58 protein-coding genes (1 of these 58 cut by a window edge) are annotated in these 56602 nt (G+C 43.9%); 32 read left to right on the forward strand and 26 right to left on the reverse strand.

Annotated elements, in window-relative coordinates:
• From ACFGVS_RS28820 to ACFGVS_RS28840, 5 genes are all read left to right on the forward strand, one after another.
• A protein-coding gene (locus tag ACFGVS_RS28820; protein ID WP_439696586.1) for a DUF2683 family protein crosses the window boundary here: on the forward strand, positions 1-73 show its 3' portion. The gene continues 122 nt to the left of window position 1, outside the view; only the last 73 of its 195 coding nucleotides appear in the window; its start codon lies beyond the left edge, outside the window; the stop codon is at positions 71-73.
• Between the two features lie 132 nt (positions 74-205).
• Complete coding sequence (locus ACFGVS_RS28825) at positions 206-511, forward strand: DUF3784 domain-containing protein (RefSeq protein ID WP_439696587.1); 306 nt, start codon at positions 206-208, stop codon at positions 509-511.
• 370 nt (positions 512-881) lie between these two features.
• The gene (locus tag ACFGVS_RS28830) at positions 882-1820 is read left to right on the forward strand and encodes a dihydrodipicolinate synthase family protein (RefSeq protein WP_439696588.1); all 939 of its coding nucleotides are present in this window, start codon (positions 882-884) and stop codon (positions 1818-1820) included.
• 74 nt (positions 1821-1894) lie between these two features.
• On the forward strand, positions 1895-2896 hold the full coding sequence (locus tag ACFGVS_RS28835) for a 4-hydroxyproline epimerase (RefSeq protein ID WP_439696589.1): 1002 nt from the start codon (positions 1895-1897) through the stop codon (positions 2894-2896).
• Between the two features lie 334 nt (positions 2897-3230).
• Positions 3231-4475 carry an NAD(P)/FAD-dependent oxidoreductase gene (locus ACFGVS_RS28840; protein WP_439696590.1) on the forward strand — a complete coding sequence of 415 codons (1245 nt, stop codon included), beginning with the start codon at positions 3231-3233 and terminating at the stop codon, positions 4473-4475.
• A gap of 98 nt (positions 4476-4573) precedes the next feature.
• Here ACFGVS_RS28840 and ACFGVS_RS28845 read toward each other — a convergent pair whose 3' ends face one another.
• From ACFGVS_RS28845 to ACFGVS_RS28870, 6 genes are all read right to left on the reverse strand, one after another.
• Positions 4574-5656: a serine hydrolase domain-containing protein gene (locus tag ACFGVS_RS28845; protein ID WP_439696591.1), complete on the reverse strand. Its 1083-nt coding sequence runs from the start codon at positions 5654-5656 to the stop codon at positions 4574-4576.
• Between the two features lie 62 nt (positions 5657-5718).
• Positions 5719-6129: a hypothetical protein gene (locus ACFGVS_RS28850; protein ID WP_439696592.1), complete on the reverse strand. Its 411-nt coding sequence runs from the start codon at positions 6127-6129 to the stop codon at positions 5719-5721.
• Between the two features lie 27 nt (positions 6130-6156).
• Positions 6157-6879 (reverse strand): hypothetical protein, encoded by a 723-nt coding sequence (locus ACFGVS_RS28855; RefSeq protein WP_439696593.1) that lies wholly within the window; start codon positions 6877-6879, stop codon positions 6157-6159.
• 52 nt (positions 6880-6931) lie between these two features.
• Positions 6932-7777: a sterol desaturase family protein gene (locus ACFGVS_RS28860; protein ID WP_439696594.1), complete on the reverse strand. Its 846-nt coding sequence runs from the start codon at positions 7775-7777 to the stop codon at positions 6932-6934.
• Between the two features lie 174 nt (positions 7778-7951).
• Positions 7952-8731 (reverse strand): LytR/AlgR family response regulator transcription factor, encoded by a 780-nt coding sequence (locus ACFGVS_RS28865; RefSeq protein WP_439696595.1) that lies wholly within the window; start codon positions 8729-8731, stop codon positions 7952-7954.
• Positions 8724-9746 (reverse strand): sensor histidine kinase, encoded by a 1023-nt coding sequence (locus ACFGVS_RS28870; protein WP_439696596.1) that lies wholly within the window; start codon positions 9744-9746, stop codon positions 8724-8726. The genes ACFGVS_RS28865 and ACFGVS_RS28870 overlap by 8 nt, the downstream gene beginning before the upstream one ends.
• 267 nt (positions 9747-10013) lie before the next feature.
• Between ACFGVS_RS28870 and ACFGVS_RS28875 the strand changes: the two genes are divergently transcribed.
• The 4 genes from ACFGVS_RS28875 (at position 10014) to ACFGVS_RS28890 (ending at position 13707) form a co-directional block, all read left to right on the forward strand.
• Entirely contained in the window at positions 10014-10418 is a 405-nt protein-coding gene (locus ACFGVS_RS28875) for an EVE domain-containing protein (protein WP_090644444.1), read from the forward strand.
• Positions 10418-11551, forward strand: a complete 1134-nt coding sequence (locus tag ACFGVS_RS28880; RefSeq protein WP_439696597.1) for a carbohydrate-binding family 9-like protein — start codon at positions 10418-10420, stop codon at positions 11549-11551. The genes ACFGVS_RS28875 and ACFGVS_RS28880 overlap by 1 nt, the downstream gene beginning before the upstream one ends.
• A complete protein-coding gene (locus ACFGVS_RS28885) occupies positions 11544-12620 on the forward strand; it encodes a family 10 glycosylhydrolase (RefSeq protein ID WP_439696598.1) in 1077 nt (358 codons plus the stop codon). Before ACFGVS_RS28880 ends, ACFGVS_RS28885 begins: the two co-directional genes overlap by 8 nt.
• Before the next feature lie 103 nt (positions 12621-12723).
• Entirely contained in the window at positions 12724-13707 is a 984-nt protein-coding gene (locus ACFGVS_RS28890; RefSeq protein WP_439696599.1) for an aldo/keto reductase, read from the forward strand.
• Between the two features lie 95 nt (positions 13708-13802).
• On the opposite strand, the gene ACFGVS_RS28895 is transcribed toward ACFGVS_RS28890, so the two are convergent.
• The 9 genes from ACFGVS_RS28895 to ACFGVS_RS28935 form a co-directional block, all read right to left on the reverse strand.
• Positions 13803-14252: a MarR family winged helix-turn-helix transcriptional regulator gene (locus ACFGVS_RS28895; RefSeq protein WP_090644459.1), complete on the reverse strand. Its 450-nt coding sequence runs from the start codon at positions 14250-14252 to the stop codon at positions 13803-13805.
• Positions 14253-14321: 69 nt separating this feature from the next.
• Complete coding sequence (locus ACFGVS_RS28900) at positions 14322-14504, reverse strand: DUF5522 domain-containing protein (RefSeq protein WP_090646140.1); 183 nt, start codon at positions 14502-14504, stop codon at positions 14322-14324.
• Between the two features lie 96 nt (positions 14505-14600).
• The gene (locus tag ACFGVS_RS28905) at positions 14601-15539 is read right to left on the reverse strand and encodes an MBL fold metallo-hydrolase (protein WP_439696600.1); all 939 of its coding nucleotides are present in this window, start codon (positions 15537-15539) and stop codon (positions 14601-14603) included.
• Positions 15540-15591: 52 nt separating this feature from the next.
• Entirely contained in the window at positions 15592-16191 is a 600-nt protein-coding gene (coaE, locus tag ACFGVS_RS28910) for a dephospho-CoA kinase (protein WP_439696601.1), read from the reverse strand.
• Position 16192: 1 nt separating this feature from the next.
• Positions 16193-17140, reverse strand: coding sequence for a CdaR family protein (locus ACFGVS_RS28915; RefSeq protein ID WP_090644470.1), 948 nt, complete (start codon positions 17138-17140; stop codon positions 16193-16195).
• 171 nt (positions 17141-17311) lie between these two features.
• Entirely contained in the window at positions 17312-17638 is a 327-nt protein-coding gene (yajC, locus tag ACFGVS_RS28920; protein WP_439696602.1) for a preprotein translocase subunit YajC, read from the reverse strand.
• 18 nt (positions 17639-17656) lie between these two features.
• Positions 17657-18097, reverse strand: a complete 441-nt coding sequence (locus tag ACFGVS_RS28925) for a DUF1573 domain-containing protein (RefSeq protein ID WP_439696603.1) — start codon at positions 18095-18097, stop codon at positions 17657-17659.
• A gap of 85 nt (positions 18098-18182) precedes the next feature.
• Positions 18183-19130, reverse strand: a complete 948-nt coding sequence (locus ACFGVS_RS28930) for a transcription antitermination protein NusB (protein ID WP_439696604.1) — start codon at positions 19128-19130, stop codon at positions 18183-18185.
• A 48-nt stretch (positions 19131-19178) separates the two neighbouring features.
• Positions 19179-20264, reverse strand: a complete 1086-nt coding sequence (locus ACFGVS_RS28935) for a Glu/Leu/Phe/Val family dehydrogenase (RefSeq protein WP_090644484.1) — start codon at positions 20262-20264, stop codon at positions 19179-19181.
• 371 nt (positions 20265-20635) lie between these two features.
• Here ACFGVS_RS28935 and ACFGVS_RS28940 point away from each other — a divergent pair, with 371 nt between their 5' ends.
• The gene (locus ACFGVS_RS28940) at positions 20636-21469 is read left to right on the forward strand and encodes an SDR family NAD(P)-dependent oxidoreductase (RefSeq protein ID WP_439696605.1); all 834 of its coding nucleotides are present in this window, start codon (positions 20636-20638) and stop codon (positions 21467-21469) included.
• A 46-nt stretch (positions 21470-21515) separates the two neighbouring features.
• Positions 21516-21827 (forward strand): hypothetical protein, encoded by a 312-nt coding sequence (locus tag ACFGVS_RS28945; protein WP_439696606.1) that lies wholly within the window; start codon positions 21516-21518, stop codon positions 21825-21827.
• 42 nt (positions 21828-21869) lie between these two features.
• On the opposite strand, the gene ACFGVS_RS28950 is transcribed toward ACFGVS_RS28945, so the two are convergent.
• Positions 21870-22355, reverse strand: coding sequence for a CAP domain-containing protein (locus tag ACFGVS_RS28950; RefSeq protein ID WP_143065399.1), 486 nt, complete (start codon positions 22353-22355; stop codon positions 21870-21872).
• 176 nt (positions 22356-22531) lie between these two features.
• Here ACFGVS_RS28950 and ACFGVS_RS28955 point away from each other — a divergent pair, with 176 nt between their 5' ends.
• The 3 genes from ACFGVS_RS28955 (at position 22532) to ACFGVS_RS28965 (ending at position 24066) form a co-directional block, all read left to right on the forward strand.
• The gene (locus ACFGVS_RS28955) at positions 22532-22897 is read left to right on the forward strand and encodes a response regulator (protein WP_274209116.1); all 366 of its coding nucleotides are present in this window, start codon (positions 22532-22534) and stop codon (positions 22895-22897) included.
• A gap of 65 nt (positions 22898-22962) precedes the next feature.
• Positions 22963-23466 (forward strand): peptide-methionine (S)-S-oxide reductase, encoded by a 504-nt coding sequence (locus tag ACFGVS_RS28960; protein WP_439696607.1) that lies wholly within the window; start codon positions 22963-22965, stop codon positions 23464-23466.
• Positions 23467-23562: 96 nt separating this feature from the next.
• Complete coding sequence (locus ACFGVS_RS28965) at positions 23563-24066, forward strand: GNAT family N-acetyltransferase (RefSeq protein ID WP_439696608.1); 504 nt, start codon at positions 23563-23565, stop codon at positions 24064-24066.
• Positions 24067-24143: 77 nt separating this feature from the next.
• On the opposite strand, the gene ACFGVS_RS28970 is transcribed toward ACFGVS_RS28965, so the two are convergent.
• Positions 24144-24935, reverse strand: coding sequence for a CHAD domain-containing protein (locus ACFGVS_RS28970; RefSeq protein WP_439696609.1), 792 nt, complete (start codon positions 24933-24935; stop codon positions 24144-24146).
• A 153-nt stretch (positions 24936-25088) separates the two neighbouring features.
• On the opposite strand from ACFGVS_RS28970, the gene ACFGVS_RS28975 reads away from it, so the two are divergent.
• From ACFGVS_RS28975 to ACFGVS_RS29020, 10 genes are all read left to right on the forward strand, one after another.
• Positions 25089-25373 (forward strand): hypothetical protein, encoded by a 285-nt coding sequence (locus ACFGVS_RS28975; protein WP_274209112.1) that lies wholly within the window; start codon positions 25089-25091, stop codon positions 25371-25373.
• 43 nt (positions 25374-25416) lie between these two features.
• Positions 25417-25608, forward strand: coding sequence for a hypothetical protein (locus tag ACFGVS_RS28980; RefSeq protein WP_143065400.1), 192 nt, complete (start codon positions 25417-25419; stop codon positions 25606-25608).
• A 97-nt stretch (positions 25609-25705) separates the two neighbouring features.
• Positions 25706-26122: a hypothetical protein gene (locus ACFGVS_RS28985; protein ID WP_439696610.1), complete on the forward strand. Its 417-nt coding sequence runs from the start codon at positions 25706-25708 to the stop codon at positions 26120-26122.
• Positions 26123-26424: 302 nt separating this feature from the next.
• A complete protein-coding gene (locus tag ACFGVS_RS28990) occupies positions 26425-26934 on the forward strand; it encodes a DUF3347 domain-containing protein (RefSeq protein WP_439696611.1) in 510 nt (169 codons plus the stop codon).
• 43 nt (positions 26935-26977) lie between these two features.
• A complete protein-coding gene (locus ACFGVS_RS28995) occupies positions 26978-29239 on the forward strand; it encodes a multicopper oxidase domain-containing protein (protein WP_439696612.1) in 2262 nt (753 codons plus the stop codon).
• A 103-nt stretch (positions 29240-29342) separates the two neighbouring features.
• On the forward strand, positions 29343-29801 hold the full coding sequence (locus ACFGVS_RS29000) for a 5-fold beta-flower protein (protein ID WP_274209108.1): 459 nt from the start codon (positions 29343-29345) through the stop codon (positions 29799-29801).
• A gap of 115 nt (positions 29802-29916) precedes the next feature.
• The gene (locus ACFGVS_RS29005; protein ID WP_439696613.1) at positions 29917-30138 is read left to right on the forward strand and encodes an SHOCT domain-containing protein; all 222 of its coding nucleotides are present in this window, start codon (positions 29917-29919) and stop codon (positions 30136-30138) included.
• Position 30139: 1 nt separating this feature from the next.
• Positions 30140-32164 carry a copper-translocating P-type ATPase gene (locus ACFGVS_RS29010; protein ID WP_439696614.1) on the forward strand — a complete coding sequence of 675 codons (2025 nt, stop codon included), beginning with the start codon at positions 30140-30142 and terminating at the stop codon, positions 32162-32164.
• Between the two features lie 61 nt (positions 32165-32225).
• The gene (locus ACFGVS_RS29015; protein ID WP_439696615.1) at positions 32226-32621 is read left to right on the forward strand and encodes a DUF6799 domain-containing protein; all 396 of its coding nucleotides are present in this window, start codon (positions 32226-32228) and stop codon (positions 32619-32621) included.
• Positions 32622-33079: 458 nt separating this feature from the next.
• Positions 33080-34495 (forward strand): polysaccharide lyase 6 family protein, encoded by a 1416-nt coding sequence (locus tag ACFGVS_RS29020; protein ID WP_439696616.1) that lies wholly within the window; start codon positions 33080-33082, stop codon positions 34493-34495.
• A gap of 15 nt (positions 34496-34510) precedes the next feature.
• Here ACFGVS_RS29020 and ACFGVS_RS29025 read toward each other — a convergent pair whose 3' ends face one another.
• From ACFGVS_RS29025 to ACFGVS_RS29035, 3 genes are all read right to left on the reverse strand, one after another.
• Positions 34511-34993: a hypothetical protein gene (locus ACFGVS_RS29025; protein ID WP_439696617.1), complete on the reverse strand. Its 483-nt coding sequence runs from the start codon at positions 34991-34993 to the stop codon at positions 34511-34513.
• Positions 34994-35115: 122 nt separating this feature from the next.
• Entirely contained in the window at positions 35116-35454 is a 339-nt protein-coding gene (locus tag ACFGVS_RS29030) for a hypothetical protein (protein ID WP_439696618.1), read from the reverse strand.
• Positions 35455-35603: 149 nt separating this feature from the next.
• Positions 35604-36023, reverse strand: coding sequence for a hypothetical protein (locus tag ACFGVS_RS29035; protein WP_143065403.1), 420 nt, complete (start codon positions 36021-36023; stop codon positions 35604-35606).
• A gap of 507 nt (positions 36024-36530) precedes the next feature.
• Between ACFGVS_RS29035 and ACFGVS_RS29040 the strand changes: the two genes are divergently transcribed.
• The 7 genes from ACFGVS_RS29040 (at position 36531) to ACFGVS_RS29070 (ending at position 44189) form a co-directional block, all read left to right on the forward strand.
• Complete coding sequence (locus ACFGVS_RS29040) at positions 36531-36911, forward strand: HYC_CC_PP family protein (protein WP_439696619.1); 381 nt, start codon at positions 36531-36533, stop codon at positions 36909-36911.
• 134 nt (positions 36912-37045) lie between these two features.
• The gene (locus tag ACFGVS_RS29045; RefSeq protein WP_439696620.1) at positions 37046-37291 is read left to right on the forward strand and encodes a heavy metal-binding domain-containing protein; all 246 of its coding nucleotides are present in this window, start codon (positions 37046-37048) and stop codon (positions 37289-37291) included.
• A 51-nt stretch (positions 37292-37342) separates the two neighbouring features.
• Positions 37343-38617 carry an efflux RND transporter permease subunit gene (locus ACFGVS_RS29050; RefSeq protein ID WP_439696621.1) on the forward strand — a complete coding sequence of 425 codons (1275 nt, stop codon included), beginning with the start codon at positions 37343-37345 and terminating at the stop codon, positions 38615-38617.
• On the forward strand, positions 38614-40506 hold the full coding sequence (locus ACFGVS_RS29055) for an efflux RND transporter permease subunit (RefSeq protein ID WP_439696622.1): 1893 nt from the start codon (positions 38614-38616) through the stop codon (positions 40504-40506). Before ACFGVS_RS29050 ends, ACFGVS_RS29055 begins: the two co-directional genes overlap by 4 nt.
• Before the next feature lie 3 nt (positions 40507-40509).
• A complete protein-coding gene (locus tag ACFGVS_RS29060) occupies positions 40510-41745 on the forward strand; it encodes a TolC family protein (protein WP_439696623.1) in 1236 nt (411 codons plus the stop codon).
• Entirely contained in the window at positions 41729-42994 is a 1266-nt protein-coding gene (locus ACFGVS_RS29065) for an HlyD family efflux transporter periplasmic adaptor subunit (RefSeq protein WP_439696624.1), read from the forward strand. The genes ACFGVS_RS29060 and ACFGVS_RS29065 overlap by 17 nt, the downstream gene beginning before the upstream one ends.
• Entirely contained in the window at positions 42984-44189 is a 1206-nt protein-coding gene (locus tag ACFGVS_RS29070; protein WP_439696625.1) for an efflux RND transporter periplasmic adaptor subunit, read from the forward strand. The genes ACFGVS_RS29065 and ACFGVS_RS29070 overlap by 11 nt, the downstream gene beginning before the upstream one ends.
• Positions 44190-44373: 184 nt before the next feature.
• Here the strand turns inward: ACFGVS_RS29070 and ACFGVS_RS29075 are convergent, their stop codons facing one another.
• Genes ACFGVS_RS29075 through ACFGVS_RS29095 form a run of 5 tightly spaced genes read right to left on the reverse strand, consistent with a single transcriptional unit; the run spans position 44374 to position 54953 of the window.
• Positions 44374-44961, reverse strand: a complete 588-nt coding sequence (locus ACFGVS_RS29075; protein ID WP_439696626.1) for a hypothetical protein — start codon at positions 44959-44961, stop codon at positions 44374-44376.
• Positions 44933-48475: a DUF6443 domain-containing protein gene (locus ACFGVS_RS29080; protein WP_439696627.1), complete on the reverse strand. Its 3543-nt coding sequence runs from the start codon at positions 48473-48475 to the stop codon at positions 44933-44935. Before ACFGVS_RS29080 ends, ACFGVS_RS29075 begins: the two co-directional genes overlap by 29 nt.
• Before the next feature lie 27 nt (positions 48476-48502).
• Positions 48503-52348 (reverse strand): hypothetical protein, encoded by a 3846-nt coding sequence (locus tag ACFGVS_RS29085; RefSeq protein WP_439696628.1) that lies wholly within the window; start codon positions 52346-52348, stop codon positions 48503-48505.
• 52 nt (positions 52349-52400) lie between these two features.
• The gene (locus ACFGVS_RS29090) at positions 52401-53819 is read right to left on the reverse strand and encodes a hypothetical protein (RefSeq protein ID WP_439696629.1); all 1419 of its coding nucleotides are present in this window, start codon (positions 53817-53819) and stop codon (positions 52401-52403) included.
• A gap of 24 nt (positions 53820-53843) precedes the next feature.
• Positions 53844-54953, reverse strand: coding sequence for a hypothetical protein (locus ACFGVS_RS29095; protein WP_439696630.1), 1110 nt, complete (start codon positions 54951-54953; stop codon positions 53844-53846).
• 776 nt (positions 54954-55729) lie between these two features.
• Here ACFGVS_RS29095 and ACFGVS_RS29100 point away from each other — a divergent pair.
• The gene (locus ACFGVS_RS29100; RefSeq protein ID WP_439696631.1) at positions 55730-56224 is read left to right on the forward strand and encodes a nuclear transport factor 2 family protein; all 495 of its coding nucleotides are present in this window, start codon (positions 55730-55732) and stop codon (positions 56222-56224) included.
• A 113-nt stretch (positions 56225-56337) separates the two neighbouring features.
• Here the strand turns inward: ACFGVS_RS29100 and ACFGVS_RS29105 are convergent, their stop codons facing one another.
• Positions 56338-56562: a DUF6965 family protein gene (locus ACFGVS_RS29105; protein ID WP_274209090.1), complete on the reverse strand. Its 225-nt coding sequence runs from the start codon at positions 56560-56562 to the stop codon at positions 56338-56340.
• Positions 56563-56602: the final 40 nt, after the last annotated feature.

Genomic DNA, 56602 nt, shown 5'->3' on the forward strand with positions numbered 1-56602 from the left:
ATCTTTGAAACAAGCCAAAGAAGGGAAGTTAACGCCCTACACCGGAGTAAGAGACATGCTTGGCCTTTCATGAGCCTTAAAATTTATTATACCCAATCAGCTAAAGAAACGCTGTTGGTATTATACACATCTATTCAAAGTAATAATCCTTTTGTTTTTTGGGATACCCGACAAGAGCCATTCTTTACCTATTTACCCGAATAATATGCTTAACCTCTTTGTTTTTGGCACAATATCGCTGGCCATGTTTATCCTGGGCTATCAAATAAAATATAAAAAGAAAGCCAGCCTTATATCCGGGTTTGATGAAAACCTGGTGAGCGATGTTAACGGACTATGTAACTGGGTAGGCAACCTGATGCTTATCAATGCCGCCATAGCCCTGCTCACCGGTATCGGCATGACTTACCTGCCCGCCCAAATGAACCTTGCCTTAATATTTTTTGTGGGCGGCATCCTGGCAACTTCTGTTTTTGCCATTGCAGGCAAGCGCAGGTTCAGGCGGCTGTAATTATAATATAATACTAGCGCCCTGGGTTAACCTCTCTTGTGCAGGCCTTGGCCACATTAGCCAATACCCAACACTATCACTATTGCTCAAATCGTTTAACAACATTCCTGCCCGTTAGCAAAGCATATTACCGCTCCGACAGGCGAGGGCGGACAAAAAACGCTTGCTTCCAATTTATCGCTTACCATATTGTTAAAATATTATCCTTAAATTAGAGCTTACCTTCAACCATATCTTAACCCAAAATGGTAGTTAATCCATCTTTTTTTAACAAAAACAGAGGAATGAGGCTAAAATCCGGCTAATGATTGCTAAATTGTTAGTTCAATAATTTAGTAATCCACCGTACTTTTGATAAAAATAAGAAACAATGATAACTTTTGACTGGAAAGGCGTATTCCCTGCGGTAACCACCAAGTTCACCGATAACGACGAATTAGATTTTGATGCTTTTGATGTAAACCTTGCCGCACAGCTTGAAGCTGGTGTTGACGGGTTTATTTTAGGCGGTTCATTAGGCGAAGCCAGCGTGCTTACCGATGATGAAAAGTTTGCGTTATTAAAGCATACCATTGATTATGTTGATGGCAAAGTACCTGTAATACTAAATATTGCCGAGCAAACTACTAAAGCGGCCGTAGCCTGTGCTAAAAGAGCTTTTGATACCGGTGCCGATGGTTTAATGCTATTGCCGCCAATGCGCTATAACAGCGAAGAACGCGAAACTTTGGCTTACATAGGAGCAGTTGCCGAAAGTACCGAACTGCCCATCATGATATACAACAACCCGGTTGATTATAAAATTGAAGTTACACTGGATATGTTTGAAAAACTATCGGTTTATGAAAACATACAGGCGGTAAAAGAATCAACCCGTAATGTATCAAACGTTACCAAAATGTTTAATCGTTTTGGCAACCGCTACGCTATATTTACCGGTGTTGATCCGTTAGCTATGGAAAGCCTTGTAATGGGTGCCGACGGTTGGGTTGCAGGTTTGGTTGATGCTTTCCCTAAAGAAACTGTAGCTATTTACCGTTTGGTAAAAGCCGGCAGAATTGCAGAAGCCTTAACCATTTACCGTTGGTTTTTGCCTGTATTGGAATTGGATATTCATCCAAAACTGGTTCAGTACATTAAATTGGCTGAGGTTGCTACAGGTATTGGTACCGAAAATGTACGTGCCCCACGTTTACCGTTAATTGGCGAAGAACGTACCAAAGTATTAAAGATCATCAATGATGCTTTAGCTGTTCGCCCGGAGCTACCTGTTGGCAGTTGGGGTAAACTAACCGAAGTTGAAGCTTAATAATCATTTAGTAAAACTATAAACAAAGCTTAAGGCCGGCTTTATGCTTTCGGCCTTAAGCTTTATGCTTTCAAATGAGTAGTAAAACATTTTTTTGTATAGATGCGCACACCTGTGGTAACCCCGTGAGGGTAGTGGTGGGTGGCGGCCCAACGCTTAAAGGCGATAACATGAGCCAAAAGCGCCAGCACTTTTTAAAAGAGTACGACTGGATTCGCACCGGGCTGATGTTTGAACCAAGAGGGCACGATATGATGTCGGGAAGTATCTTGTTTCCGCCTCATGATCCTGATAATGATGTGGCCGTTTTGTTTATTGAAACAAGCGGCTGCCTGCCTATGTGTGGGCATGGTACCATTGGTACCATAACCATTGCTATTGAAGAAGGTCTGATTGAGCCCAAAATTCCTGGTATAGTACGTATGGAAGCGCCGGCCGGCCTGGTTTTGATAGAGTATAAGCAGGAAGGAAAAAAAGTTACTTCGGTTAAGCTCAGAAACGTGGCAGCCTATCTTGCTGCCACCAACCTGGAGGTGGAGTGCCCGGATCTGGGTATGCTAACCATCGATGTCTCTTACGGGGGTAATTACTATGCCATTGTTGATCCGCAGCCAAATTTTGCCGGGCTTGAAAATTATACCGCCGGGCAGCTAATAGCCTGGAGTCAGGTATTACGCAAGCGCATTAACGAAAAATATAAATTTGTTCACCCGCAAGATCCTACTATAAATACGTGTACCCATATCCTTTGGGCAGGTGCAACATTAGATAGCACTTCTACCGCCCGTAACGCTGTATTTTATGGCGATAAGGCTATCGATAGGTCGCCTTGTGGCACAGGTACATCGGCACGTATGGCACAGTGGTATGCAAAAGGCAAGCTGAAAGTTGGCGAGCCTTTTATCCATGAAAGCATCATTGGCAGTAAATTCATAGGCAAGGTAGAAGAGGTGGTGAAGATAGGCGAACTGGATGCCATTATTCCGAGTGTTGAAGGCTGGGCAAAAGTTTACGGTTACAACACCATCAAAATAGATGATGATGACCCGTATGCACATGGTTTCCAGGTGATATAATAAAATATAAAAAGACTGTCATCCTGAGGTACGAAGGATCTATTCGTGAACTTTTCTATCGGTTGTGCACAGCTGATTGATCCTTCGTGCCTCAGGATGACAGGGAAATAGGATATGTCATTTTGAACGAACAAAAGGGAGTTGAGCGTGACGCGCGGAGAAACTATCTCTCGAACGTAGCGTAAAATCTTATGCGACTTGCATCCGAACTTATCGCTCATATAAGATTTCTCACTCGTACCTCGTTTCGAAATGACATGTGTTTTTAGTAATTCAAAGTACAAAAACTCAAGCTTTCGGCTTTGCGCCTTTAGCTTTAAGCTCCGATAACAAAATGTCAAAAGTACTCATCATAGGTGGTGGAATTGTAGGTTTAAGTTCTGCATATTATTTACAAAAGGCCGGGCACGAGGTTACCGTGCTGGATAAAGGCGACCTGACTGATAGCTGTTCGTTTGGTAACGCGGGTATGATAGTACCCAGTCACTTTATTCCGTTGGCAACTCCGGGTATGGTTTCGCAGGGCATTAAATGGATGTTTAACAGCAAGAGCCCGTTTTATGTAAAGCCATCGTTTAACCCGCAACTTATCTCCTGGGGATTAAAATTTCTTCAAAAAGCAAATGCAGGGCACGTAGAGCGGTCTGCAACCCCTTTAACTGAACTTTCTTTACTGAGCAAAAAGCTTTATGAAGACCTGAGTAAAGAGCCTGGCTTCGTTTTCGACCTGGTTGAAAAAGGCATCCTGATGTTTTACAAAACCGAAAAGGCCGGCGAAGAGGAAGCCCACCTGGCCGAAAAAGGCCGTGAACTGGGATTGGACATGGCAGTGCTTAGCCCTGCCGATTGTGTTAAGCTACAGCCCAACCTGGAGCTTGATGTATTAGGGGCGGTGCATTACCGTTGCGACGCACACCTATCGCCAAATAAGCTGATGGCGGCGCTGGTAAAATACCTTAAGAACGCGGGGGTAAATCTTATTACGAATAAAGAGGTTACTAAAATAGAAACTGTTGCAGGTAAAGTAACCAGGGTTTTATCGCATAATGAAGAATTTACAGCCGATGAATATATTGTTGCTGGTGGCTCCTGGTCGCCGGCGATAGGTAAATTGTTGGGTGTTAAAATATTACTAATGCCGGGTAAAGGCTATTCTTTTAATGTGAAGGAACAAGTTCCATCCATGCAGATTCCGGCATTGCTGGCAGAAGCACGCGTGGCAATTACCCCGATGAATGGCGGCCTGCGCTACGGCGGTACCATGGAGCTGGATAAAATTAACAGCCGCATCAACATGAACCGGGTAAAAGGTATTGTTGAGTCGGTACCTAAGTATTTTCCCGGCCTGAAACCTGCTGTACCTTTCGAAAAAGATATCTGGTTTGGTTTCCGGCCGTCATCTGCTGATGGCTTGCCCTATATCGGCAGGAGCAACAAATTCGGCAACCTTGTAATAGCAACCGGGCATGGCATGATGGGCCTTAGTTTAGGAGCCGCTACAGGGTTATTAGTACAGGAGGTAATTTCGGGTACAAAAACCAGTATTGATATTGAGGCTTTTGCACCGCATAGAAGTTAGCAAAAAGTATAACTGTCGCGACGTTTTAACTCCTAAAAAAAACAGACTTACGAAGTTTTTAAAACTTTGTAAGTCTTTCATCGCTGATTCATTAATCCTTACAACGCCTCGTCCACCAAATGTTTTAATTCGTAATACCTTTCGTGCCTCCCATCGTTTTTAATGTAAAAACACATCATAAAAGCCGCATAATGCTTATCGTTATTTACCCAGGGGAAACTGCCAAATAATCCCGGACTACTTACCGCTGGCGTTGGGTTTTGCGGGCCGGATGCTTTCAATACCCACTCGCCGAAACCATAACCGGCATTGCCGGCTTCGTCGGGGGCATAGGCTATTTTTACGTCTTTGGTTATCCGGTCAATCTGCATTTCATTAACACTTTTTTCGGTTAAAACGCGTTTGCCGTTAATGGTGCCTTTGTTTAATATCATCACCAAAAAGTTAAGGTAATCATTAGGGGTGCTCCAGGCGCCGCCGGCGGGGAAGGCTACGAGGCCTTTACCAAAATCGGTATTGACCATGCCACAGGGGCCGGCAATGCGCTCGGCAAAAAGGGTTTCAAAACTTTTACCGCTAATTTTCTCTATAACGGCTGCTGCCATTTGCAACCCTACATTGCTATACCTGAACAATGAACCGGGCTTGCCTTCAATGGGCATATCGGCAATATCCTGGATGGATTGATCCATACTGTGAATGTCTTTCATATCCTGCAACGCTTCTTTTATAGGCGGCGCCTGGATGCCGGTAAGGTGCGACAGGCATTGGCTTATGGTAATGGCACCCTTGCCGCTTTTGGAGATCACGGGCAGATATTTACCCACAGTATCGGTCAGTTTTAGTTTGCCCTCGTCAACAAAAGTCATCACCAAAGCTGCGCTAAACCATTTGCTGCAGCTGGCTACCGGGATTTTGGTAGTTGTGGTAAAAGCATCAAGGTTAGGTGTTTTGCCCATTTTACGGGCAATCATTTTTGTCGCAAACCTTTGCTTCATGGTCATTTCATCCTTGCTGCCGGTGTAAATGATTTTGCCATCTTTATAAACCATAAGCACCGTACGGCCACCCATTTTTTCGGTATTATCGGCAAGCCATTGGTCAACCTTTTCAAAATGATGCTGGGCTTTTGCTGTAGCTATAGCACAAAACAAAAGGAGCACAGTTATTAACTTTTTCATAATCTCGACATAAATGTAAAAGGCACTGTAACCCAGGGAGGCTGTACAGTGCCTTAAAAAAGCTATTGTTTTTCTTTAATCTTTTCCATTAGTTTCGCTTTCATCTCCTCCTCAAAGTCCTTGTATTGTTTAAACTGTGCCGGGGTGAATACGCCTTTTAACTCCTGGTCTTTTGCTTCCTGCAAATTCCTGGCTTGTTTCATTTTACTAAAGCGGCCATCGTCGCTTTTTATAATGGTCTGCATTTTACGGGCGTAAGTTAAATTAATAGCCTGCACCTTGCTCTCCTGTGCAGCGTCCAATTTTAGTTTGCTCTTCATCATTTCCGTCTGAAACTGGGCCCGTTGCTCGGGAGTAGAGTTTTTAAAATCGGGCATGCCGGTTTGGGCAATTGCCGGTTTGATCATCAATATTGTAACAGTTATCACAGCGGCTATTAGCCAAAGTGCTTTTATAATTCCTTGTTTTTTCATTAGTCGTAATTTGGTTAAAAATACATTTTACCATTGAATAGCATAACTGGCGCCGCTATTTAAAAGTAGGGTAGCCTTATTGTCGCCAAGAAACGTGATGGTACCTGCAAAACTGAAAGATTTACCAGACGACGACGAGCCTGTAAGCTTAACCGCGGCGCTGCCCGATACTATTTTTAAAGTAGTTTTATCAACCAGTATGTTTGACGATGTAATGCTTAAATTGCTTGTGAAGGTGTATTTACGGGCAATTTTTGAGGTTTCGGTGCCGGTATGGGTAAAAGTGGTGCTTAAGGAATAAGTTGATGCAGATGGCTGCAAATTAGTGAGTACAAAGCCGCCTGTGCTACTGCCGTTTGACGACATGCGCGTGCCATCAAAAGTGTGCGAACCGGTAAAATTAAAGGTAAGCTGGCTGGGCACAATACCGGCGCAGGTGAGCATATAATTCCAGCTGAGATTGTAGCTGTATGACGGTGTTGCACCAGCCGCGCTTGTTTTGGTTAAGGTTGAGTCCTTTTTAACGCCGCAACTTAGTACAACCGTTTTATAGATAGTTACGGAGCTGTTTACCTGTAAGGCAAACCCGCCAGTTGTTGGCGTTACAGCATCGGTAGTAAGTTCTGCCGCGTCGGCTTCGGTAACAGTCACGTCGGTGGCTGCAACGCCATCTTTTTTACAGGAGTTTAAACCTAAACCAAGGCTTGATGCCATCAGCAATATCACCATTGTTGTTTTTACGTTTTTCATGATATTAAATTTTAATGTTGTGTATATATTATTCAGTTTGATTTTTGTACGATTAGGGTATTACCTGCTGATAGCTTTGCTTGGCTAACACCGGCTTTTTGAGGGTGATTGTACCTGGGGAGCTCTTCATTTCAGAAAGCTTTTTATTTTTAAACAGATCTATAAACCCGCGGGCAACCAAAACAAATGGATTGTTGCTCACAAAACCGGTGGTTAGGCCATAGTTTACCTTTTCGGTTTCTGGCTGATAAGTGCCAAATAATTTATCCCAGATGATGAACACTCCTCCAAAGTTTTTATCAATATAAATTGGATTGCTGCCATGATGCACCCGGTGCGATGATGGTGTATCCATTACATGTTCTACCACGCCCAATTTGCCAACAACTTCGGTGTGTAAAAAGAATTGATAAGCCAGGTTAAGTACATACGATATCACAATAAAGTCTGTTGGCATACCGAGTAATGCTGCCGGAATAAAAAACAGCGGACTAACAATTGCCGAAAACCAATTAAGCCTGTAAGCTGCCGTAAGATTCATGTGCATAGCCGAGTGATGGATAAGATGGAAAGCCCAGAGCGGTTTCCAATGGTGCGAGATGCGGTGAAACCAGTAGTAGATAAAATCGGCGGTAAAAAAAGTGAGCAGGAAAACCCAGCCATTGCTGGGTAATGTGAAGGGCGCCAATTTGGCAAAAAAGCCAAGTATGGCTAACTGGTAGCCGGCGAAAAGGTATTTGGAGAACTGGAAGCCAACAAAAACAAACAGGTTTGAAAACGTTTCTTTAACGTCGTAAACGTTTTTATCTTTCTTCCAGTTCCAGATAATTTCGGCCGTTACAAGTAGTGCCAGGAATAATAATATGTATATGCGGTATGGGCCAATTTGATGTTTCATTTTCTTAATCGTTTGAATTATTTTGTCGTTTTTTGATTGACAATATAAAGTTGACCAGAAAATGCGGCTTAAGTTTGATGAAACCCGGCGAAGCTGAAAAACCGGGGGCCGAAGTGACTGTACTCGTTATTTCCGTTTGATAAATCCGAAATCGAACATCCTAAATCAAAAATATCAGCTATCTACCCATTTTTTAAACTCCGGCACCCTTGCTTTGCTGATGAGGATTTTCTCCGGTGGTTCGGGTTTCATTTTCAGCGACAGGCGCCCGTTAAAATAAAAGTCAACTTCGGTTAGCGCCTTGCGGTTGATGATGAACTGCCGGTTGGCACGAAAAAACATATCGGGCTCCAACTGTTGCTCCAGTTGCTCCATTGTAAATTCGATGTTGTATTGTTGGCCGTCTGTGGTTTGGGCGTATACTATTTCATGCGCGGTATAAAACCAGGAAATTTTAGCGGTTTCAACCGGGATCAGCTTATTCCGGAAATGAACCAGGAATGATTTTTTATGCGGTCTTGCCAATATTTTTACCTGTTGCAGCAGTTGTTCAAAGGGCTGGTTTGCCTCGCTTTTGGGCCCTTGCACTACCAGGCGTTTAAACTTACTTAACGATAGCTCAATTTCGGCCTCATCAAAAGGTTTAAGAATATAATCAATGCCATTATTTTTAAAAGCCTGTATGGCATAATCGTTATAAGCCGTCACAAATATTACCGGTTTCAGGATCTCGGCTTGCTTAAAAATATCAAAGGATACCCCATCAGCAAGGCGGATATCCATAAATACAAGGTCGTAGCTATCGGGATTGGCATTAAACCATTCCACCGCGTCTTTTACATCGGGTAGGGATGCCGTAATAATTATATTGTCATCAAGGTTTTGCAACACATGTGCCAGGTTACGGGCAGTAACAGGTTCGTCTTCAACTATAACAACACGTAGTTTATTCATGTTTCAAAGGGAGCTTAACTGTAAAATGGCTGGTAGTTTGTTCAATGTCTATTTCCCGTTGCATCAATATTTTGTAGCGCTGGTTAAGGTTAGACAGGCCCGTGCTGGTGCCATCTGCATCTACCGGGTTAAGGTTGTTACTTACAGATAATTCGTCGCCGCACATTTTAATGGTTACCTGCAATGGCGTTTTTAAGGTAGCGGCGTTGTGCTTAGCCGCATTCTCCAACAAAGGCTGTAACGATAAATGTGGCAGTTTGTATTGCAGGAAGGTATCGCCCACGTCAATTGTTAACTCAAAAGCGTTTTCAAACCGCATTTTTAACAACTGCGCAAATGATTCCACCATGGTTAATTCCTCCTTTATAGTAACCAGATTGCTGACAGGCTTAATTAATGTATATCTGAAAACCGACGACAGGTGTTTGATATATTGCTGTGCCAAGGCCGGGTTTTCGCGCACCACGCCCGATAAACTGCTCAGCGAGTTAAATAAAAAGTGTGGGTTAAGCTGCTCTTTTAATAATTCCAGTTCGGCTGTGGTATAGGCATTTTTAAGTTGCTCGTTTTCAATGGCCTGTTGCTTGTTTTGGCGCAGCAGCAGCACTATTTTTATAATAATACCTATTAGTACAGTTGCTAAAGCGTACCGGGTTGCATATCCCAGCCAAAAAGCGCCCCTTATTTGGTTGGGGTTAAAGCTAAATACCCGTTTTTGCACGCCGCCTATCAGCACCATACCAACAAATGCAATTAAAAAATTGAGCGACAGATAGCGCAGGTATCTGTTATTGTCGCGATACCTTGCCAACCGGCCGCGGCCCAAATTGAGCGAGAATAAGAAGTAGCAGAAACCAAGCTGCGCCAATAATTGGTAGGCAAATTCCGCAGCGTTAAATCGCCAGTAATGGGCCACAATGCCATTTTCGCGCAGGGCGAGCAACCTCCCGCTATTAAGCATTACGGCTATCAGCAGCGAACAGTAAAACCATAACTGTTTCCCGGTTTTTTCCATCAGGTAAATCTAATTAAAGAAAGCTACAGGCAACAGAAAATTTGGGTGAAGCTGAAAATTTGAGGGGCGAAGCCCTACCTAAACAGGCGCGCCTAAATCCTCTCCAAAGGAGAGGACTTTAAAGCAGCAAGTTTACAGAAACCATGCAAATCAAAAACCCTTCCGTTTGGAGGGGGCAGAGTGAGTCTTTTCTTATCTTTTTACAAAAGTCCACTTAACTTATCGCAGCTTTTTAACATCTTTACGGTACACATATTTTAAGTACAAATGCAGCATTGGTTAGTAAAATCGGAACCCGTAAAATATAGCTGGGAAAAATTTAATAAAGATGGCCGTACCTTTTGGGATGGCGTACGCAACTACCAGGCACGCAATAATTTAAGATTGATGCAGGAGGGCGACCTGGTGTTGTTTTACCACAGTAATGATGGCAAGGAAGTAGTGGGTATAGCCAAAGTAGTTAAAGAAGCCTACCAGGACCCCACAACCGAAGACCCAAACTGGGTGGTGGTTGATCTTTCGCCTGTAGAAACATTGAAGAAGCCGGTAACATTAGAGACAATAAAAGCCGATGAACAACTGAAGGATGTTGGACTGGTAAGGCAAGGCCGGCTTTCGGTAATGGCATTAAAACGCGAGGAGTTTGACCGTATTTTAGAACTGGGCAGTTAATGGCCACCCCATTTGCAATCGGTCGCTGTATACAAACGGTGTTTCTTACAGCGGTGTTATTTTCTCCAAAAACAACTATGGCGCAATCGCCATTTGTCGGGTTAGAGAATTTGTTTGCGACACCCGAAAATTATGTAGTAAGGCATATTGCAAACGCCCCGGTAATTGATGGGGATATTAATGATGCCGTTTGGCAGCAAGCTAAATGGACAAACGATTTTGTGGATATTGAAGGCGACCTGAAACCCAGGCCGCCTTACAAAACCAAAGTAAAAATGCTTTGGGATAACGGCTATTTATACATAGCCGCCCATATGGAAGAACCACAGGTATGGGCTACTTTAAAAAATCACGATGATATTGTATACCACGATAATGATTTTGAATTGTTTATCGACCCATCCACAACAACCCATTCCTATTACGAAATTGAAGTAAACGCGCTGAACACCATTTTCGACTTGTTTTTAAATAAGCCATATCGCAATAGGGGAGGCGGTTTGATAGGCTGGGATGCTAACGGCCTGCGTTCGGCAATTAAGGTGCAGGGCACGCTCAACAATGCTTCGGACACAGATGCCGGCTGGACTGTAGAAATGGCTATCCCTTTTAGTGCCATTACCATGGGATTTAAATCGCAGGTTCCTGAAAATGGCACCATTTACCGTATAAATTTTTCCCGGGTGGAATATGATACCAAAATTGTAGAAGGGCGGAATGTAAAACTGAAGGATTCTGCCGGGCGCGATCTCCCGGAACATAACTGGTCTTGGTCGCCGCAGGGCGAGATTGCCATGCACAGTCCCGAACATTGGGGGTATCTTTTGTTCAGCACACATGAGGCCGATGATGTAGCATTTACTATGCCCTATGCCGAGGAACAAAAGAAATATCTTTGGCTGGTTTACTATCGTGAAAAACAATGGTTCAGGCAACATCATGAATATACTTCGTCGCTTGGTAAATTGGGTATCCACGGTAAGTATGATATTGCCGGTATCAGCAATAAATTAAAGCTGCAAAGCACCCAAAACCAGTTTGAGGCTTTTATTACCGACGCAAATACAAATACCACCTATACCATAAACCACGAAGGTTTTATAGAGCAATTAAACCCGATACACCATGAATAAGCGCGAATTTTTAAAAGCCGGTTTATTGGCCGGTGTTGCTGCCCAGTTGCCATTGCTAAGCAATGCTGGCCCGGTAAATACCGCGGCCATGAAAAAAAATAAAAAGAAAAACTGGATATGGATAAATCCTAACCTGAAGGATACTGATGAGGATTTAAAAACTAATTATACAGGTTATAAAGCTAAAGGTATAACAGGTATATTTTTTGAAAACGACAGCGAGCGGCATTTTCGCGCTGCCAAAGCTGCCGGAATTGAGGCCCACCGCTGGATATGGACTTTTAATCGTGCCGAACTTTTAACCGAGCATCCGGAATGGTACAGCAAAAGCCGCAACGGCGATTCATGCGCCGATAAACCACCATACGTAACTTATTACCGCTGGCTTTGCCCATCGCGCCCCGAAGTACAGGATTACCTGACTACTACCGTTGATAAGATACTGGCTTTAGATTATGTAGACGGTATTCACCTGGATTATGTGCGTTATTGCGATGTTGTACTGCCGGTAAACCTTTGGGACCATTACAAAATTGAACAAACCAAAGAATTGCCCGAATATGACTTTTGCTATTGCGAAGTTTGTCAGGCCAGGTTTAAAGAACAATACGGCCAGGATGTAAAAGCAATACAATACCCCGATGCAAGTCTTTCGTGGCGGTTATTCAGGTATGGTAATATTATCAGGGTGGTCAACAAAATTTCGGAGGTGGCTAAGCAGCATAAAAAAGCGATAACCGCAGCTGTGTTCCCAACGCCCGAGGTTGCGCGCCGCAACGTTAGGCAGGACTGGACAAATTTTCACCTGGATGGCGTTTGCCCCATGATTTATCATGGCTTTTATAAAGAGGGGGTAAGCTGGATAGGTGACGCCGTGGCCGAAGGCGTACACTTTTTGGAGGGAAAATTTCCACTGTATGCAGGTCTGTATATATCGGACTTTAAAAATGACGACGAAGTGCGCGCCGGGATACAATATGCATTAAAGAATGGTGCTGCCGGGATTTCGTTTTTTGGTAAGGTGACGCCAACTATATTGGATATTTTGCACGAGGAAACGGGTAAGTAGATGTGCAGATTATAGATTTCAGATGGGCAGATTGGTCTTTAGAAACTTACGAAGTTTCTAAAACTTCGTAAGTTTGGCCTCCACTATAATTGGTGATTACGATATGAACTACAGAAATTTCAAAAACACACCTATAGCCGAAGTTGGCCTGGGCACATGGCAACTGGGCAGTGCAGATTGGGGTAATGTAAATGACGAGGATGCTTTTGCTATACTAAAGGCATATACCGATGCAGGAGGCAATTTTATCGATACCGCCGATGTTTATGGCATGGGTGTAAGTGAATCCGTTATTGGCAGGTTTTTAAAAACAACAGATAAGGAAGTATTTGTTGCTACCAAACTGGGTCGCCGCGGTGATTCCCCGAATGGCTGGCCGCAAAACTTTACTTACGATATAATGAAGCGGAATGTGGAAGACTCGCTGAAGCATTTGGATGTGCCACAACTATTTTTAGAGCAATTGCATTGTATCCCTACAGGCGAAATGAAATCGGGTAAAGTATTTGATCATTTACGTGCCCTGCAGCAGCAAGGCCTCATTAAACACTTTGGCGCCAGTGTAGAAACATCCGAGGAAGCGCTTATATGCCTGGAGCAGGAAGGCCTGGCATCGTTACAGATTATTTTTAACCTGTTCAGGCAACACGTGGCCGACGAGGTTTTTGCCAAAGCAAAGGAAAATGACGTTGCCATTATTGTAAGGGTTCCCTTAGCCAGTGGCTTATTATCTGGTAAATTTAACGGGCAAACCCAATTTGCCGCAAATGACCACCGTAATTATAACGCAAACGGCGAGGCCTTTAATACCGGCGAAACATTTTCGGGCATCGAGTTTAACGAAGGCCTGAAGCTATCTCAACAAATAAAACAAATATTACCCGACGGGAGTATGCCGCAATTGGCTATCCGCTGGATATTGGATCATCCGGAAGTTACCACTGTTATTCCCGGAGCATCAAAAGTATCGCAGGTTGATAGTAACGTGGGGGCATGTGCTTTGGAGCCGCTGCCTGCCCATATTCATCAGCAACTAAGGAGCTTGTACGATGCGGAAATTATTGGAAAGATAAGAGGACATTATTAAGCCCTCTTTTAAAAGCCCCCTCTAAATCTCTCCCGGAAGGGGAGACTTTAAATCTTCTAAAGCCCTCCCTTCCGGGGAGGGTTTGGGTGGGGCTGCTACCCCCTCAATTTATCCAGCAAATCGCTTAACTGAGCAGCTTCATCAGCGGTGAGGTTATTTTCAAGAACTTTACGGGTTTTAAATTCTTCGTCCATTTTGGCAAGGGTTTCCAGGCCAAGGTCGCTTATGCGGATATCAACAGCCCGGCGGTCTTTATTATTGGTACAGCGCGAAACCAGTTCTTTTTGGATCAAGCGGTCAACAATGCGGCTGGCGTCAGACATTTTATCAACCATCCTTTCTTTCAATAAATTAATCGTAGCTGGTTTGGGGTACTGCCCCCTTAGTATCCTCAGGATATTAAACTGCTGCTGGGTTAGATTGTACTTATCAAAATGGCAACGAAAAGCATTGTTTAACCACCCTGAAGTATAGGCAATATTGATAACTACTTTATGGTAATTATCCTCAAATTTGTTGCTTTGTATTTCGTCGTCTATCCGCATAATAGTTTATAATGACTAAAGTACAAATATGTTTATTTATTTTTAAAATTGAGGTACCCTAATCAGCTATTAGCTTTGCTGAAGCTTGTCCTCCGGGTCAATTTTGCTGCTATTTGTTTGGGGTTTGCCATAGTCCCAGGGGCAATGCAGGCATTTGTTTTTACAGCAATAGCCGCGCGTTAAATGATAGTGCTTTGTAAAAACAAAATTGCCATCTTCATTAATATAATAATCAATGCCCTCTTTCAGCATCAGTTTGAATTTAAATATGCGAAATTTAGATGTGCAGAATTCAGGTGCGTATGATTCCAACATTTGCACATTTGAAATCTGCATATCTGCACATCATCAATTGAGTATTTTTACAAATATCTCATCTTTAAAATGATTCTTCAAATGCCGGCCATCACCATGCAGGGTCCATACCTGTTTGGGCTGGGTACGGGTTATGGTTTCCAGGATATCATTCCAGTCTACATGGTCGGATATAAAAAGCGTATCCTGGCTGTTTACCTGCAGGTTTTTCCAACCCGATGCAAATAATCGCTTTACACCCGTGGCCCTGATATAGCTATCAAAAGTAAATGGGGGCACTATATAAACAAACTCATCCTGCACCTTCATTAGCTTACGGCCATAAACCTGGTATTTGCCGGGGCGGTAGCCCATGTTTTCGTAAATGGCGTTAATAGGCATAATTTTATGATGCACCAGGATTTTTTTCCGGGGAGCGTGCTCGGTTATCAGGTTAATAAGCCGCTGGCTTTTGCCCAGCCCATAAGCGCCCAGCAAAATATTGATCTTGATATCGTTGATTTTTTTAATTTCCTCAACCGGATCGGGATGTATAACGGCCGGGTCGGCAAAGGTGCTCTCTGTTATCAGTACATCAGTTTTTACCCACTCTATAGGTTCGCAGGTGGCATCGGGTTGTAGTTTGTAGTCGCCTGTGTATAGGTAACGCGTACCCTCGTACTCCATAAGTATTTGTGCCGAACCAAGCATGTGACCGGCAGGTATAAAAGTAATTTTTACCTTGCCTATTGTAAAAGGCTGGTTAAAGGGTACAATATGGAAAACTTTTGCGGCAGTGCGTTCATACCTTAGCTGCATTATAGTTGCCGTGGCGCGGGTGCAATAAACATCGATATTGCCGCTGATGGCATGATCGGCGTGGGCATGCGTAACAACTGCATTTTTAGCGGGCAGTTTAGGGTCGAGGTAAAAATCGCCATACTTGCAGTAAAGGCCTTTATCATCTATAAGTACAAAATCGTCGAGTATCATTTTCAAGAGCTAAAAGCTTAAGGCGTACAGCTAAAAGCTAATGTTTAATTCGTTATAAGTTATTGGCAAGGGCTAAATGTTTTTGGTGCAGGGCAATTACCTGCGGAATTACCAGCTGGCTATCGTCATTTATGATCACGTCATCGGCCAGTTTTTTCTTTTCGTCTTCTGGCATCTGGCGGCCTTCGCGCTTTTTAACTTCATCAAGGCTAATGCCATCGCGTTGTACAACGCGGGCTATGCGTTTATCCAGCGGAGCGGTTACAATGATAGAGCGATCGCAGGTTTTGTATGAACCGCTTTCGAATAGTATAGCCGCCTCGCGAATGATATAGGGGGCATCTTTTGCTTTTGCCTCAAGGGCGTCAAAAGCCCTGAAAACGGCCGGGTGTACCAATGCGTTAAGCTTCTCCAACTCTGCCGGGTTATTAAAAACAATGGCCGCGATATGTTTGCGGTTTAATGAACCATCAGCAAAATAAGATTCAGCACCAAAGGTTTGCTTTATGGCATCAATCAGTATAGCATCTGTAACCATAACCTTTTTTGCTTCGTCATCGGCGTAAAAAACCGGTACACCCAATAGCTCAAATACCTTTGCTACAGTGGTTTTTCCGCTGCCTATGTTGCCTGTTAAACCTATTTTAAGCATCTCATTTTTTGATGATAAAATCAATATTAGCCGGGCTTACCCTTACTATTTTACAAAAAGGAGGGAAGCGTGTCAGTTGTACCGGTAGGGTTGAATAACCATGATCGCGCCAAAGATCAAGGTCGGCGGTAGCCTCAAAAAGGTCGTCACTCATATCCTTGTAGCGGTTTAACGATGTGGTAAATGTTACTTTTACTTTTTGAGGAAACACCTTAACGTTGTCGTAATTGTGGTTGTTGATGAGTTTAACCGGGATATCCAAAGTTTTCTCGGTAAACTCGTCCACCGGGACAATCACCTGTACATTTTTGGGGTATATGGTTAAATTGCCTTCGCTTACAGGCTGTAAATTAATTCGAGTGATGATGGTTTCATTTACATCGGCGGCTTTTATAGAATCAGTTTTCCATTCGCCTATTTTTTGCAGCCTATCGGCAGGGCCGCTTATGGTCACATAGGCAGGTTTAATAGATACGTTGCCCGATATGGCAAACTGTTTTTGATATTCAATACCTAACAAAGCCCTTACAGGTACTTTTTTGGTAAGCCGGTTGGTAAAATCAAAATACAGTGTGTCGGGGTCGATAGCTGTAATTTGTTGGTTAGCGTCCCGCTTTGAATTGATAACCTTTAGCTGAGAACTAAGCACAACATAGTTGCGGGTGTCCAGCGGTGCCAAATCAACAATAATGGGTTTGTTTTCGGGCTTCAATTTCGAAAACAGCATTTGCCAGCCCGTACCCTGTATGGTAGCTTTCACACTATCGGCCTGTAATGGGTGGAAAGCACGTTTTTGCGGCGAGTTTTTGTAAACAAGGGCTTCATTAACCGCAAAAGGCAACGGGCTCGATAGCGTTGTAAAAATCCAGGCAACAATGGCAAGCCCAAGGCAGGTAAAAAATACTGATAGCCGCCGCCGTTCTGTTGTGGATAGTTTTACTATTGCCATGTTGTTGAGGTTGTTATTGAGGTTAAAGGGTAAAGGCGAAAGGTTAAAGGTAAATGTTCACAGGTTGAACTGCTAACTACCAATCGCCTTTCGCCTTATTATTTAGATTAAGGATAAGACACCTTTATCCTTTTAGCTTTTACCTTTCGCCTTTAACGTTTATCCTTTCACCTACTTAACTACAGCCGGTGTATTCAATGCTTTTGATGCATCTAATGATATTGCCGATTTATCGAAACGGATTTTTCCGTTTTCAACTTCAACTAAAAAAGTACTATCATTAAGGTCGATGATGCGGCCATGTATGCCTGCTGTGGTTACCACTTTGTCGCCTTTTTTAAGTTCATCTACGTATTTTTTTTGGTCTTTTTGTTTCTTAACCTGTGGGCGTATCATGAAAAAATAAAACACTACGATAATTAATACCATAGGTATTAACGTACCGTAGCTACCAAAAGCACCGCCTGCAGCGGCCTGTAAAAAAATTGTTGCTATCATTGTTTAAATTAATTGAAATTATTTGGTTAAAACCTCGCCAATAAGGTGTACCATAGTTTGGGCCGGTACAGTATTGGCAGTAACCGTAATTTGTTTATCCTGCAAGCCGGTTTTGCCTGCACTATTAAAAGTAACCTTTATAATGCCGCTTTCGCCTGGTTTAACAGGAGCTTTAGGCCACTCCGGAATGGTACAGCCGCAGGTAGCATGCGCCTCGCTGATGATGAGGGGTGATTTGCCTGTATTGGTGAATTTAAAATCGTAGTTAACCTTATCGCCGGTTTTTATCTTGCCAAAATCATGGCTTTCTTTTTCAAACTTCATTACCGGCGCGTTAGCCGCGTTGGCTGTAGTTGTGGCTGTGCTATCGGTTGTAGCCGCAGTACTGCCGGTTTTTGATTGGTTACAGGCCGATAATAGTAAACCTGCTGCTACTAAGCTTAAAAACAGTTTCTTCATTTTATATAGTCGGTTTTTATTTTAAATCTGTTAAAAATCGGGTGTTAAATTTTGCCACTTAAAACCCAATACTTATAACTCAAAACTATTCAATCAATCCTCTGCCAATTTTTTTAATCTTGTTTTCGGCCTTAAGGTCTATCAAAATCTTGTCTAAGATACCGTTTATAAATGAATTACTCTTAGGTGTGCTAAACTCCTTTGAAATTTCAAGGTACTCGTTAATAGTAACTTTTACCGGGATCGAGGTAAAGTTCACAAACTCGGTAATGGCCATTTTCATCAGCAGGGTATCCATCATCGCAATACGGTCTGGTTCCCAATTGGTTGTTTTGGCGGCTATCAATTCCTGGTAAGGTTTATCAAAACGGATGCTTTTTGCAAAAAGGTCAACTACAAATTCGCGGTCTTCGGTCCAGTTACCGGTAATTTCGGCAAGGTGGTTTTGTTTAAAATCTTCGCTGCTAAAGTTTTTAAATGTTTTGGCAATCAAAGCTTGCAAAACATCTCTGTCTACCGGCCAAAAAATGAATTTATCCTCAAAAACCTGCTCGGCCAATGATGATTTTAAAATCACTTTTTTGAAAATAAATTTAATGATGTCTTTATCCGTTTGGATGGTGTCGTCGGTTTTGGCCAGGTATTCTGCATACTCGGGCGATTTTTTAAGGGTGGTGAACAGAGTTTTAGCCAGTTCGGGTTCAAAACCCCAGTCAACCTTGTATTTTTTTGAGGCGATAAGATAATCCCGGTTATCATTCAGGGAGAGGATAAACCTGTTGCTGACAATTTTAGTATTGGCATTCAGGTCTTCGGCGGTGGGTAAATGTTTGTTGGCGCGCTCCTCTTTATCATTTGCGGCATAATTAGCCACCTCTGAAATGAGCGATAACATCCAGATATACATTTCAAAAACTTCATCTATGCTTCCCAGCATGTTTTTTTCATACTGTTTAATGTCGGTGGTTTCCGATTGGTGGAACGCGTATAATGCCTGTAGTACTTTTACCCGTAGGTGCCTTCTGTTTAACATGTGTAAGAACGATTTGGCCGGCCAGATGGCCAGCGGTTTAAACTATAATTAATATGACGATTTTACTTTTTTAATATCCGTAATTCTTTTTTCTGCTATTTTATTTGCTGCTACGATAGTTGAAATGTTTTCGAGTTTCGAAAGCTTTAAAATATTGCGCGTTACCTCGTAAATATTCTCGGTAAGCTGCATGGTACGTTTTTTACTGAAACCCATTAACTCCGAATAGCAATTAATAATGCCGCCGGCATTAATAACGTAGTCGGGCGCAAATAGTATATTTTTATTCAACAACATTTCACCATGAACCGATTCATCCAGTAACTGGTTATTGGCCGATCCGGCTATGATGCTACATTTTAACTTATTGATGGTTTGGGTATTTACCGTGCCACCCAGCGCGCAAGGTGCATAAATATCGGCATCGATATCAAAAATACTGTTGTTTGATACTGCTTCGGCTCCGTATTTTTTAGCTATTTGCCCAACGCGTTCCTCCTGGATATCGCTGATGTAAACTTTTACCTTCTCATCGCGCAGCAGGCGTACCAGGTGCTCGCCAACATGGCCCACGCCCTGTACTATTACAGATTTACCGGCCAGCGTATCGGTGCCAAATTGCTCTTTAACGCAGGCTTTTATCCCCATAAAAACACCCTGAGCTGCCACAGGCGACGGATCGCCACTGCCACCAAGAGTTTCCGGAATACCGGTAACATGCTGGGTTTCCATACGGATGTATTCCATATCGCGCGGATTGGTGCCCACATCTTCAGATGTAATAAATTCGCCGTTAAGATTTTTAATGAAGCGGCCAAATTTACGCATCAGCGCTTCTGTTTTATCCCGGCGCGAATCGCCGATGATAACCGAATAGCCGCCGCCCATATTAAGCCCTGCTATGGCGCATTTGTATGTCATGCTTTTGGCCAGGCGTAATACATCATTTAATGCATCGCCTTCAGTTTTATAACTCCACATGCGTGTGCTGCCAAAAGCAGGCCCAAGGGTGGTGTCATGAATAGCGATGATAGCTTTCAGATTGGTATCCGGATCGCTGCAAAACACCACTTTTTTATGCCCGAAAATTTCGAGTTGGCTGAAAATGGATTGTTGTGATTGTTGATCGGGCATTAGTTATACTATGGTAAATGTTTTAAGGCGGCACAAAAGTAGATGTTTTTTTGGTTACGGCAAAGTTTATTAAAGCCTAAAGTAGTTAGTTCATAGTCATAAGTTAAATAAGGGCCATTCAATTACCTGAAACGAAATGTTATTAATGCAAACTATGGTCAGCATGTACAAGGATAACCTAAGTTTCCCGAGGGCAATAGCTAAAGAATACTTGCAGTAACGCATTATACTTTATGTCGCAAATGCACCCCTAAATTGTCTGTAACAGCCCATCTTGAAAAGGATATTTAGTTTTAGGTTTGTATATTGATGGTCATTGCTTTGCGTTATTTGCTGTGCACCATTGCGTATGTTTCAAAACCCGGATTAATATGTTACTCCAAAACAAAAATGCTATTATATACGGTGCAGGCGGCTCACTTGGCGGTGCGGTTGCAAAAGCCCTGGCGGCGGCAGGTGCAAAAGTATTTTTAACGGGCCGTACGGTCGGCGCGCTGCGAATTGTTGCCGATGATATTATTGCCCTTGGCGGGCTTGCCGAAGTTGCGCAGGTAGATGCATTTAATGCTAACGCCGTTAAGCAACATATAGACACAGTTTTACAAATTGCAGGCACATTGGATATCTCTTTTAATGCCGTTGGGATTGATGTTAAACAGGGTGTTCCGCTGGTTGATTTATCGGCAGATGATTTTGTTAACCCTGTAACCGCTACCCTGCAAACCCGGTTTTTAACTGCTACTGCCGCAGGAAGGGTGATGATGGATCAGGGCTCGGGTGTTATCCTGTCGCTTACTGCAACGCCCGGTGGTATTGGTTATCCGTACACCGGCGGTTTTGCCGCTGCCTGCTGCGCGGTTGAAAGTTTTAGCTGTAACCTGGCATCCGAAGTAGGCCTGCATGGCGTGCGTGTAGTAAATATCCGCTCAGGCGGATCGCCAGACTCCAGGGTATTTGCGGATGCCATTGAAGATCGGCCGGAAGTAATGGCCACAGTATTGAAACAGATGAAGGCTGATACAATGCTGAAAAAGCTGCCGCTCATGGCTGATATTGCCAATACCGCCGTATTCCTGGCGTCAGATTTAGCGGGCAACATAACCGGTGTAACTATTGATGTAACCGGTGGCACCGCGGCGGCCCTCAACTATCGGTCGAACCCGGAAGTTCGGCAGGTGGCACGTCCCAAATTCGACAAAGACTAATAATCCAAAAGTTGGCTAATTTGATAACATAAAAAGTATTAAAAAAATGAAAGTAGTACGCGTACAATACACCACCCGGGCAGAGTTTGCAGCTATAAACCAGGCCAATATAGCAGGCGTTGTTGCCGAACTAAAGCAGTTAAACCATCCGGGTATCAAATACACCTGCTGGCTGCTGCCTGATGGCAAAACCTTTATGCATTTTGATCAGCTGGAAAATGAAGAAGCCCACCAGGTGCTGCAATCATTGGCCTCATTCAAAAAATTTGCCGATGAACTTTGGGCAAGCGGACTGGAAGTAGAGCCGGTATTGGAACTGTTGAATTTGGTGGCATCAACAGAGACTTATTTTGGGTGATCGGTGCTGATTGCCGTTGGCCCGCGATAGTATCTCATTTCGCTAATGTGCCGAAAAAACCTGTGTCCAATACTTCCCGCTGGTGGCTACACCCATTTGGGTAAAATCGCCATTCATAATGTTTTGGCAGTGGCCGGGGCTTTTAATCCAGCCAACCATTACATCAGCCTCATTGGCATAACCTTCGGCAATATTTTCGCCGTAGGTAGAGAAAATATAATTTAGGCTCATCAGCCTGTCGCCGGTGTTGGTACCATCGCTGCCGGTATGGCTAAAGAATTGTTTCTCGTCCATATCATTACTGTGCCTTTGAGCGGCTACCTGTAGGGTATCGTTCCAAACAACGGGGTTAACCGGCGGATAATAAACAGTACCACAGGTGCAGCCCGACGCCCGGTAGTTGTTCACCAAATCCAATAATTTAGCTTTCGACGGATTATCGGGTGCCAGCACAGCCTTTCGGCAGGCGGTCCCCTGTACAATCACGCATACAAGGGGAAGTATCAGTTTCTTAACAATATTCAGCATGCCAGGTTTACCGGTAATAAGCCCCCAATTTAATTTAAAATAAGTTAATAACAACGGTGCCGGGAGTTATTGCGACAGTAATGTCAAGCTCTTTATTCTTTTAAAATAAACAAAGGAGCTACAACCTAAAACCATTGGCATGAAATTTAGACTGTCTGATATATATAACCAATGCCATGAGCAAGAATATACTAATTGTCGACGATGACTCCGAAATGGTTGAACTCATTTGCCTCATACTGATGGAAGAAGGCTACAATGTTTGGACGCTTACCAGCGGCGAAATGATTGAACAGACGATGGATACTTTTAAACCCGACCTGATCCTGATGGATGTAATGCTGGCCGGCCTGGATGGTCGTGAACTGTGCAAAAACCTAAAGGAAAGTGCCGAAACCAATCATATCCCGATAATCCTGATTTCCGGCTCGGACGAATTGCGCCTGGATGGCTACGAAAATAGCGCTCCTGACGATTTTATCCCCAAACCTTTTGATATCGATTCGTTACTGCAAAAAGTAGGTAACCAGTTGGCGGCTTAGGGTATAAAGGTTTGCATTCCCCTGCCAAATATACCTATCCGATTGTTAAATTTGTGGACTAAAAAATGGTCAGCAAAATAGGTTTTGGCGGAAGTTGCCACTGGTGCACCGAAGCTATTTTTTTATCGTTAAAAGGAGTAACGGCTGTTAAGCAAGGCTGGATAGCTTCTGATGGCCAAAATTCCACTTTTAGCGAAGCCGTTATTGTTGAATTTGACCTGAATACGATATCATTACAAACGCTTATCGCTGTGCATTTACATACGCATAGCTGCACGGTAAACCATAGCATGCGGGCTAAATATCGGTCGGCGGTTTATACTTTTAATCAAACGCAGGCAACTATCGCCCAAAAAGCCATTGAAGCCCTACAGCCGGAATTTGAAAGTGTAATCATCACTAAAGTTATCCCATTCAAACGATTTCGGCTCAATAGCGATAATTACCTCAATTACTACTACAATAACCCCGATAAGCCTTTTTGCCATAATATAGTGAACCCCAAATTGAGGGTGCTGCTGGCACGTTTTTCAAATGAGGCAGATGTCGGCAAACTAATACACCTTTGAAGTCGGCCTCACACCTAAGTATTCAGTCTTGATACCTGATACTCGCTACTTGATACTCCTTCCCAAATTTGGCACATTTGTTAAAATTGAATTGCCATGAGTTTTAGCCTCGAGTCGCCGCGCCTTATTATCCGTGCCTTTATACCTGCCGACGAAGCGCCATATGTAAACATACATATGGACCCGGTAGTGAATGTATATTTACCCGTACGCACGGCCGAACAATATAGCGAGTTGCTAAGGCTAAGCATGGCACAGCCCGATGCCGCGCTTAACCGCTGGGCTATCATTGAACGCGAAACCGGCAATTTTATGGGTAGCTGCCTGCTGCGCGAGTTTAATGTGGGTGATGATACCGTTATTGAACTGGGCTACAGCCTGGCTACACCTTATTGGGGCAAAGGCTATGCTACCGAAATGGCAAAGCTGGTGGTTGACTATGCTTTTACTATGCCCCAAACCCAAAAAGTAGTGGCCGTTACCGACCAGGAAAATAAGGGCTCGCAAACGGTGCTGCTCAAAAGCGGCTTTAGCTACCGGGGGCTGGTTGACAGGTATGAAGGGCTTACCCTGTCGTCTTTCGAATATCCGAAGAAGTAGCCTTTAGTCGAAAGTCTTAGGTACCAGGTCAAAGGGGATAAATTTAAACTTTTGACTTGAGGTTTAGTACTATTTACTTAACTCACCTGCTCCAACGGCAATTCGGTTACCGTTGTAGCCCGGTCATAAAACCCTTTAAGCAATTTTGTTACCTGTCTTTTCAGCTGCACCGCCTGTTTCTTGAGCAGCGCTACCGCGGTTTCGCCCTGTGTGGCTTCGGCGGCAAAAAGGTCGATAGTTACACTGTTATCGTGCCAGTTGCCAACCGCGTTTTGTACTTGTTCCAGGTAGTCTTCGTTAAATGGCATGTCAAGGTGGTCCCTTACAAGTCGGTAATTGTAAATCAGTATTTTAATTTGCTTGCGGCTGGTGTGCAAATCTTCGGCGAAACGATGTGTTTGCAAACCGGCAGTAATGCTTTCCAGTTGCTGTTGATAATATAAACCGATGTGTAGGTTTTTTAATTTGGGGATACGTTTTTTTACCTTACGCCGCGCCTTGCGGATGGTAGCCAGGAATTGTGCCCCCTGTGCTTTAAATTGCCCGGCTAAAGTGTCCATTAACTGTTCCTGGGTTTGTATAAAATCCAACTTTATGGCTTGCTGGCCTTTGGCCAACTGAATATTAATGTAAGCGTTGCGTATCTCACCGGCCTGTTTAAAAATTTCGCGCACCGGTTTAAATAGTTTGATTGGGTTATGGTCGTTTTTAACACTTTCGGTCAAAGTAAAAAACGCCCTTAGTTTTTTTACCCCTGTGCGAAAATGGTGCAAGCTTTCCTGGTCGCCGGTTTTTATAAAGGCTTTTAAATGATGTGTCATGGAGCGCCATTCCTGCTCCATGTATTTCTTTTCGTCCTTTTTTTTCATTTGGTAATCCGGGTTTAATACGGCCTTTAATAACAGGGGTAAATTTGTATACTACCTGTATGTTTCAATTGCATGGTTTTGATTGCAATATGAGATGTTTTTTTTGAAACTTTTTAAACTTAAAAATGTCTTTTACATACAATTACTATTAAAATGAAAGCTTTTGAAATTCGTGTTGGCCAGGGCCAGCGGCTGTTAAAATTCCAACCGCAGGATAAAGTTAATCAATTTAAGATTTACGCGGCCGATAAGGCCGAAGATTGGATAGGTTATGAACAATCGCGGTCTGTAGATGTGCCACAGGATGGCTTGCTGGGTACTATTACAGTATATAGCGATCATCATTTCGATTTTGATGGGCCGGGTGCTTTCACCGGCCAGGATTTGTTAAGCATTGCGGCGCAGATTGTAAAGCATCCACAGTTTAAGGCCGAATAAAAAATACAAAAACAGGATAAGCGTTTTTTAAATTATATAAGCCATGAGTAAGAAAAGAACAATGCCTAACGAGCCCGACGAAATGCCGGTTAATCCCGAAAGGCCCGAAATAAGGCAGCCAACCGACCCCGGTGAACCTGATATGCCCGAAGAAGGTCCGGAAAATATACCAAATGAACTGCCGCCCGATGAAACCGAACAGCCCGAGTTAAACCCGGATGAGTTTGAGAAATAACAACAATATTAACAGGATAATGAGTGAAATTTAACTAACCTTTATTTCATTCATTATTTTAATAATACCTTTGACCAATAATTACAGCAGGGGCTAAATGAAAAAAATCTGTGCTTTGGCTTTTACCGCGTTTTACCTGTTATTAACAACAGGTGCTTATGCCTGCCTTTTGCATTGTACAGCCAGTTACCTGTTTACTAATATGGCCGCGTCCCGGCAAATGCACCAACCACATCATGACGAGGGTAAAGATCAGGACAAAGATGATGACTGCAAAAGTGGCGACTGCAGTTGTTGTTACCACCACGGTACTTATGTGGTAAAGGAAAATTTTAGTTCCAATTTTGATTTTCAGTTTTCAATTGGCCAGGCGGCAGTAATGTTACCTGTTAAAGTACACCTGTTTTACGTGCCGCAGATAATAGCCAAAACAAGAAACTGGCCAAGGGCCACCGGGCCACCGTTTGTGGCATCGCAACCCATTTATATTTATAACAAAACTCTTCTTATCTGATTCGGGCTTTTGCCGTACCCACCGGCCTTGGTTTTTATTGCCCGATTTTTTGCCCGAATTAAGTTGAAATTGCCGCCATTAATGCATTTGTGTTTGACATTTGCCTGTTCGCCAATCTGGTTTTAACCTGCGGCAAAATCAATAAATAACATAACTTAAAAACCAAATACTGTAAAAGATTAAGCTGACCTCAGGTTAAATTTGTACTGAAAATAAAAAGGAAAGCTTTTTAACAACAATTTAAAATACTGCCGAAACAAGTGTTAAGGCAGGTGATCTGTTTATATTAAATTACTAAAATCATGAAAAAGATATTTTTATTGGTTGCTTTAGTTGCAACCGCATTTACTCAACAACTTTTTGCACAGGATAACAAAGCAACGGCGCTTAGCCCATTGCTATCATCTTACTATGGCGTTAAAGATGCATTAGTAAAATCAAACACCGCAGATGCCGCTGCCAGTGCCGGCGAATTTTTAAAAGCTGTTAACGGGGTTGATGTAAAGTTGCTGCCCGCTGCAGATGCTGCCGCTTTTAAGCCTTTGCAGGAAAAACTGGCTTTTGATGCCAGGCACATATCCGAAAGTAAGGACATTGCCCATCAAAGGGAACATTTTGCCAATTTTTCTGCAAACTTCTTTAAACTGGCCAAGGCCGTAAAACTAACTGATAAGCCTGTTTACTATGCCTATTGCCCCATGAAAAAAAGCTACTGGCTATCGGCAGATGAAGCTATTAAAAACCCTTATTATGGCAATATGATGCTTACCTGCGGCAAGGTTAGTGAAACCATTAGCCCTGCAACAAAATAATTATTAAATGCTGCCGGATAATTCCGGCAGCTTATTTTTTATTATGAAAAGATCCACAGTAATTTTATTGAGTTTCTTTTTGTCTTTTTCGGCCTATGCACAGCATATGGCTATGAAAATGGACGAAAAGGAGCCGCGCAAACCCTTTTACACCAAAGTGGGCAATCGCGAAATTTATCATTTGTACATTGCCGATACTACCGTAAACTACACCGGCAAAGCAAGGCCCGCCATGGCCATTAACGGCAGCATACCTGCCCCTGCATTGGAGTTTACCGAGGGTGATACCGCCGAAATATATGTGCATAACCAAATGATGATGGAAACCTCTATCCACTGGCACGGGCTTATATTGCCCAATCGTTATGATGGCGTTTCGTACCTTACCACCGCGCCAATTGAGGCCGGGCAAACTCATTTTTACAAGTTCCCGCTGGTGCAGCATGGCACCTATTGGTACCACTCGCATACCATGACACAGCAGCAAAGTGGTATGTATGGGGCTTTTATTATCCATCCCAAACAGCCAGCCGAACAAAAGGAGTACACCTTGCTGCTGAGCGATTGGACCAATGAAAACCCCGACCAGGTAGAACGATCATTACATAACCAAACCGATTGGTACAGCATTCGTAAAGGCAGTACCCAAAACTATGCGGAAGCTGTGGCCGAAGGGCATCTTAAAACCAAGCTAACCAACGAATGGAAGCGAATGGTGGCCATGGATGTAAGCGATGTTTATTACGATCGTTTTTTTAGCAATGGCAAAGCAGTTAATAACGCCCCCCGGTTTAAAAAGGGCGACAAAGTGAAACTGCACATCATTAACGGCAGTTCATCAACCTATTTTTGGCTAAAGTATGCTGGCGGCAAAATTACCGTTGCGGCTAATGACGGCGAGGATGTGCAACCGGTACCTGTTGACAGGCTGATTATAGCCGTAGCCGAAACTTATGATGTGATAGTTACCATCCCCCAAGACGGCAGCTTTGAATTTTTGGCGACTTCCGAAGATCGCACCCGCTCAACCTCATTATGGCTCGGTAGCGGCACGCAGTTTAAAGCCAAACCCTTGCCCAGGCTCAAATATTTTGAAGGCATGAAGATGATGAACGACATGATGGGGATGGATGGCAACATGAAAAAAATGGATGGCATGGTGATGACCAACCAGGTAATGGACATGAATACCGTAATGTATCCCGAAATAACAGGGGATGGAGCAGCCGCAAAAGATACGAGTGCAACCGAAAAAAAAATGAGCGATATGCCTGGTATGGATATGGGGGGCAGCACCGATATAGTTACCCTAAATTATGGAATGTTAAAGGCCATTAAACCAACCAATTTACCTGCCGGCCCGCTAAAGATTTTGCATTTTAACCTTACCGGTAACATGAACCGTTACGTTTGGACGATAAACAATAAAACGGTTTCCGAATCGGATAAGATCCTGATCAAAAAAGGAGAAAATGTTCGCATTATCCTGTACAACAACACCATGATGCGCCACCCCATGCATTTGCACGGACATTACTTTAGGGTACTAAACGGGCAGGGCGATTATTCGCCGTTAAAAAACACGCTGGATATTATGCCGATGGAAACTGATACCATTGAGTTTGCGGCTACGGCAAGCGGCGATTGGTTTTTTCATTGCCATATCCTTTACCATATGATGAGCGGTATGGGCCGTATATTCAACTATGAAAATTCGCCGCCTAACCCCGAACTGCCCGACCCGGCAAGCGCCATAAAAAAGATATATGCCGATGACCGCCGCTTTTTTCCGGCCGCTAAAATAGGCTTGGAAAGCAATGGCAGCGACGGTACCGTTAGCATAGCCAATACCCGGTGGAAATTATCAACTCTATGGCACCTGGGCGTAAACAACCGCAAAGGCTATGAAAGTGAAACCATGGCAGGCCGCTATTTTGGGCAAATGCAATGGCTGTATGCATATGCAGGGTTTGATTACCATTACAAAAACACAAACGATCAGGAAAAAAACCTGTTTGGCCAGCAAAGCAATAAAAACAACCGCCATACCGTAGTTGCAGGGGTATCATACATATTGCCCATGTTGTTTGTTGCAGATGCCCGTGTGGATGGCAATGGCAAATTCAGGTTTCAATTGGGGAGGGAAGATATCCCTTTAACCAGCCGCTTAAGGTTTACGCTTATGGGTAACACCGATAAAGAGTACACAGTTGGTATGCGGTATATTTTTACCAAATATTTCTCTTTATCATCGCATTACGATAGCGATATGGGCCCTGGCGGCGGGTTAACAATAACTTATTAAAATATAGATTAATATAATGATTTTGATCACATATCAGCGTGTTGATGGTCATTTGACCAGGGCTTGAAATAGAGGAGATTTGAATAAATTAAATTTCACAATTATGAAAAAGCTACACTTCCTTTTATTCATATTAACCATCACCGCGGCGGTTACGGTTAATGCCCAGGTTAAAAAAGATACAACTTTTAAAATTATCATTACCGATAAGGGATGGATCAGGGATGCAGGGGGCACTCAATTAGGCCATATTGATAAAGACAATATTGTGCGCAACAATAAAGGGCAAAAACTATATTTTATTGATGCCGGCGGTAACGTGATTGACGCTAACGGGAAAAAGTTGGGGACGGCAAAAAAGAACGGCTCCTACTATAATATCAATGGCGAAAATGTGCTGAATACCAAAGATCTGGATAAAGAAAAATGCGCCATTTTAGATCCAAAGGGGCATAACTTCGGCACGGCTCACCAGAATTATAAATTGCACGCATGTGCCGCACATTGTTATTTCCTGGAGCAGGAGAAGAAAAAGGCTGAGGCAAAAAAAGCCAAGGTTTAACAGTCTTTTTTTTTAACACGCGTTAGGAAATATTCGGGTTGGGTTTCGGTAAGCTCAGCCCCGGCTTGTTGAAATGATCTGTATAGGTTACAACTATAAAACTTAAAAGCTAAAGATGGTGTATTACGGAATTTATGGAGGAATGCACCTCATATGGTGGATTGTTTGGATGGTATTACTGTTCTGGATATTTGCAACGCCCTATGATATTCCAGGGCAGCGGAGGCGAAAAGATACACCGCTGGGTATTTTGCAAAAGCGGTTTGCCGCAGGCGAGATAACTGCCGAAGAGTACAAGGAAAAGAAAAATATACTCCAAAAAGACAAGGCTGATTAATATGGAGATGAACAAAATGCAGGAGGGGATGGAGCATCATAAAATGCACGATAGGCATGATCAGCACATGGGAATGTCAGAACATGACCACCATGCCATGATGATTGCCGATTTTAAAAAAAGGTTTTACGTGGTATTGGCGCTTACAATCCCTATCATGTTGTTATCAACCATGATCCAGCATTTTATGGGGGTTAGCTGGCAGTTTAAAGGTTCATCCTACATTTTGTTTGCCTTATCGTCGGTGGTGTTTGTATATGGCGGCTGGCCTTTTTTAACAGGTTTGGTAAGCGAGGCAAAAGCCAGAAATCCGGGGATGATGTTCCTGATAGGTTTTGCTATTACGGTGGCCTATAGCTACAGTGTGGCAATCGTTTTCGGTCTTAAGGGGATGGATTTTTTTTGGGAATTGGCTACCCTTATCCTCATTATGCTTTTAGGGCATTGGATAGAAATGCGATCGGTAATGGGGGCGTCAAATGAACTTGAGCTGCTGGTTAAGCTCATGCCGGCAGATGCGCACATGGTAATGCCCGGTATGGTGCATGATGTAAAAACAGATACATTAAAAGCCAATGATATTATCCTGGTAAAACCCGGAGAAAAAGTAGCGGCAGATGGTATTATACTGGAAGGCGAAAGCTACCTCAATGAATCTATGCTCACAGGCGAATCAAAGCCGGTACAAAAAGTAAAGGGTGATAAAGTGATAGCCGGTTCCATCAACGGCAACGGGTCGTTTAAAGTAACGGTTTCACACGCCGCCAAAGATTCTTATTTATCGCAGGTTGTTAAGTTGGTTGACGATGCGCAAAAGTCAAAATCCCAAACGCAGTTACTGGCCGATACTGCTGCAAAATGGTTAACAATTATAGCCCTGATTACAGGTATCGGCACATTTATGTACTGGTTTTTAACGGGGCAAACAATTGCCTTCGCCATGGAACGGATGGTAACCGTCATTGTTATTTGCTGTCCGCATGCTTTAGGGCTGGCTGTTCCGCTGGTGGTAGCCAAATCAACAGCATTATCGGCCAAACATGGCCTGCTTATTAAAAACCGAACCGCTTTTGAAAATGCCCGTAAAATAACCACCGTAGTATTTGATAAAACAGGCACACTTACCGTGGGCAAGTTTGAGGTATCCAAGGTGGTTTCGTTTAATAAAGAAATCAAACAGGACGACCTCATCCGCCTGGCTTCTGCCTTAGAACAAAACTCCGAGCACCCTATAGCCACGGGCATCCTGCAAAAAGTTAAAGACTCAAAAATTACCATCCCGCAGGCACAAAACTTTAAGGCCATAACCGGCCAGGGTGTTGAGGCAACGGTAGATGGGAAAAAAATATTGGTGGTTAGTCCGGGTTATTTAAAAGAAAATAAGCTGGCCGTTCCCGGTGAATATAATGCCAACGATACCGAAACGGCGGTATTTGTAATGATTGACCGGCAATTGGCCGGGTATATTGCCTTATCGGACGAGATCCGCCCCGAATCGGCAGATGCCATTAAAACCTTGAAGCAGGAAAACATTAGGTCTGTTTTGTTAACCGGCGATAACAATAAAGTGGCGGCAAGTGTAAGCAAAACTTTAGGTATGGATAGTTTCATCGCCGAAGTATTACCCCATCAAAAATTAGATAAAATTAAAGAACTGCAAAGCAAAGGCGAATTTGTGGCCATGACTGGTGATGGTGTTAACGACGCCCCCGCGCTGGCCCAGGCTGATATTGGCATCGCCGTTGGCTCGGGCAGCGATATTGCTGCCGAAACTGCCGGCATTGTACTGGTGAACAGCAACCCGAAAGACATTGTAAGCCTGATACTGTTTGGCAAGGCAACCTATCGTAAAATGATCCAGAATTTGATTTGGGCAACCGGGTATAACATTGTGGCGCTGCCCCTGGCTGCGGGTGTGCTATATAGCCAGGGTATTCTTTTAAGCCCGGCAGCGGGGGCGGTGTTAATGACGGTAAGTACCGTGGTTGTAGCTATAAATGCAGGTATGCTGAAAGTGAAAGAATAACAAACCCTAAACCAAGCTCCATCAATAAGCAAAATATTAACCAATATAAACCACCAGAAAAATGAAAAGAATGATGATTGCCCTGATTGCTGTTACCTTAAGTTGTAGCGCTATGGCACAAACCAAAACAACAGACACTACTATGCACAAGATGTCGCATAAAATGTCGCACAAAATGTCGCACAAATCAATGCACAAGATGTCGCACATGTCGATGGATAAAATGCACGATTGTGTAATGATGAAAGATGGTAAAATGATGACCATGATGAATGGCAAAACCATGCCCATGACCGAAGCTAAAACCATGACAAACGGTACCATTGTTGAGGCCGATGGAACCTGTAAAATGAAGGGCGGCAAAACTATGAAGCTAAAAGAAGGCCAGTGTGTAATGATGAACGGCGAGATGCCAAAAATGCGGATGAAAAAAGATACTGCAGGGCACAAAATGTAGACTGGATTTAAAGAGCGGCTTATCGTTATTTGGTAAGCCGTTTTTTTGTGCCCGGCTGGGCACAAACTGCAGGTAATAATTCGGAATATTTTGTTTTACTTAAAAATATTAACCATCAGTGGTGTACCACCCCGTACCAGGGTGTTTCAGGGTGTACCAGGGTGTTTCACCCCGTACCAGGGTGTCTCGTCCGTACCGGTACAGTACACTTTGGTATGTCTCGTCCTAAAAAAAAGTTTACAGTTTGTCTTGTGTTATGCGGGTTTTCAATGAGTTAAAAAAAAAGACTTCGGCGGGCCACTTATTCTTTTGTGTAATGTGATATTATTGACAGCTGTAAGTCGGCATATGTTCAATTACCAGGACAATTCAGTATATTAATTAGCTTTTTTGTGTGATTAAACCATTAATAATTAAGCCGATGTTAGCACCATCATCTTAATTAAAAACCTAAAATAATGGCAAAAAAATATCACCAGGTTAATTTAAATAATAACAGGTTGGCTTTTGCATTTGTTGTTTTCACGTTATTGTTTTCAAATGTGCTTTTTGCAACTACTATTACGGTATCTTCAATTGCTGGTTTGCAAAAGGCCATCAATTTAGCTAAGCCTGGCGATCGGATTTTGTTGGCCGATGGCGTTTATACAACAACAGAAGATATTATTGTGAGCAATAAAGGTACCGAAAAGGAACCCATAACCATTGCCGCCCAAAGCCTGGGCCGGGCCGAAATTAGCGGACAAGGGGGCTTTAGCCTGATGAATCCGGCTGCATATATTACTATCCGCGGCTTTAAATTTACACACGTGGCGGGCCGCGCTAAAACTGGTATAGGCACAAACCATTGTAGGTTTACCCAAAATATTTTTGAAAACCCGGGCGATGGCGAGGAGCTTACCGTGGCCGGCAGCGACCACGAAATTGACTATAACACTTTTCAAAATAAAAATGCTATGGGACGCTTTATAGCAATCCGTGGCGAGGGGAAGCAAATTGCCGAAAGATTGCACATCCACCATAATTATTTTAACAATTTTGCAAGCCAGGGGGGTAAAAATGGCGCCGAAGCACTTCAGTTTGGCTTAAGCGGATTTAGCTTATCATCAAGTAATAGTATAGTTGAATATAATTTATTTGAAAAATGTGAAGGCGAGAATGAATTGATTTCGGTTAAAGCTTCGGCGGTAACGCTTAGGTACAATACCATTCGTGATTGCCCTGCACAGTTTACTTTACGGCACGGTAACAAAAGTTTGGTTTACGGCAATTATTTCTTCAATACACCGGGTCTTCGCATTTTTGGCGACGACCACCTGATTTTTAGTAATTATTTTGAAAACTGTAGCTCGGCTATTGTGGTTGGCAACGGCGATGGGGAAGTAGCTGATGGTGCACTGCTAACCGCACATGACCGGCCCGATAGGATATTGATTGGATTTAACACCCTGGTTGATAATAAGCAAAATATTATTCAAACAGAACGTAAGAATGGAATGGGGGCCACATATGTTTCGATAGTTAACAACATTATCCAGGGAGGGGGAGCAGCGGCAACTATTTCGGGGCCTTATACCAACCCGCAATGGGCAGGCAATATTTTGTACAATGTAAAAGATGCAGGCAATATACCGGCTGAAGGCTATAAAACAGTTGACCCAAAATTGCTTAAAACATCTTCAGGTACTTATCACGTACAAACCGGCAGCCCTGCCATCGATCAGGCAACTGCATCTTATCCCGAGGTTAAGGTTGATATGGACGGGCAGCCCCGCATTGCACCTTTCGATATTGGTGCAGATGAACTTAGCACGGCAACGGTTAATGCCCATGTTCTTAATGTCGCCGATGTAGGTTATAACGCTAAGCATTAAGCATAAGCGGACTTCCTAATTTAATCCTAAATGTCTCTTTGCATTATAAGAGATTAAATAATCGGGGTCGTTAATGTATTTTTTAATAAAAGCATCTGTCTTATTATCATTGAAGCTTTTTAAGTAAACAAATGCCGGTATTTTTTGATACTTATCATTAAATGTTAAAAATAGATCGATGGCTATATCGACCATTGCGTAATCTAAACTGATTTTAAAAATTGAAGTTGCAATTATCAATTTGACGAAATTATCAGGAGAGGTTATTAATAAATTATTCAATACAGGCAGGGATTTAGTTGATTTCATATAGGCCAATGTTTCAACTATTAATGTGTCGGCTGATTTTTTTTCAATTAATTTTTCCATTAACAATGATTCTACAAGCAGTCGTTCAGAATAACTTAACTGATCAATTATATGCATATTCGTAAAGCCTTCCCTATGCTGCCAATCTGACGGAGGAATAATTTGATTGATAAGTTGCGCTATTTCCATATGTTAATTTATTGCGATATCCGGGAGTTGTCTATTCAATGCTTTGTATGTCGTTGACCAAGGGCCAAAAGGCTAAAATTCTGTGCGGCAGCGATAAACGGCTACTCAGCTGGCGCAATTACTTAGTGGTTACAAAATGGATATTCGAAACTTTGGACTACATTCTTTCTGAAAATTTTAACTGTTAACTCCCCCTTTGCCTTAGAAATACTGTCGTTTAGTAAGCTATATTTCCAAAGTTGTTTTTTGATCGGAACACATGTGCATAAGTCTTTAATGGTATCGATGTTGTTCCCATGCTTTATTACAATATCCGCAAAACAAGGAGGGGTATCTATCTTTTCTACAATTATCCCATTAAACGATTTATCACGTTTCTCATCAATATCAGGTCCACAACCCAATATATAGACCAGCAATATTAAACCAACATTTTTCGCGATAGCTTCTATTTTTTTCATATTACCTATTGCCTAAGTTCTTCAACTTCTTTTCTTTTTTTGCCGATACTTATTCACTTTATAATAGAACGACCTAAAAGGTGAAACTTTCAAAATAACCCTTGGTCGCGCATATTAGCGACGAATATTTAACCTCCAATCAACTATCACTAATCCAAACGCCTGTATAGGCTTGCAAATAGGTATGCTGATCCATTGGGCATGGAGAAGTCTTTTGGCACATCTACCCTTACATTGGATGGGGGCTGAAAATTAACATCCTGGGGATAAATACAAAAGCCTTCGTTTTTTATATCAGGATCAACCAAATATCCAGGCGCTATTTTGTCTGTTTCAAAAATAAAAATCAACTCTTTACTGTCTTGCTTTTTACAGATATAAAGATTTGCAAATCCATTTTTTTGCTCCCGATCTTTTACAGGGTAGGCTTTAAGCAAGACTACCATTGTGCAATTTTTCTCTGTCGCTGCCATGGTGTAATGTTTAAGAACGATATTTAGCGGCGCGATGTTCTTACCATTATTTCTGCAACCGATAACAGCGAAAGTCAACACGAAAAATAATGCCACGCACGTTCTATTTAAAATTCCGCTGTTGCCGCAAACCCTACAGTACATTTAACCTCCTTACCACAATTAAAAATACAATATATAAAAACATCAGCCCGATTGCTGTTGGTTTCCTGTATTTTTCACTCACAACATTACAAGGCAAACGCATCTAAATAGTTAACAGCGATAAGCTGTTATTTATAATAGCTAACGGAATAAGCTTATAGCGTCGGGAAAGGTATAAGCGTCAAACGATACCTTGTTTTTATTGGCTGATCGTGGTTAAATGATCCAGGTACCAAAAGGACTTGTATTGGCCAACAACGGGCACAAATATTTGGATGCGCCTAAATTGCAAGATCAGTTTAATGTTAACCATGTTAAAATTCAAGTAATTCATTATTAAATATTTGTGAAAAATATATCTGAAATATGTTAAGTTATGTTAACCCAATCAGATGCGTTTGCCCTGTCATTTTAGGTATCTTCTTCGCAAATGTGGCAATTATTTAATAACTTAGTATTGTGAAACGCACAGCACTCATTTTATTAACGGCTATTTACCTGCTATCCTGCGTGGGTATCGGGGTTAATCGTTTTTATTGCTGTGGCAAGCTGGCTTCTGTTACCCTCATTTATGGCGCAGCCGACAACGAGGCCCATAAAAAAGCGGATGACAGTTGTTGCAAAAACGAAAAGCAAAGCTTTAAAATTAAGGATACCCATGTAAGCGCCTCGTCGGTTGCATTACAGGCTTTATCGCCTGCGTTGTTACCGGTCGTTAACCATTGGATAGCAGCCATTATTGTTAAAGAATTGCCATCCACTATCGCTTATCAGGCAAATGCCCCGCCGGGGAGCACTGATATACCGATTTATACCCTTAATTGCATTTACAGGATTTGATCCTGTTCCCTCTCCTTTTTTAGCAATTATTCAACGTAACCGGGCTAACCTTTAAATTAAAACATCATCTTAATTTATAATCAACGCATAGGTTCTGCCTGTGTTATTTGTCCACTTTTCAATTTTTTTAATCCATGAAAAAAGTAATGCTGATGGCGGTAGCCATCCTGTTTTCTGCGGCAACTGTTTTTGCTGCCAATGTACCTAATGGTAAAATGAGCGCCGATACCACCAAAAAGGCCAAGCCGGCAAAAGTGCAGTACACCTGTACCATGCACCCCGAGGTATTGAGCGATAAACCCGGTAAATGCCCCAAATGCGGTATGGCCCTGGTAAAAAAATCACCTGCTAAAAAGAAACCGGCAGCCATGAAAATGTAACTCATTAAGCCTGGCCGCCAAACCGCGGCCGGGCTTATCAAAACCATTAAGATGATTAATCAACTTATTAGCCTGTCGTTAAAAAACAGGTATATCGTTTTATTTATTGCAGTTGCCCTTTTTGCCTGGGGTGCCTACGCGGTAAATGAAAACCCCATTGATGCTATACCCGATCTGTCAGACAACCAAGTCATCGTGTTCACCGAATGGCAGGGCCGCAGCCCGCAAATTATGGAAGACCAGGTAACCTATCCGCTGGTAAGCAACCTGCAGGGCATCCCGAAGGTTAAAGCCATCAGGGCAACCTCCATGTTCGGGATGAGCTTTGTTTATATTGTTTTTGATGATAAAGCCGATGTTTACTGGGCGCGCAGCCGGGTACTGGAGCGGCTGAACTACGCCCAGCGTTTATTACCGCAAGGCATTACACCCACCCTTGGGCCGGATGGCACGGGCGTTGGCCACGTATTATGGTACTCGCTCGACGCCAAAGGCATCGACCTGGGCGAGCAACGGGCCCTGCAGGATTGGTATGTAAAATTGGGGCTGCAAACCGTGCCTGGCGTAAGCGAGGTAGCCTCCTTCGGCGGTTTCGAAAAACAATACCAGATCAGCATCGATCCGCATAAGCTTAACTACTATAATATTCCCCTGTCGCAGGTACTTAAAGCGGTTAAAAGCAATAATAATGATGTAGGCGGCCGCAAGTTTGAAATGAATGGCACCGGCTATATTGTACGCGGACTGGGCTATATTAAATCATTGGCGGATGTAGAGAACATAGCCGTTGGTGTTAATAAAACCATCCCCGTTAGGGTAAAAGATATTGCCACCGTGCAAATGGGCGGCGACGAACGCCTGGGTATTTTTGATCAGGATGGCCAGGGCGAAGCCGTTGGCGGAATTGTGGTGATGCGTTATGGCGAGAATGCCGATAAAGTGATCCACGCGGTTAAGGATAAAATGGCCGATATTCAGAAAGGCCTGCCGCCGGGCGTAAAATTTAAAATAGCCTATGACCGGAGCGAACTGATTGAAAGCGCCGTTAAGTCGGTAAAGCATACGCTGATTGAGGAAATGATTACGGTATCCATTATCGTTATCCTGTTCCTGTTTAGCTGGCGCAGCGCCTTAAGCATCATTATCCAGATCCCGATAACTATAGCGGCCAGCTTTATACTGCTCAACGCGTTTGGGATATCTTCCAATATCATGTCGTTAACCGGTATTGCATTGGCTATCGGGGTTATTGTAGATAACGGTATCGTGATGGTCGAAAACTCGCACCGCAATTTATCCATCGCACAACAAAAAGAGCAATCATGACCACAGCCGAAAGAATCAAGATCATAGAAGCATCCTGTAAACAGGTGGGGCGCGGCGTTTTTTTCTCTACCCTTATTATTGTAGCGTCGTTTTTGCCCGTATTTTTATTGGAAGGGCAGGAGGGGAAGCTATTTGGACCCCTGGCCTGGACAAAAACCTTTATCCTGGCCATTGATGCCATATTAGCCGTAACACTGGCCCCTGTACTCATCTCGTTTTTCCTGAAAGGGAAGTTAAGAACAGATGACCATAACCCGCTAAACCGTGGGTTAGAAAAAATATACCGGCCAATACTCAGCTGGTGCGTAACCTGGCGTAAAACCACCATTGGCATTAATGTGATAGCATTGCTGGTAAGTATCCCGCTTTTATTGAGTTTGGGCAGCGAATTTATGCCGCCGCTGGATGAAGGCACCATCCTGTTTATGCCGGTTACCCTGCCCGATATCTCCAATGCCGAAGCCAAGCAACTTTTGCAGGTTCAGGACAGGATTATTAAAAGCATCCCTGAAGTAAAAAATGTGCTGGGCAAGGCCGGCCGGGCCAATACGGCTACGGATAATTCGCCCATTAGCATGGTTGAAACTATTATCCTTTTAAAGCCTGCCAGTGAATGGCGCAAGGGGATTAAAAAAGAAGATATCATTAATGAGCTGAATGCCAAACTGCAAATTCCCGGTGTAGTAAACGGCTGGACGCAACCTATTATTAACCGCATTAATATGCTATCTACAGGTATCCGTACCGATGTGGGCCTAAAGGTGTACGGGCAAAACCTGGATACCATTTATGCTTTATCAAACCAAATGAAGCAAGCATTACAGGGCATAAGCGGCGTAAAAGACTTATATGTTGATCCGATAACTGGCGGCAAATACCTGGATATCCGGGTGAACAAAGATGCCATAGGCCGGTATGGATTAAGCGTTGATGATGTAAACGAAGTGGTAGAGAGCGCCCTGGGCGGCATGAACCTTACGCCAACCATTGAAGGGCGCAGGCGCTTTAGTGTAAACCTACGCCTGGCGCAGGATTATCGCAGTAATTTGGAGGATATTAAGCGCACACTGGTACAAACACCGTCCTTTGGCCCGGTACCGCTATCGTCTGTGGCAGATATCAGCATTAGCGATGGCCCGGCCATGATCCAGTCAGAAAACGCACTGCTACGCGGCACCGTCCTATTCAACGTGCGCGACCGCGACCTGGGCAGCACCGTTCAGGAGGCGCAGGCCCGGTTAAATGCCATGGTTAAACTATTGCCCAAAGGCTATTTTATTGAATGGAGCGGCCAGTATAAAAACCTGATCCGCGCCGAGCGTACTTTAAAACTGATACTCCCGGTTGTGCTCATTATCATATTTGCCTGCCTGTATTTTGCATTCCATTCCATCCGCGAGGCCTTTTTTAGCCTTATCAGTATCCCCTTCGCTTTAATAGGCGGGGCATATATGGTATATTTTTTCGGGGTGCATTTATCGGTAGCGGTAGCTGTCGGCTTTATCGCCTTGTTTGGTATCGCTGTAGAAACGGGCATCGTCATGGTGATATACCTTAATGATGCCATGCAGCAACTGGTTGTTTTAAAAGGAAATTCAAAAGAAAACATCAGCAGAAACGATCTGCGCGAATACGTAATGAACGGGGCGGTAAAACGGTTGCGGCCAAAGCTCATGACGGTTTGTGTTGCCTTATTTGGCCTGGTGCCCGTGTTGTGGGCAACCGGCACCGGCAGCGATGTAATGCTACCCATTGTACTGCCTATGATAGGAGGCGTATTAACATCTTCCACCCATATTTTACTGGTTACGCCCCTCATCTTTTTGATGGTGAAAGAGTACGAACTAAAAAGATATGGCAGGCTGGAAGTATTGGATGTAAAGGAATAAATCATGAAAACAAAGTATCAAATTATATATACCCTGCTCATCTGCCTTGCTGGCGCAATCGCGCAGGCACAGGAGCGCTTGCCGCTGGATAGTGTTTTGGCTAAAATAAATGCCAACCCGGCCTTGTTGGCATACGATGCCACGATAGGTGCGCAGGATGCCTACGCCACCGGTGCCAAAAACCTGGATGCGCCAAAAATCAGCGCCGGGCAATATCAAACACCATACCGGCTAAACCCAAATGGAGGGGCCCTGATGATACAGGCCGAGCAAATGTTTACCAACCCCGCCAGGCTGAAAGCAAAAGAGGCTTATATGCAGGGAATGTCTAAAGTAACCGCAGCCGATAAAGGCTATATGAAAAACCAGCTCATGGCGCAGGCCCGGCAATATTATTATGAGCGGGTAGTGCTCGAAAAAAAACTGGACCTGCTGCAAAATACAGAGGGTTTGCTGCAATACATGCTTAAAGACGCCAATATCAGGCTCACCTATGGCAAAGAAAAGCTGCCTAATATCTACAAAGCCAAAGCCGAACTGTTTGAGCTGGATAATACCCGCGAACAACTGAATAATGACATAAACCAACGAAACATTATGCTGAACACGCTGATGAACCGGGAGCGTCAAACCGCTTTTACCGTAGATACAAATGTTATCTACCAGGATTACGAAACGGCTATAGTTGACACGGCTATACTGGCCGCACAGCGCAGTGATATTAAAGGGATTAGCCGCAGTATTGAACTACAGCAATTGAACGCCCTGGTAGAATACAGCAAGCGTAAACCCGATTTTGGCATCCAGGCGGCACATATGCAAAGCTATGGCGGGTATGCCAATCAATACATCCTGATGGCTTCTGTTACCATACCTATTGTTCCCTGGGCGTCTAAGGAGTATAAAGCCAACCTGAAGGGCATTCGTTATGAGGTGGCAGCATTGCAGCAAAAAAAAGCCGACCTGCTTAACCAGGCGCAGGGGCAGTTAGCCGGATTAAAAACCGACATCGGCAGCAAAAAAAGACAGCTGAACAACTATAACCGGCAAATTATCCCCGCGCTGCAAAACGCTTACAAAACCGCTTTGCAGGCATACGACCAAAATACCGGCGACCTGCCCACCGTACTGGATGGCATAAAAAGCCTGCAAACAGCCCGCATGGCCGCCCTTGACCGCTTACAGGAACTTTTAACATTACAGGTAGCTTATGAAAGGGAGTATGAAAGCACTAAATAAAATATTTGCGGTATCGTTGGTGGTTGCATATACGCTGTTAAGCGCTTGCAGCAACCCCAAGCCAGCCCCTGCTACACAAACACAGGCCAAAGGCGATGTAAAATATACCTGCCCCATGCACCCCCAAATTATAGAGGACCATCCCGGCAGCTGCCCCATTTGCGGCATGACCCTGGTGAAAAAAACAGGCCAGGCCAGCGAGGGATCGGGTATCAGCCTGGGTACGGTTTTACAGCCGGTTAACGGCAGCGTTGTTTCGTCGGTAACTGCTGTTACGCCGGTTCAAAAATCAATCGCTACCGAAATTTATGGCGATGGCTACCTTGATTTTGATACCCGTACGTTTAATAATATAGCATCCCGGTTTTCGGGCCGGATAGAAAAACTGTATATCAAATATGCTTTCCAGGAAATACATGCCGGGGAGCGCATTTTTGATATTTACAGCCCCGATATGGTTACCGCCCAGCAGGACCTGGTATACCTTACCCGCAACCCGCAACCCGAGCCCGAACTGCTCAACGCGGCCCGCCAAAAACTCTTGCTGTTGGGCATGACCATGGCGCAGATAAGTCAGGTAGCTAAAACCGGTAAGGCTTTCTACAGCCTGCCAGTGTACAGTCCTTATAACGGGCACGTACATGATACGCAGCACAGCCAGATGGCAGGAGCACCCGCCACTGAAACGCCTGTTGATTTTGCGGCTAATCAGCCATTAGCTATCAAAGAGGGCATGTATGTAACCAAAGGCCAAACCTTGTTTAATGTTGTTAACCCGCACAGCCTGTGGGCTATAGTTAAAATAGACCGGTCATCAGTCTCGGCTTTAAAATTAAACCAGCCGGTTCAATTGCGGCTGCCCGATATACCCGGTAAAATCATCAGCGGTAAAGTGAATTTTATTGAGCCAACCCTGCAGCAGGGCGATAAAACCACCAGCATCCGGGTTTATGTGGATAATATGGATCATAGCCTTAAAGTAAACAGCCTGGTAAAAGCAAAAATACAAACCGGCCGGGCCGAGGGTTTATGGATACCCAGGGAGGCACTTGTCAGCCTTGGGCAAACACAGGTGGTATGGCTAAAAAAGGGTGCGGCTTACCGTGTCAGCCAGGTTAGTACTGGTCTGGTAAATGGCAATTATATCCAGGTTACCCAGGGCCTGGCCCTTACCGATAGCCTGGCCTCCAACGCGCAATATTTAACCGATAGCGAAAGCTTTATTAAAATACAAGGCCATGAACAGTAACCAGTTTTTAAAATATTCATTTTTGATGCTGCTGGTGCTTAGCCTGTTTGCCGCCTGTAAGCAAAAGCCACCGATACAGGTTGCCAAAACAGCGGTACGGCCCAATGCTTACTACACCTGTTCTATGCATCCGCAGGTGCATGAGGAGCATCCCGGTAATTGCCCCATTTGCGGCATGAAGCTGATTAAGGTCGAGCTTACCGCCGCCGCCAATGCCGTTCATGTAAGCATCAGTCTAACCGCCACGCAACAGCAGTTAGCCGCCATACAAACAGATACCATCGGCACAAAAAACACCGCCGCCCAAAAAATGCTGACAGGTACGGTAACTACCGACGAAACCGCCGCCCAGGAACTTAGCGCCAGGACAGCTGGCCGGGTGCAGCAACTTTTTGTACGTGCCATTGGCGAGCAGGTAACCACAGGCCAGCCAATTTATACCCTTTATAGCGAAGATTTGCAGGAGGCCGAAAAAGAATACCTGCTGGCCCGGCAGCAACAAAAACTGCTGCACAACCCCGATGTTGACTACAAACAACTGATTGCCTCGGCCGAAAGCAGGCTGCGGTTATGGGGCCTGTCGCAAATACAAATCAACAATTTGGCGGCTTCGGGCAAAGCCGCGGCCACAACAACCATACTGAGCAACGTAAGCGGAACGGTAAGTGAAATAGGGGTACACGAAGGCGACTATGTTACCGAAGGCATGACCATTTTAAAAACCCAATCGCTGAATAATTTGTGGGTGGAGGCCCAGTTGTATGCCGGTGAAGGCGGCAGCTATAAAGTAAACGACCAGGTAACCCTATCGTTCCCCGACCTGGACGGGCAAACCATCGACGGCAAAATAGCATTTATCAACCCCGAAATATCGGATGCCTCCAAAGTAAACCTGCTGCGCATCAGCGTGCCAAACCCCAAAGGTTTATTAAGGCCGGGCATGCTGACCTACGTAAGCCTGGCAACAGGCAACCATCAATCGCTGGCTGTACCCGCATCGGCCGTTTTAACCGATGGCAAGGGCAGCAAAGTATGGGTGAAAAATACCGATGGCAGTTTTTCGCCCAGGAAGGTTACCGTAGGCCCCGGCAACCCGCAATACGTACCCATACTTTCCGGCCTAAGCAATGGCGACGTGGTAGTAACAAACGGCGCCTATTTATTGAACAGTGAAGCGGTGTTTAAAAATCCTTAACGCAAGCTGGGGATATACAAAAACACCCGGATGAAATTAAACATCCGGGTGTTGCATATTCATTACTTGGCATAGCGTTTACCTATCAGCGGGCCACAAGGCTGGAGCCTTGCGGCAGCGACAAAACGCTTGCGGTAGCGGGGGCCTCGAGGCAGCGAAAAGACCTTGCGGTAGCGGGAGGCATTTATTCTAATTTGTTCTTTGAAATGTATTTATCAAATAATTTAAATAAACTTAAGTCTCTATCCCAGTCTTTAGATATCTGCGAAATAACATCAATAGAAACGTCGGCTTCGAAGCTTTTTATAACATGATGTTTAAGTATTATAAAATAATAAAATCTTTGAAATATTAATGTTTGAGTTAGTGTAGGACAAGTTGCAAAATAATTTCTTGATTGAGCACCATCCAACTTGTTCTCAAACCCCTCCGGGACATCTTTTAAGTTTTTTTCGTACTTGTGATTTTCATTTTCAACTGCCCAACTATCATTTATTTTAAATAAGATGGAATAACTTGTTGACAGCTTTGTTTCACTTGACTGGATAGTTATTTTAATTACACTAATATCGGTTTTCAAATTAATCAAACTATCAACTACTTTTAAATTTTTATAATTATGAGGCGAATCCATAATTGCTAAAAAGCAATTATGGATTGTATCCGCGTTGATTAGCCCTTTCTCCTGTGAATGAGAAAAATTAAAACATCCGACAAACAAAAGCAAAAATAAAAATGCTTTATTATTGCTTTTTATAATATCTATAACCATCTTTTATAACATTAATATTTATTTGTTTAATCTCAGGTATTCCATTATGAAGTAAGTTCAGAGGTATATTTTTATATAACTCCCTCAGTGGAATTGTAGTTCCAGTTGGATCTAATTCTGCTCGAATAATATTCTCCGTATGAGAAGCTGACTTTTCCCCAGCAACTCTTTTATTAAACGCCGCAATTGCACCCGCATTTAGGTTTTCTTCTGGACTTTTATTCATATCCCAAGGAGCCGTTGGTTGACTCCAATCTTGACCATTATCATAGTCAACTGCATGCGCTTGTTCATGCGCTTGATTTACTAGTTTTCCACCCGGAGCATCATTTGTCTCGTCCGTTAAGTCTATATACATATCCGTTCCTGCTCCCTTTTGTGGATCAACAGCACCTTTTGGAACAGTCTTGGTTACTATCATTTGGCCATTTTTATCTTTTTCATTCAAATGTATTGTATGAACGTTGTCGGATTTTTTTAGTTGCTTCCATAACGCTTTTGCAGTCGGCGAATGTTTATTCAAATACCGTTGCCTTGTCATGAATTCATGTTTTTCTTTTTTACCAGTACCTTCAGCAAATTCGATCTTTGCTCCTGTTGGATCTATATAGATAACGGGATTATCTGCTGTATAATTATAAATAGACAAGGAATAATATTTCTCTGCCATCGGATCCACCGCACCCCACCGTCCAATCACCGGATCATAGAACCGTGCACCGTAATCGTATTGCCCCAATTCCTCCTGCAACTCCTTCTTATTGTAAAGATACTTATTTCCCGCGTTCTGCAAACGGTGTACATTTAATCCGAAGGGATAATAATCGTCTTCACCCACCTTGCCACTCGTTTGGTCAAATGTCACCCGGTTGTTGCCCAGATGGTCGGTTAAGGTATACTCGTAAACATAGCTGGTACCACTCCGGTTCGCCTTGCCTTCTTCCGTCTGCACAAAATCTATGGTACCGTCTGCTTTATACTGTATGCCGCTGATATAATCAGTCGCGGTGCCATTGCTTACCTTCCTCAGCTTGTTGCCCGTGGCATCATAGGTGTAGGATAAACTAAGGCCGGTTGCCGTCACCGTTTGCGGCAGGTTGAGCAGGTTGTAGGCAAACGCTTTACCTGTACCATCACCCGGCGCATTCCCATTGGCATCATAAGCGCCATAACTGCGGAATGCGCTGCCGTTGTTGGTTACCGTTTGCAACTGGTTACCGCTGTTATAATAGGCATAGCTTAAAGCTGCCGCGTTGGGCCCGGTACGGTTAAGGGTTTGGATATTACCATTCAGATCATAGGTGATGCCCGTTTCGCTGTAGCCGGTACTGCTGGTACCCGAAAGCAGCCGGTTCATCAGGTCATAACCATATTTTACTGTTTGAATGCCTGCAGTGGACGAATTGTAAACATTATAAGCCTGTTCGGCTATATTGCCATTATATTGCGGCGTGGCACCGTACTGTGTGCTGTTGTAATTCAATTGCTCGGCAAACAGTTTGGTTGTGGTTGGCGTAACCGATGGATCATTTATCTTTTGCAGCCAGCCCCGCTCATTATAGGTATAGCTAATGTCTTGCAGGAAAGGTGCTACTCCAGTGGCGCTATGCAGATGTTTGGCCATCAGCTGCCCTATCTCGTTATAGTCATTTTTAGATAGCATTACATTAGTCCCCCCATTGATCTGTTCCGAAGTGGTCAGCTTACGGCCCATATGGTCATAGGCGTAGGTATTGGCTATGGTTACCGCAGGGCTGGTGGTGCTTGCGCTGGTATAATGCTTACGGGTGGTAGCTGTTATTGCACTGGTAAAATCGTAACTGCTGCTGATAACATCGTAATTATTTACATTGATGGAACCGCCCAGGTAATGCTGCTTATAGGTTTGTATATTGCGGCCCAATCCATCATAATAGTTTACAGCCCACAACGCATCGGTGGTGCCCAGTACATACGTTTTATTAGCGGTAAGCTGGCCCCGGGTTTGGCTGCTTGCTCCTGTTGGCACTGCATTAAAGGCTGTGGGCAGCCCCGTAATATTGCTGAAGCTGTAATCATCGTAATAGTTAATGGATAAATAACTGCTAATGGATGGGTAGCTGCTGATGGTATAGCCTGTGTTGGTATCACTGGTATTCCTCACATCCCACTGTGCCTGCCCGTAGATACTGACCTGCAACACCGATTGTGTCGATGCCGAAGCATCCGTCCATAAACCGGTCATGATTACCCGGCCAAGGGCATCATATTTGGTTACCGTCCACTGGTTGCTTAGCCGCTGCACGCCGTCCTGGGTTAACACAGGCTGGTCAAGGCTGTTGTATACTATATACTCCCAATCCTTGCCGGGCAATTTTTTGCGGCTTAACCGGCCACGCTCGTCGTAACGGTACTGGTAACAGAGGTTATTCTGCGTAGTCTGGTCGGGTAAAGCATTATCCGCATTGCTCATGGGCGGCAGTACAAAGGCCAGTTCGCCCAGGTCGTCATAAACATAGTAGGTGCTCAAAGTTTGCACGGTAGTGCCTACCAGGTTAAAGGTGCGTTTCAATACCACATGGCCTTCCTTATCCTTATATTCCTCGGTGGTGCCCGGCTTTCCGCTTACCCAGTTCTCGTCTTTACTGATGGTTACGTAAAGCTGGCCGGCGGGGTAATAATTACCTGCCGAATTGCCCAGTACCAGTGTGCGGCTTTGGTCGGCGCTGATGGTGACGGTATACAGGTTAGCTATAAAACTGTTGTTGACATCCGACAGCGCAGTGGTATTATTATTGGTATAAACCAGCTTTACAGTATGGCCGGCTGAAGGTTGCCAGTCGGTACCCGGTGCTCCTTGTTCCTGCACCCGGTTAAGCGGTGAAGATTCAAAATTAGTACTGCTAAACGGATTGGGGTTATAAACAATTCCGTTACTTTGCTGCGTGCCGCTAACGCCAGCACCGCCGGGATTATAAAAGTTGCCAATCTCGGAAGTGATCGCCGCTGTTTTATAACTGCCATCGGCAGTGGGCGATGTATAGGGCAGGTATTTGATCGCTTCGCGGCTATAGGCATCGTAGGCATAGGGCTGTACAACATCTTTAACCAACGGCGAGCCTTTTACCTGTACAGTTTGCAGCGGGCGGCCCAGGCCGTCAATGTATTGCACCGTTTGCATCAACTCGCAGGTGGTACGGTTAGCCAATCCCGATGCATCCACCACTCCGCCCACACGGGGAACCGAAGTAACAATGTAATTCTGCGTAGCGCTTGGTAAACTTGCCAAAGGCACGCAATCTGGGTTTACTATATACAGGCTTAGGCTGCTACCGGTTGCTGCTGTGAAGCTGAACGTAGGGTTAAGCGTAATACTGGTATTGCTATAGTACGAGCCTGCCGCCGGCGTAGTGGTTAACGTTGCCGGTGGGGCCAGGTAAGTTTGGGCTTTTGAGCCAAAAGCGTAAAGCATAAGGCTTAAAACTAAAGACAGTTGCTTTAGCCCTGGTTTTATAGTGATATGGGTAATGGCCATATTTGCTGTTGTTTTAAGGTTAAGATATTATTGCCCCTGGTAGTGATAATCTGTATGTTTAACAATGTTGCCGTCCTTGTCTTTAACGTTGATTAGCCTTAGGAGTCCGTCATATTCGTAATAGGAGGTCTGGTTTTTAGCATCCGTCGAACTTGTGATGCCTACTAACGGAGTATAGGTATACGTTGTCATTTGGGCATCTGCGGGGTATAACCGCAATTCATCAATATTACCGGACCCTGTAACAGTAACCGAAGTTACGCCGGTGACTTTATGCTCGTGGTAATACCAGCCCTGGGTTGCCGGGCCATTTACCGGATAGCCGCTTACTGTGCCGGTAATATTGAGCGGCGTGGCGCTTTTGCTCCAGTACGATATTATGTAGCTTGTTGAGGTTGTAAGGCCACCTTTTGAAATATCACCATTGGCAAGATTGTAGGATATTTTACCCGTTTTTGCCGTTGTGTTATCCCGCGATGTCGACCCGATTGTCCAATTGCCGGTTCCGTCATACTCAAAACTGGTATAGGCTATATTGGCTATCGATGCGTTTGTAACTTCGGCAACAGGTAATGCAGAATTATAATCCCAAACATAGGAGTTATATGGTCCGTTAAATTTGTGCTGCTGTAAAATGTTGCCATAATTATCATACTGGTCGGCAAAAATATATTGCTTATACCTGCTATCTAAAGTGGTGGATGAGGCGGTTACTGCCGACTCCGCAAAGTTGGTAATAGGTAATACGCTATTTGTGGCCTGTATTACATCCGGCAGTGGCTGTGCCGTTTTATATGACGTAAAAACAGCATTTGTTACCCGCGAATTGCTCCCGTCCTGGTTGGTTTTTTTAATATATTTTTCAACTACGGGTGTAACTATATTTTTATTTACCAGGTTTTGCACCCCATTTGCAGTGGCATCAGTAACCGTACCGCTAATTGCATAATCAAGCGGATATTTGTTAACTGTCGTTGTTACCTCGCCCTTGCTGTTGCTGGTTGTAATGCGTGTTGGCTGAAAATGCGCATAGTTGTCATAATAATAGTTTGTTGTATTTTCTGCGTATCGTGTGATATCATCCTGGGCAAAGGTTGTTTCAATTGTACTAATTAAAGGCTTAAACTGCGATTTTAGCGTTACGTACGACAACAGATTCCGTTCACATGGGTTCGAATTACCAGAAACCTGCGACCCGTTCGACATGTCGATATCGATATGCGGTTTTACCCGGCTTTCAACACCGTAAACCACGTTATCATTGGTTGCATAATTTTCGTAGGTGTTTATCACACGCTTGGCAATCTGGAACTGCCCCTGTTTGTTGATATAATCCTCCTGTTTTAAAACAGATCCGTTTAAGGTTTCGGCAAGATTAGCTGCAAAGGGGGGCTGCATCGGCAAATGATATTCAGGATCGTTATAAGGATTTACATGGTCGGGCTGATTAACGTACTGGTATACAGTTTTTCCGTTTTCGCCATTTTCCCCTTCTAAAACGGTTACCTGGTCATACCCAACCACCGCGCCACCGGCAGAGCCATTTAACGGTATATCACTGTCCGACATCCGCATTAAACTGGGGGCAGTAAAAGCTTCGTAAAAAGCGCCACCCGTAACAGGGTATTTAAAAACAAAATCGGTAATTGTAAAATAGGTATATACGGGATGTGACATCCGCCTGCCGTAACTGTATTCTTTAGGTGTGCCGCTGTTGTTTTTATCCGCAAAATAATGATAAACAAATTTCTTGACATTGATGTTGGTTGGATTTACCCCATCATGGTCTATAATGCGCGATACGCGCAGCCCGCCGCCACTTGAAAAAGTAATATTGTTTTGTGTAGTGTAGTTAGCTGCTGAGCTTACCTGAGCGTAGTAACTGAAATTCATTCGTAAGTCCTGCAAAGATGTGGCATAGGCGTTATCAACATGCGTCCGGATGAGATACTTTTTACCGGGGAGCAATGAACTATTCGACATATTGTAGGTCATAGCTTGTCCAGTGCAAACCATACATCCATCGGTATTGCCGCCCGAGCATGCCGGGAAATAGGAGGCATCCTTATGCACCAGCAAATTTGTCCCGTTAATATCATAAATATCTATGGTAACCTTGTCTGTAGTAGGAAAAGGATAAGGATTATTGCACATGCTGGGATCATTAAACCTTATAACCAGGTTAAATCCAATATAAGGTGTAGCTTGCAAAGGGTTTTCGGCAAAGGCATATGCGTTAGTAAGGTCCAGCGTATCCGATGGCAGGAATTTATGCTGCGGATTGTCATAAACAACAGTAGTTGTTTGCGGTATAATATCGTAAGCATGGCTAAAGTAGCTGGCATCGTTTACCTGTGATTGCTGTTCGTCAAAATCATTGGCCTCAAGCTGAAGTTCTGTAGACCCTCCTGTGGGATATTGAATTTTTGATAAGGAATATGCGCCAACAACAGAAGGATCGGCGTTTCGTTCAGAGCCATCCAGTCCCAGGTACGCCGTTATCATATCGGGTGAACTGACGGTGACGTTACTTGGAATTAACGAGGTATTGGTAACCTTGCCATTATAATACCCCCAATGATCTCTGGCAAATGATCCCTTTGATGGCATCCATACGCTTTCGTTATAGGTGAATACATAGGGTTTTTCCGAAATAGTGTTCCCCTGGTAGTTGCCCGTTTGCTGTACCTGCAATAGTCGTAATCTTTTTGAATTGGCATCCGTTCCTGCTCCCGAATCATTGTCGACGTTACCATGGTCAAAATAATCATAAGTAAGGTTTACGGTCTTCAAGGCTGTTGTGCTTACTACGCCATTTACATCTTTAGGATAAATGGTTAAATTATCCAGCTTTTTGTCGCCTACCAGGTCGTCCCGGTCCGAATAATTGAATTTTACGATACCGGTATTAAAATCGATATTATCGAGCACAACCAGGGTATATTCCTTTCCGGGTGTTGAGCCGGCCTGCCGGCCCGTATATGGAGCGTAATATTTCCCGGCTTGTACAAGTGGGTTAAAGTAATCCCACGAATCTGAATAACCACCCACGGTTTGTACATACCTGGGTACCACAGTATAGTTAAAAGTTATGCTGTTCCCGGTAGGGGAAGTGATTTTTGTAAGATACCATGCAGAAAGGTGATCGGACGAATCATGATATTTTTCGCTGATATTAAAATCATATGTATAGCCATCGGTTGTTTTCACCTGCCAGGTGCTGCCGTCAGCAGCCGGCGTTATTTGCAACTTCTCCTGTTTTTCAATCACAGCTTGTTTATTTCTTTTCAGGATAAACTTCCCGCTTTGTCCAGGCAGGTTATAAAAATACTGATCGGGCTGAAAATCAAATACCGGAAACGAGTTTAAAGCACTCTCCAAATCCATCGTGTACATGGTTGGCTGGTTTGGAATATTCCTGTTAAACATGTTCAGTATACAGCCATCCGTCATATTATCGCGAGGACCCTGGCCATCAGAAAAGTCCATTAAGGTATTGGTACTGCTATTAAAATAAACAGATCCGTTAAAATCATCATCGCCGATGATTGTACGTGAAATTGACCCGCCAGAGTTGATCACCCAGCCCAAACCAACCTGGCTGGCCTCCTCGGCCACTTTAATACCGGAAGCATGATAGCTAAGCGAAATAGGGAAGCTTACGTCCCTGTATTTAACAGTATACAGGGGAATGGAGATATTGGGAATGCCGGTGTATGGGCTTACCGGTATATTACCATATTTTTGGAATGCCTGTATATTGGGTGATGGCGGTATCACTTTGCTAAGAGTTGGACCCTGAGCAAACGAGAAATCACAAAATACATTACATAGCGATAGTAATGTAAAAATGACTTTGATGTTAATTTTCATATAAAAACACTAAAAGGTTTATAGTAAGTTTGTTACGTTACTTAGAAAGTAATTAATTGATGCCCGGCTTTTCCAGTTTTGAAATACGCTTTTCCTGGTCGTTTATCTTTTTATTCTGCGCTTCCAGCTGTTTATCCTTCTCAATCAAATACAGCGTCAATTCCTCCACTTTTTTCATCAGTAGCTTATTCATCTCGCCCAGGTTAATGCCATCTTTCTCAACTTGCTGCGCTGATGGAATTTCGGGCAGGTGGTGGTTTTGGTCGATATAGGTTTTTACCTCTGTTAGGGATGGTAAACGGTAGTCTTTATTAAACACATAATCGGCCCAATCGGCGTAAAGTTTAACGGTTACTGCTGTGGCTATTATACCGCCGTTTACACCAAGTTTATAGCCTTTGGTATCGGCAGTACCGATGCCCACATTCCCGCTGCCCGAAATAACAAGCTTATCTGATACGGTTCCTGCGTTATTGGTAGCAAAGCGCAACGAAGTAGTTGAAGTAGCATTTACAGCGCTTTCTCTGAACGAGTATATCTGTGCCCCCAAAGCATCGGGCGAAGGGGTTACGGGTGTGTAAAAATTTATGGCCGCGCCTTCGCCGGCCAGTTCATCGCTGTTATTTCCCCTGATTTCTAAACGCAACATCTCGGTAACAGCGCCCGGTGTCATCAGCTTACTTACATGCAAAGGTGCAGCAGGGGTTGTTGTGCCAATACCCACGTTGCCATTGTATAACCATGACATCACTTGCTGATCAGGGGCGCCATTTGTATTACTCGCTCCATTCACAAACAGATCTAATTTGCTACCCGATAGGCTTGGTCCGCCATGTCCTATCCTGAATTCAGCGCTTTCATTATAAGAATAATCAGAAGTTCCATTTCTCATAAGTTTAAATACAGATTTCGTTGGTGCAACAACTCCACCAGGTTTACTGTCCGATGATTCGAAAATCTGTAAGTTACTTGTAGGATTGGTTGTACCAATGCCCACATTACCGGCCGAATTGATGCGCATGCGTTCGGAGGTGACACCATCGGAGCCAGCCAGGCTGAACAGGAATGCCCCCGGTACAATGCCGCTTGATGGAGCGCCATTGGCTACAAGGACAATCTGGCCCGAGCGTTGAAACGAGGTGCCATCATGTCCATAAAAGTCAAGCCAGCCAAGATAATCTCCACTAATCGTTGCAAGTGGTGCAGTTGCCGTGCCCCGGGCCCGTCCGAAATACAGGTGCGATCCCTGCCACCCGGTGTTGTTGAAAGATTCAATACCAAAATCGGCATACGAACCGCTGTTGGTACTTCGTGTAGTAGTATTATATATATGAAATGGGTAAGCAGGGGTGGTTGTACCAATGCCAACCGTATTAGTAATAGTGGTTGGGGTACCGGTTGTAGTCCATTGGGCATAAGAAAAATGGCAACCGAAAAGCATTATTGCGAGTGATAATAGATTTTTTTTCATTTTTTATTTGTTTAGGGGGTTAATTTATTTCGAGTTATTTTTTTCCAATTCACTTACCCGGGCCTGTAGTGCTTGTAGCAGCTTGTTTTTTTCAGTGTCCTGTTTATCCTTCTCAATCAAATACAAAGTCAACTCCTCCACCTTTTTAAGCAGCAGCCTATTCATCTCACCCACATTAACGCCGTCTTTTTCGATTTGCTGTGCTGACGGGATTTCGGGCAGGTGCTGGTTTTGGTCGATGTAGGTTTTTACATCGGTTAGGGAAGGCAGGGTGTAGTCTTTTTTGAAAACGTAATCGGGCCATCCGGTTGTTTGAACGGCTATGGCCTTTGCGTATGTGGTGCCGTTAGCATCAACGCGAAAAGTGATGTTATTCTTGATGTCAATATCCGTCAGCGTACGGGTAGTGGTACCGACTGAAGGTATCGGAGCTAAATATAAAGTCCCGGCAACATCAGAGTAAATTACACCACCGCCGTTGTGGCTACCGTCTCCTTCAATCGTCCAGTTTGCAGAATTACCGCGCCCTATACGCGCAGCGTTAAAGCCGATATAAGCCGTGCCATAATGCAAATCGCCGCCCGGGCAGCCCCCCGCAGAAAACTTGTAAGGGCCGCTATTAACCTGGAAAGTAGAAATAGGGGCTGGAGCAGCGACACCTACATTGCCGCCCGAACTGATCCGCATCCGCTCGGCATTGACGCCATCCGAGCCTACAGTTGTAAACAGGAATGCCCCAGGAACAATGCCGCTTGCAGGGGTTCCGTCAACCTTAAAAATAAGCTGTCCTGCACGTTGCGCCGTAGTGCCGTCATGACCATAAAAATCAAGAAGACTAAGGTAATCTCCGTTTTGTACTACCAAAGGAGCAGCTAAAGTGCCGCGGGAGCGCCCGAAATACAAGCGTGAGCCCACCAAGTTATTGTTGTACGAATCGAGGCCGAAATCAACAGAGCCCCCACTATTTGTACTTCGGGCTGTAGTATTGTATAAATGAAATGGGTATGAAGGAGCAGTAGTACCTATACCCACGGTATTAGTAATAGTTGTGAGGCTACCAGTTGTTGTCCACTGAGCATGGGCAAAAACAGAAACCAAAAGAAGTGCGATAGCGATAAAGATTGATTTTTTCATAATTAAAAAAGGGGATAATATCGAATGATAAGTTGATTTAATGATTTAAACAGGCACAGCCAGGGCGTGAATTAACAAGGATAATTCATGCTGACAATGCGGTAATTCCGGATAAATACAGTTGGTGAAAACATGCGGGGTCCAGGGCTTTTGAAGCCGGGTAGTACTTTAATCGCAATGGATTTAGTGGGTGTCGTCATTTTGATAAGGTTGTTAGGCGGTACTAAAATAGCTATCTGAATTGAATTGCAAAAGAAATGGAGATAAATATTTTTATATTTAATTAATAATATAAATGCGTCTAATGGAGGTTAAGAGTCAGGGGGCATGGAAAGAAGGATTGGCGCCCTAATATTAAACTCGTTCAACTTTCCGTGAACCCTAAATCTCTTGCCCGGATGCTACAAATTTAAACGGTCGGGTTAAAAACGGCGGTGACGCAACCTTGTCAGTAATTGATTACCAGCAAGATAAAAACGCGTTAGGGATAGCAGTGGAAAGCCCACAGCATGCGCGGGCCCTTGTGCGCCCCGGCCTGCGAGGACTTGGAACGGATAGCCCGGGCCGCAGGCAACGCCATAGTGAAAGTCAAAAGTCAAAGGTCAAAATTCAAAATGGGGCAGGGAGTGGAGCTTTAGTGGTATCAAAGGAGAATTAAGCTTTTCATCTCTCAACGCTTAGCCTTTAAACATGCAGTCGCGCCTGTAAATATTTTTGCTTACCGGTAACAATGGTTTGGCCACAGGCGTCTATCCGGTATACTTAATACTTTAATCATGACGACACCCAAATTATTTTTCCGCATATGTTTTTCGGTAATATTTATTGCCTTTGCCTGTAACTTTACTGCCAATGCCCAAACAGCAGTTTTTAAACCAAAGGATGCCGCATTGTTTAAAACTATTGCACATATGGATAGTGTGATGTTTGATGCCTTTAATAACCGCAACCTGGATGTGATGAAGGGCTTATTTACTGCCGATGTGGAGTTTTATAATGATGGCAAGGGTCTTACCGGTTATGATGGCACTATGGCCGGCTTTAAGGGTATTTTTGAAAACAAACAAGCCGCCGACCTGCGCCGCGACCTGCTGCCCGAAAGCCTGGAGGTTTACCCTATGCCGGGTTTCGGCGCTATTGAAATGGGCACTCACCGTTTTACCCATACCGAAAACGGTAAGCCGGTAATTGGCGTTATGAAATTTGTACACGTTTGGCAGTTAAAAAACGGCCAATGGAAGGTTAGCCGGGTTGTGAGCGTTGGGCATTGATAAAAACTGTAAATTTTTAAAACCAATGGCTTAATAACCGGAGATGGTTGTTTGTTTATTGCTCTTATTTGATATTTTTTAACTGTTTTCCGGCTGCCTCAATTGCGTGTAAGCTACCAGCGGCCAGGAATTCCCGGCCCGTCGTAAGGATGCTCGAGCGCATTGATGATGCGCATGAGGCGGTGCCTGGCGCCGGCATGTTTAACTTCGGTGCGCATGGTTTCCAGGTTGCGGGCCACGGCTTCTTTCACGTCGTGCTGGGTGGTTGCCCTGTCAATTCTTAAAGTTTGGGGCAAATCTGCGGTTTCAAAATAAGCTGTCAACTCCTGCTCTGTCATGCCGCAAAGGTAAAAAAGCAATCCGGTAATCGGTTAGGCC

Source organism: Mucilaginibacter sediminis (assembly GCF_051903035.1).
GTDB lineage: Bacteria > Bacteroidota > Bacteroidia > Sphingobacteriales > Sphingobacteriaceae > Mucilaginibacter.

What these genes read in the sequence shown, in the direction of transcription:
- coaE (WP_439696601.1), bottom strand. Translation starts at nt 16,191, where the DNA reads ATGCTTAAAATAGGTTTAACAGGCAACATAGGCAGCGGAAAAACCACT.
- ACFGVS_RS29010 (WP_439696614.1), top strand. Translation starts at nt 30,140, where the DNA reads ATGGAGATGAACAAAATGCAGGAGGGGATGGAGCATCATAAAATGCAC.
- ACFGVS_RS28890 (WP_439696599.1), top strand. Translation starts at nt 12,724, where the DNA reads ATGAACTACAGAAATTTCAAAAACACACCTATAGCCGAAGTTGGCCTG.
- ACFGVS_RS28995 (WP_439696612.1), top strand. Translation starts at nt 26,978, where the DNA reads ATGAAAAGATCCACAGTAATTTTATTGAGTTTCTTTTTGTCTTTTTCG.
- ACFGVS_RS29090 (WP_439696629.1), bottom strand. Translation starts at nt 53,819, where the DNA reads ATGAAAAAAAATCTATTATCACTCGCAATAATGCTTTTCGGTTGCCAT.
- ACFGVS_RS29060 (WP_439696623.1), top strand. Translation starts at nt 40,510, where the DNA reads ATGAAAACAAAGTATCAAATTATATATACCCTGCTCATCTGCCTTGCT.
- ACFGVS_RS29095 (WP_439696630.1), bottom strand. Translation starts at nt 54,953, where the DNA reads ATGAAAAAATCAATCTTTATCGCTATCGCACTTCTTTTGGTTTCTGTT.
- ACFGVS_RS28875 (WP_090644444.1), top strand. Translation starts at nt 10,014, where the DNA reads ATGCAGCATTGGTTAGTAAAATCGGAACCCGTAAAATATAGCTGGGAA.
- ACFGVS_RS29070 (WP_439696625.1), top strand. Translation starts at nt 42,984, where the DNA reads ATGAACAGTAACCAGTTTTTAAAATATTCATTTTTGATGCTGCTGGTG.
- ACFGVS_RS29000 (WP_274209108.1), top strand. Translation starts at nt 29,343, where the DNA reads ATGAAAAAGCTACACTTCCTTTTATTCATATTAACCATCACCGCGGCG.
- ACFGVS_RS28960 (WP_439696607.1), top strand. Translation starts at nt 22,963, where the DNA reads ATGGTCAGCAAAATAGGTTTTGGCGGAAGTTGCCACTGGTGCACCGAA.
- ACFGVS_RS28905 (WP_439696600.1), bottom strand. Translation starts at nt 15,539, where the DNA reads ATGATACTCGACGATTTTGTACTTATAGATGATAAAGGCCTTTACTGC.
- ACFGVS_RS28900 (WP_090646140.1), bottom strand. Translation starts at nt 14,504, where the DNA reads ATGCTGAAAGAGGGCATTGATTATTATATTAATGAAGATGGCAATTTT.
- ACFGVS_RS28835 (WP_439696589.1), top strand. Translation starts at nt 1,895, where the DNA reads ATGAGTAGTAAAACATTTTTTTGTATAGATGCGCACACCTGTGGTAAC.
- ACFGVS_RS29055 (WP_439696622.1), top strand. Translation starts at nt 38,614, where the DNA reads ATGACCACAGCCGAAAGAATCAAGATCATAGAAGCATCCTGTAAACAG.
- yajC (WP_439696602.1), bottom strand. Translation starts at nt 17,638, where the DNA reads ATGATAGCAACAATTTTTTTACAGGCCGCTGCAGGCGGTGCTTTTGGT.
- ACFGVS_RS28985 (WP_439696610.1), top strand. Translation starts at nt 25,706, where the DNA reads ATGAAAAAAATCTGTGCTTTGGCTTTTACCGCGTTTTACCTGTTATTA.
- ACFGVS_RS28830 (WP_439696588.1), top strand. Translation starts at nt 882, where the DNA reads ATGATAACTTTTGACTGGAAAGGCGTATTCCCTGCGGTAACCACCAAG.
- ACFGVS_RS28970 (WP_439696609.1), bottom strand. Translation starts at nt 24,935, where the DNA reads ATGAAAAAAAAGGACGAAAAGAAATACATGGAGCAGGAATGGCGCTCC.
- ACFGVS_RS28975 (WP_274209112.1), top strand. Translation starts at nt 25,089, where the DNA reads ATGAAAGCTTTTGAAATTCGTGTTGGCCAGGGCCAGCGGCTGTTAAAA.
- ACFGVS_RS29005 (WP_439696613.1), top strand. Translation starts at nt 29,917, where the DNA reads ATGGTGTATTACGGAATTTATGGAGGAATGCACCTCATATGGTGGATT.
- ACFGVS_RS28980 (WP_143065400.1), top strand. Translation starts at nt 25,417, where the DNA reads ATGAGTAAGAAAAGAACAATGCCTAACGAGCCCGACGAAATGCCGGTT.
- ACFGVS_RS29045 (WP_439696620.1), top strand. Translation starts at nt 37,046, where the DNA reads ATGAAAAAAGTAATGCTGATGGCGGTAGCCATCCTGTTTTCTGCGGCA.
- ACFGVS_RS28955 (WP_274209116.1), top strand. Translation starts at nt 22,532, where the DNA reads ATGAGCAAGAATATACTAATTGTCGACGATGACTCCGAAATGGTTGAA.
- ACFGVS_RS28965 (WP_439696608.1), top strand. Translation starts at nt 23,563, where the DNA reads ATGAGTTTTAGCCTCGAGTCGCCGCGCCTTATTATCCGTGCCTTTATA.
- ACFGVS_RS29105 (WP_274209090.1), bottom strand. Translation starts at nt 56,562, where the DNA reads ATGACAGAGCAGGAGTTGACAGCTTATTTTGAAACCGCAGATTTGCCC.
- ACFGVS_RS28885 (WP_439696598.1), top strand. Translation starts at nt 11,544, where the DNA reads ATGAATAAGCGCGAATTTTTAAAAGCCGGTTTATTGGCCGGTGTTGCT.
- ACFGVS_RS28950 (WP_143065399.1), bottom strand. Translation starts at nt 22,355, where the DNA reads ATGCTGAATATTGTTAAGAAACTGATACTTCCCCTTGTATGCGTGATT.
- ACFGVS_RS29050 (WP_439696621.1), top strand. Translation starts at nt 37,343, where the DNA reads ATGATTAATCAACTTATTAGCCTGTCGTTAAAAAACAGGTATATCGTT.
- ACFGVS_RS28930 (WP_439696604.1), bottom strand. Translation starts at nt 19,130, where the DNA reads ATGTTAAACAGAAGGCACCTACGGGTAAAAGTACTACAGGCATTATAC.
- ACFGVS_RS28945 (WP_439696606.1), top strand. Translation starts at nt 21,516, where the DNA reads ATGAAAGTAGTACGCGTACAATACACCACCCGGGCAGAGTTTGCAGCT.
- ACFGVS_RS28895 (WP_090644459.1), bottom strand. Translation starts at nt 14,252, where the DNA reads ATGCGGATAGACGACGAAATACAAAGCAACAAATTTGAGGATAATTAC.
- ACFGVS_RS29100 (WP_439696631.1), top strand. Translation starts at nt 55,730, where the DNA reads ATGACGACACCCAAATTATTTTTCCGCATATGTTTTTCGGTAATATTT.
- ACFGVS_RS29075 (WP_439696626.1), bottom strand. Translation starts at nt 44,961, where the DNA reads ATGGTTATAGATATTATAAAAAGCAATAATAAAGCATTTTTATTTTTG.
- ACFGVS_RS28850 (WP_439696592.1), bottom strand. Translation starts at nt 6,129, where the DNA reads ATGAAAAAACAAGGAATTATAAAAGCACTTTGGCTAATAGCCGCTGTG.
- ACFGVS_RS28860 (WP_439696594.1), bottom strand. Translation starts at nt 7,777, where the DNA reads ATGAAACATCAAATTGGCCCATACCGCATATACATATTATTATTCCTG.
- ACFGVS_RS29020 (WP_439696616.1), top strand. Translation starts at nt 33,080, where the DNA reads ATGGCAAAAAAATATCACCAGGTTAATTTAAATAATAACAGGTTGGCT.
- ACFGVS_RS28855 (WP_439696593.1), bottom strand. Translation starts at nt 6,879, where the DNA reads ATGAAAAACGTAAAAACAACAATGGTGATATTGCTGATGGCATCAAGC.
- ACFGVS_RS28845 (WP_439696591.1), bottom strand. Translation starts at nt 5,656, where the DNA reads ATGAAAAAGTTAATAACTGTGCTCCTTTTGTTTTGTGCTATAGCTACA.
- ACFGVS_RS28880 (WP_439696597.1), top strand. Translation starts at nt 10,418, where the DNA reads ATGGCCACCCCATTTGCAATCGGTCGCTGTATACAAACGGTGTTTCTT.
- ACFGVS_RS28825 (WP_439696587.1), top strand. Translation starts at nt 206, where the DNA reads ATGCTTAACCTCTTTGTTTTTGGCACAATATCGCTGGCCATGTTTATC.
- ACFGVS_RS28915 (WP_090644470.1), bottom strand. Translation starts at nt 17,140, where the DNA reads ATGGCAATAGTAAAACTATCCACAACAGAACGGCGGCGGCTATCAGTA.
- ACFGVS_RS28870 (WP_439696596.1), bottom strand. Translation starts at nt 9,746, where the DNA reads ATGGAAAAAACCGGGAAACAGTTATGGTTTTACTGTTCGCTGCTGATA.
- ACFGVS_RS29025 (WP_439696617.1), bottom strand. Translation starts at nt 34,993, where the DNA reads ATGGAAATAGCGCAACTTATCAATCAAATTATTCCTCCGTCAGATTGG.
- ACFGVS_RS29080 (WP_439696627.1), bottom strand. Translation starts at nt 48,475, where the DNA reads ATGGCCATTACCCATATCACTATAAAACCAGGGCTAAAGCAACTGTCT.
- ACFGVS_RS28990 (WP_439696611.1), top strand. Translation starts at nt 26,425, where the DNA reads ATGAAAAAGATATTTTTATTGGTTGCTTTAGTTGCAACCGCATTTACT.
- ACFGVS_RS29030 (WP_439696618.1), bottom strand. Translation starts at nt 35,454, where the DNA reads ATGAAAAAAATAGAAGCTATCGCGAAAAATGTTGGTTTAATATTGCTG.
- ACFGVS_RS29085 (WP_439696628.1), bottom strand. Translation starts at nt 52,348, where the DNA reads ATGAAAATTAACATCAAAGTCATTTTTACATTACTATCGCTATGTAAT.
- ACFGVS_RS29065 (WP_439696624.1), top strand. Translation starts at nt 41,729, where the DNA reads ATGAAAGCACTAAATAAAATATTTGCGGTATCGTTGGTGGTTGCATAT.
- ACFGVS_RS29015 (WP_439696615.1), top strand. Translation starts at nt 32,226, where the DNA reads ATGAAAAGAATGATGATTGCCCTGATTGCTGTTACCTTAAGTTGTAGC.
- ACFGVS_RS28840 (WP_439696590.1), top strand. Translation starts at nt 3,231, where the DNA reads ATGTCAAAAGTACTCATCATAGGTGGTGGAATTGTAGGTTTAAGTTCT.
- ACFGVS_RS28935 (WP_090644484.1), bottom strand. Translation starts at nt 20,264, where the DNA reads ATGCCCGATCAACAATCACAACAATCCATTTTCAGCCAACTCGAAATT.
- ACFGVS_RS28925 (WP_439696603.1), bottom strand. Translation starts at nt 18,097, where the DNA reads ATGAAGAAACTGTTTTTAAGCTTAGTAGCAGCAGGTTTACTATTATCG.
- ACFGVS_RS28940 (WP_439696605.1), top strand. Translation starts at nt 20,636, where the DNA reads ATGTTACTCCAAAACAAAAATGCTATTATATACGGTGCAGGCGGCTCA.
- ACFGVS_RS28865 (WP_439696595.1), bottom strand. Translation starts at nt 8,731, where the DNA reads ATGAATAAACTACGTGTTGTTATAGTTGAAGACGAACCTGTTACTGCC.